Genomic DNA, 56,008 nt, shown 5'->3' on the forward strand with positions numbered 1-56,008 from the left:
CGGCGACGTATTCCACATCGGCGGCAGTGTTCTTCAGTACCTCAGTCGTCGTTGTCATCGTTCCCTGCAAGGCCGTTGCGCGCTCCGGCGCCGCGCGCGGCCCACCACCACGCGCCCGCCACCATCAAGGCAAGAGCATACCAAGTCACGGCGTACACCAGGTGGCTGTTGTGGAAACTGACGACCGTGAGGCCGCCCTGCGGCTGGTCGGGCGAGCCCGGCGGGTTCTGGCCGGCGGCGGCGTCGATGAAGAAAGGCGCCGTCAGGGAGCCCGGCAGGCCGCGCGCGGCCGCGATCGCGGCGACGTCGCGCGCGTACCAGCGGTTGGCCGCCGGATCGTTGGTGCGCAGGAAGTAGCCCTTCGGTTCACTGATGCGCAGCAGGCCGACCAGCTGCACCGCGCCGCCAGCCACCGTCGCACAGGGATAGCCCTCGGACTTGCGCGGCTCGTAGCGCGTGCGCGCGCCCGGATCGGCCGGGATGAAACCGCGGTTGACCAGGATGACGTGGCCGTCGGCCGTGCACAGCGGCGTCAGCAGCCAGTAGCCGCTGCCCTGCTCGGTGAGGGCCTGGACCGGGGTCGTGTATTCGTAGAGATAGGTGCCGGCGACCTGCACCCGGCGGTATTCGTCGGATTCGGCGGTGATGCCGTCCCAGCGCGCCACCGGGGGCGGCGCCACCGGCGCGGCGTGCACGCGTTGTTCGACGCGTGCGATCAGGTCCAGTTTCCATTGCAGGCGATAGACCTGCCAGGTGCCCAGACCTGCGAAGAGGACGATCAGCAGCAGCGCAAGGGCCGCCAGAACCAGGCGTGGAAGCCGCCTGCCGGCGCCCTGCTCCGGGTCGCCGGACGCTGCTGCTGCGTGATCGCTTACTGACATTTACTGCCGCTTTTACTGCATATCGTGCATGCCATGCACGGACGAGCCTTCGTTGCTCATGTTCGGCATCATGTTGGCGTTCATGTGGTACATGACCCAGATCGAGCCGGTCAGCACGATGAACAGCAGGATCACGGTCAGGATCATCGCCATCATGTTCCAGCCGCCCTCGGACTTCGAGTTCATGTGCAGGAAGTAGATCATGTGCACGACCACCTGGACGGCCGCGAAGCCGAGGATCACGAACTTGGTCGTGCCGGGCGCCAGCTGGTGGGTCATCACCAGCCAGAACGGGATCGCGGTCAGGATCACCGACAGGATGAAGCCGATCGTGTAATCCTTGAAGCTGCCGTGGGCTTCCATGTGGTCGCCATGGTCGACGCCGTGGCCGTGGTCGTGCCCATGGGCGTGGCCGTGAGCGTGTGCGGTGTGGTGATCGCTCATGGCAGAACTCCCATCAGATAGACATAGGTGAACACGCCGATCCAGACGACGTCCAGGAAGTGCCAGAACATCGACAGGCAGGCGAGGCGGCGGTAGTTGGCGGCGTTGATGCCGTGCTTACCGAGCTGGAACATCAGCGTGACCAGCCACACGATACCGAAGGTCACGTGCAGGCCGTGGGTGCCGACCAGCGAGAAGAACGCGGTCAGGAAGCCCGAACGCCACGGACCGAAGCCTTCGTGGATCAGGTGCGTGAACTCGTCCAGCTCGAGGTACAGGAAGCAGGCGCCCAGCACGCCGGTGACGGCCAGCCAGACCAGGGTCGACTTCGTGTTCTTCTTCTGCGCCGCCAGCATGGCGAAGCCATAGGTGATCGACGAGAACAGCAGGAAGGCCGTGTTCAGCGCGACGGTGCCCAGTTCGAAGATCTCGGCGCCCGACGGGCCGCCCGCGTAGTTGCGGCCCAGTACGGCGTAGGTCGCGAACAGGCAGGCGAAGATGAGGCAGTCGCTCATCAGGTAGATCCAGAAACCGAGCAGCGTGCCGTTTTCCGGGTGATGCTCGACCGCGTAGTAGCGCGAGCTGATGTCGGCGCCGGTGGCGCTGACGGTGTTGGTATTAATCTCAGACATGGGCTTCCAGCAGTCGGGTATGAGCTTCTTCCGTACGCGCCACTTCTTCCGCAGGGATGTAGAAGTCGCGCTTGTAGTTGAACGTGTGGTAGATGGTCACGGCAACGGTCGCGATGAACGCCACCGCCACCAGCAGCCACATGTGCCAGATGATGCCGAAACCGAGCACGAAGGTCACCATCGGGATCACCGGGCCGGCCCAGGTGTTGGCCGGCATGTGGATCGGCACGAAACCGTTCAGCGGGCGCTTGTAGCCGGCCTTCTTCATGTCGGCCCAGGTGTCGTTGTCGTACACGACCGGGGTGAACGCGAAGTTGTAGTCAGGCGGCGGCGACGAGGTGGCCCATTCCAGCGTACGGCCATCCCACGGGTCGCCGGTCACGTCGCGCAGCGCCTTGCGGTTCATGATCGAGACGGCGAACTGCATGATCATGCAGGCGATGCCCAGCGCGATCATCAGGGTGCCGCCCAGCGAGATCTGGAACAGCCAGTGGATCGACGGATCGTCGAAGTGGCTCAGGCGGCGGGTCACGCCCATGAAGCCGAGGATGTACGGCGGGGTGAAGGCGACCCAGAAGCCGATCGACCACAGCCAGAAGGAGCGCACGCCCCAGGTACGGTCCAGCTTGAAGCCGAACATCTTCGGCCACCAGTAGTTCACGCCCGCGAACAGGCCGAACAGCACGCCGCCGATGATCACGTTGTGGAAGTGGGCGATCAGGAACAGCGAGTTGTGCAGCACGAAGTCGGCCGGCGGGACCGCCAGCATCACGCCGGTCATGCCGCCGATGATGAAGGTGATCATGAAGGACACGGTCCACATCATCGGCAGTTCATAGCGGATGCGGCCCTTGTACATGGTGAACAGCCAGTTGAAGATCTTGGCGCCGGTCGGGATCGAGATGATCATCGTGGTGATGCCGAAGAACGAGTTCACGCTCGCGCCCGAACCCATCGTGAAGAAGTGGTGCAGCCACACGAGGTAGGACAGGACCATGATCACGACGGTCGCGTAGACCATCGACGAGTAGCCGAACAGGCGCTTGTTGCAGAAGGTCGCGACGACTTCCGAATAGATGCCGAAGGCCGGCAGGATCAGGATGTACACCTCCGGGTGGCCCCAGATCCAGATCAGGTTCACGTACATCATGGCGTTGCCGCCCAGTTCGTTCGTGAAGAAGTGGGTGTCGAACAGGCGGTCCAGGCCCAGCATCGCCAGGGTGGCGGTCAGGATCGGGAAGGCCATCACGATCAGGATGTTGGTGCACAGCGCGGTCCAGGTGAAGACCGGCATCTTCATCAGGTCCATGCCCGGGGCGCGCATCTTGACGATGGTGACCACCAGGTTGATACCCGACAGCAGCGTGCCGACACCGGCGATCTGCAATGACCAGATGTAGTAGTCCACCCCGACGTCAGGGCTGGCCAGGATGCCGGAAAGCGGCGGGAAGGCCAGCCAGCCGGTGCGGGCGAATTCGCCGACGAACAGCGAGGCCATCACCAGCAGCGCGCCCATGGTGGTCATCCAGAACGAGAAGTTGTTCAGGAACGGGAAGGCGACGTCGCGGGCGCCGATCTGCAGCGGCACGATGTAGTTCATCAGGCCGGTGATCAGGGGCATCGCCACGAAGAAGATCATGATCACGCCGTGGGCGGTGAAGACCTGGTCGTAGTGGTGCGGCGGCAGGAAGCCGTGCGAATCGCCGAACGAGAACGCCTGCTGGGCGCGCATCATCAGCGCGTCGGCAAAGCCGCGCAGGAACATGACCAGGCCGAGGATCATGTACATGATGCCGATCTTCTTGTGGTCGATGCTGGTGAACCACTCGTTCCAGAGATAGCCCCACAGCTTGAATTTCGTGATGGCGCCCAGGACGACCAGGCCGCCCAGCACCACCATGGCAAAGGTACCGATCAGGATCGGCTCGTGGTAGGGAATCGCTTCCCAGCTGAGCCGACCGAAGATCAACTTCATTAAGTCAAATTGCTCGTGCATGATTTACTTCTTCTTCACAGATTCATCGGGCGTGGTGCAGACTTCGCCGTTGTTGGCCTGGGCCAGGCGGGTCGCTGCCGCGTGTTGGGGCATCCGGTTCATTGCCATTTCGCGCGCCTTGCGGGCATCGTCCATCATCATCTTGTCCTGGCAGACGACGCCGTCGGCGACGCAGCGGTTCAGGATGCGATAGTAGAGGTCGTCATCGACGGCGCCCCAGCGGCGGACCGGTTCCTTAATGCTCGGCTTTTCCAGCACCAGGTAGTTGGCCTTGTCGAGCTTGGCGCCGCCGGCGGACTTGACCGAAGCGACCCAGGCGTCGAAATCGCCCTGCGGCACGCCGCGGTAGGCGAACTTCATGTCCGAATAGCCGGCGCCGCTGTAGTTCGACGAGATGCCGAACGACTGCACGGGCTTGTTCTGGACCGCGTTCAGGGTGATCTCCATGCCCGGCATGCCATACACCATGCCTGCCAGTTCCGGCACGTAGAACGCATTCATGACCGAAGTCGCGCTGACCTTGAAGCGCAGCGGCTGGTCGACCGGCACCACCAGTTCGTTCACGGTAGCGATGCCCTGCTCCGGATAGATGAACAGCCACTTCCAGTCCATCGCGACGGCCTGCACCACCAGCGGCTTGGCCGTGGCGGGGATCGGACGGTTGGCGTCGATGCGGTCGAGCGGACGGTAGGGATCGAGCTTGTGCGTGTAGATCCAGGTCACCAGGCCCAGCACGATCACGATCAGGAGCGGCGCGCCCCAGATCACGAGTTCGAGCTTGGTCGAGTGGTCCCAGTCGGGTTCGTACTTCGCCTCGGTATTGCTGGCGCGGTACTTGAAGGCGAACCAGACGATGAGGATCATCACCGGGACGATAATTAACAGCATCAGGATCACCGAGACGGTGATCAGATGCGCCTGCTGCTGGGCGATGTCTCCGGACGGGTTCATCACCACCGTGTTACAGCCCGCCAGGGCCGCCAACAGGGGGGAGAGAAGCAATCCGCGACTTACGGTCTTAGGAATCATGCTTGTGTTTTACGTTACATGGGAAAAATAACATGCTAATGTAACGCCAACGGTGCACGTTTGGCGATTGGACGTTTTGTCCCACCCTTCGCGCTTTTGTTGTCGACGTTTCATCCTGAAGGGGTCCCGGCCCGATTGTCACAAGACCAAAGGAGACGAAATATGCAGCAGAACACAACGACTTACGGCGACGCAGCCGCCGCTCCAATCACCGCCCCGCACAGCGGTGCCCGTAACATCAACTCCCGCGACACCGCGATTGCACCGGGCGACATCGCCGTCGGCGTGGTCATCGGCCGCGCCTCGGAGTATTTCGACTTCTTCGTCTACGCGATTGCCTCGGCCCTGGTGTTCCCGGCCGTGTTCTTCCCGTTCGCCGACCGCCTCGAAGGCACCCTGTACTCGTTCGCCATCTTCGCGCTGGCCTACATCGCCAGGCCGGTCGGGACGCTGTTCTTCATGGCCATCCAGCGCCACTTCAGCCGCGAGATCAAGCTGACCATCGCCCTGTTCCTGCTGGGCAGCGCCACCGTCGCCGTCTCCGCCCTGCCGACCTATTCGCGCTGGGGCGAGTGGGCCATCATCTCGCTCGCCATCCTGCGCCTGGGCCAGGGCTTCGCGCTGGGCGGGACCTGGGACGGGCTGCCGTCGCTGCTGGCGCTGAACGCCCCCGAACACAAGCGCGGATGGTACGCGATGTTGGGACAACTTGGCGCACCGGTCGGATTCATCATCGCCGCTGGCGTGTTTTCCTACCTGATGTCCGAGCTGTCGACCGACGATTTCCTGGTCTGGGGCTGGCGCTATCCCTTCTATGTGGCGTTCGCGATCAACGTGGTGGCGCTGTTCGCCCGCCTCCGCCTGGTCTCGACGCCGGACTACACCCACCTGCTGGACGAGCACCAGCTCGACCCGGTCAGCCCGGTCGAAGTGACGCGCGCCCAGGGCAGCACCATCGTGCTGGGCGCCCTCGCCGCCCTGGCCAGCTATGCGCTGTTCCACCTGGTGACGGTGTTCCCGCTGTCCTGGATCCAGCTGTACGACACCCGCTCGATGGCCGACTTCCTGCAGGTGCAGATGTGGGGCGGCGGGCTGGCGATCGTCGGGGCGCTGGCCTCGGGCATCATCGCCGACAAGTTCGGGCGCCGCAACACGCTGGGCACCCTGGCCGCCCTGATCGCCCTGTTCTCCGGCTTCGTGCCGACCCTGATGGACGGCGGCGCCACCGGCCAGAACACCTTCATCCTGGTCGGCTTCCTGCTGCTCGGCATGTCGTACGGCCAGGCCGCCGGCGCCGTGACCTCGAACTTCCTGCCCCAGTACCGCTACACCGGCGCGGCCCTGACCTCCGACCTGGCCTGGCTGGTGGGCGCCGCCTTCGCGCCCCTGGTCGCGCTCGGCCTGGCCGCCAACTACGGCCTCGGTTTCGTCAGCCTGTACCTGCTGTCGGGCGCGCTCGCCACGCTCGCGGCGCTGAGCGTGAACCGCGCGCTGGAGATCAGGAACTGAGCGTAGAGTAGATCAGAGCAGAGCTTGGGCCCCGGTCGACACCGGGGCTTTTTTTTGGAGGCGCTGTTCCTTTGCGCGGCTCGCTATAATTGGCAGGTTCGGCATGCCGACGGGCGGCTCCCATGCGCAGACGGTTCACTTACGGCCTTACCCTGTTGTTCGCGCTGGCGGCGCTGTGCCTGCCGCCCTGGCTGGCCTTGCGCGAGGCGCAACACCAGGCCTTCGACACCGAAGCGGCCCTGACGCTCGGCTATGCGCGCGACGTGCTGCACCGCACCGACGAAACCGGGCGCCAGGCGCTGGCCGGCATCGCGCTGCTGGCCGGCTCCGGCCTGCCTCCCTGCTCCGACCGTGCGCGCGAACTCATGCGCGAAATCGACCTGACCTCGACCTACCTGCAGGCGATCGGCTACGTGCAAGACGGCGCCGTGGCCTGCTCGTCGATGACCGGCCCGCCGGTGCCGCTCGGCGCGCTCGCCTTCCGCACCGCACAAGGCATCGGGTTCTACCTCGACGTGCCGGTCCGCACCCCCAACGGCCGCCCCCTGCTGGCGATCGAAAAGAGCGGCTACGCGGCGCTGGTCCACCGCGACCTCCCGCTCGACATCTGGACCAGCGTACCCGGCGTCTCCCTGGCAAACATCCAGCTGGACCAGCGCCGCGCCACCATCCGGCACGGCTACATCGACCCCGCGTGGCTCGACAGGCTCGGCGAGCGCCCGACGGTCACCTTCAGCGACGGCCGCTACCTGGTCACGATGGCCCGCTCGGGGCAGTTCCGCAGCGCCAGCGTGGCCGCGATTCCGGTCGCGCAACTGGAGCAGCGCAGCCGCGAGAACGCCCGCCGCCTGGTGCCCGCCGGCGTGATCGCGGGCGTGGCGGCGGCCGCCGCGCTGCTGCTGGTGGTGCGCCGGCAGATGTCGCTGGCGGCCGCCTTGCGCGCGGGCCTGCGGCGCGGCCAGTTCTACCTCGACTACCAGCCGCTGTTCGACCTGCGCAGCGGCGGCTGCGTGGGCGCCGAGGCCCTGCTGCGCTGGCGCGACGGCGCCGGCGAACTGGTGTCGCCCGACCTGTTCATCCCGGTCGCCGAGGCGAACGGCATCGTCGGCCGCCTGACCGAGCGGGTGCTCGACGTGATGGCCGACGACGCCGGGCATTTCCTGGCCAGCCATCCCGGCTTCCACGTGGCGATCAACCTGTCGCCGGCCGACCTGCAGTCGCCCGCCATCGTGGTCCTGCTCGACCGCTTCATGGCGCGCACCGGCGCACTGCCGTCCAACCTGATCGTCGAGATCACCGAGCGCGGCTTCGTGCACCTGGAACGGGCGCGCGAAGTGATCGAAGCGCTCCACATGCGCGGCATCGAGGTGGCGATCGACGACTTCGGCACCGGCTACTCCAGCCTGTCCTATCTCGAGTCGCTGGATCTCGACTTTTTGAAGATCGACCGCTCCTTCATCGAATCGATCGGCACCGGCGCGCCGACCAGCCAGGTGGTCAGCCATATCATCGGCATGGCCCACACGCTGGACCTGCGGATTATCGCGGAAGGGGTCGAGAACCGCGAACAGGCGCACTTCCTGCACGCGCGCGGCGTGAACTACGCGCAGGGCTGGCTGTTCGGCAGGCCGGGCGCCTTCGGGCAGGCGGCCGAACTGCACCGCGCCGGCCTCGCCACCCGGCTGGTATCCATGTCCCGGGCGGCGCCGGCGGCCCGGCCGGAACGACCGTCCTGACCGCGCGGCCGCCGCGACGCTCAGCCGAGCGCCGTATCGAGCACCGTCATCAGGATGAAGCCGAAGATCAGCGCCACGCTGGCCCAGGTGCCATGGCCGTTCTGGTGCGACTCCGGCACCACGTCGTTGGCGATCACGAACAGCATCGCGCCGGCGGCGGCCGCCAGCGCGACCGGCAGCATGCCGGCCGAGATGCCGATCAGGGCCACCCCCGCCACCGCCGCCACCGGTTCGATCAGGCCCGAGGCCACGCCCAGCGCGGCCGAGAGCCCGCGCCCGTAGCCGACCGTGCGCAGCGCCAGCGCCACCACCAGGCCCTCGGGCACATCCTGGATCGAGATGCCGGTGGCCAGCGAATTCGCCTTGCCGAGGTCGACGCCGGCATAGGCGACGCCGATCGCCAGCCCTTCCGGCAGGTTGTGCAGCGCCACCGCCCAGACGAACAGCCAGGCCCGTTTCAGGGAATGGGCGTTGCGGGCGTCGGACGACTGCAGGATGCCATCGGTGCTGATCACGCGGTCGAGCGCCAGCAGCAGGCCGGCGCCGATCAGCACTCCCGCGCCCACGCTCAGGCTCGCGCCCCAGTTGCCGGCGCCGCCGGCCTTGGCCGCGGCCAGCGCCGGAATGATGAGCGAAAACGAGGTCGCGCCCAGCATCACGCCGGCGCCGAAGCCGAGGAAGCAGTCGTAGGTCCGCTTCGAGAAATTCTGGGACAGCAGCACCGGCAGGGTGCCGAGCGCGGTCGCCGCGGCCGCGGTCCCGCCGCCCAGCAGCGCGGCGCGCAGGTTGGGTGCGCTGCCGAGGAGCTGGCGGAACAGGCTGGAAAGCAGCACCATGCAGCCCAGGCCGCAGATCAGGAAGCCGAGCGCCTTGCGCGCCGGATGATGCGATGCTGCCCCCATGGGCCTGGCCTTCTGCACGCGCGTGTCCATACGATTCCTTGGTCCATCCTATATAGAAGCACAGCCGCCACGGGGCGGCTGTTCTCGGGTGAGGGTGCGGCGGGCTTACTTGCCCTTGCCCTTGCCCTGTACGGTCTTGCCGTCCGCCATGGTCTGCTTGCCCATCCCCAGCTCGGCGCCGGTCGGCGGGTCGATCGACGGATCCGATCTGGTCCGTTCGGTCATCGCGCGCAGGATGTCGATGTCCTTGGCAGGCAGCTTGACCTCGGCCTCGCCGCTGCCGCCGTCGACCGCCGCCTGCTTCTCGCGGTCGGTGACGAAGTCCCAGTTCTCGCCCTGGTTCCAGGAACCGCGCATCTCGCCCGGGCCCTGCGACATATTGAAATAGGTGTCGGCAAAGCGCGGGTCGCCCGGCAGTTTCCCCGGCGGGAAGTTCGGATTCATCGAGTACAGCGCCTTCTCGAAGGATTTCTGGTGCGCGATCTCGCGCGTCATCAGGAAGCCCAGCGCCTCCTTCACGCCCGGGTCGTCGGTGCAGGCGATCAGGCGCTCGTAGACGATCTTGGCGCGCGCTTCGGCCGCGATGTTCGAACGCAGGTCGGCGCTCGGCTCGCCGATGGTGTCGATGTAGGCCGCGGTCCAGGGCACGCCGGCCGAATTGACCAGCGGCGTACCGGCGCCATACAGGATCTGGGTCACGTGGCTGTCGTTGCCGGCACCGTTGATCTTGCGGTACATCTCGGCGGCACTGTCGGCGGCTTCGGCCAGCTCGCCCTTGGCGCCCTTGTTCAGCATCGCGACGATGTCCCCGATGATCTCCAGGTGGCTGAGTTCTTCGGTGGCGATGTCGAACAGCATGTCCTTGCGGCCCGGATCGTCCTCGCTCACGGCCTGGGTAAAGTAACGCATCGCCGCCGCCAGTTCGCCCTGCGGACCGCCGAACTGTTCCAGCATGAGATTGGCCAGGCCCGGATTCGGGTCGCTCACGCGCACCGTGTACTGCAGTCGTTTGTTGTGTGCAAACATTCCCTGTCCTCCGATAGTGTGGGTACCTGCGCCGGAAACGCGTCCTGCCCCGCCGGCGCAGCCTGACAGCCGCCCTGTTGTGCGACTGGCCATGACCCATGATCTCAGGCCTGGATTGACCAGTAATCAGAGATGCCGCCGTGTCCGTGTAGGACTCGAAGCGACAGCCAGTTGATGTAAACCAATAGCAATGTAATAATGCAATTTAATCGAGTAATAGCGTTTGACTATCAGATCGATAGGTTTTTTTCGTATGAAAGGCCCTGCGCTTCCAGCGATCGTTTTTTCCAGGCTTGACCGCAGCGTGCACGTGCATCGGTCGCATTCGCTTGCAGGGGTCGCGGTCGAGTATGAAAACTGATCCACCTGATATTGGAGGAGTAAGGATGGAGCACCGCCACAGCCTGCGCGACGCCGTTCCGGCCGACGCCGACGCCATTGCCGCCATCTATAACCATTACGTCGAGACGACGCCGATCTCGATGGAAACCGATCCCGTGACGCCTGACGAGATGGCGCGCCGCATCGCCGAGGTACAGGGCGGCGCCCTGCCCTGGCTGGTGCTGGCCGGGGAAGACCGGGTGCTCGGCTACGCCTATGCCAGCAAGTGGCGCGCGCGGCCCGGTTACCGCCACGCGGTCGAATCCAGCGTCTACGTCGCCCCCGGCCAGCGCGGCCGCGGACTCGGACCCGTTCTCTACCGCGCCCTGCTGGCGCGGCTGGAAGGCCGCTTCCATACCGTCATCGGCGGCATCGCCCTGCCGAACGCGGCCAGCATCGCGCTGCACGAACGGCTGGGATTCCGCCAGGTCGCCTGTTTCACCGAAGTGGGCCACAAGTTCGGCGCCTGGGTCGATGTCGCCTACTGGCAGCTGACCTTGCCCTAGCCCTTCCCTGCGGGTGACGGCCTGGACGGGCCGGGCCATGGGTCCTTCGCTGACATGCGCTTGCGCCGCACTCCTACGCGACAGCCATGGCGTGCGCTCTAACATGCATGCATCCGTCGACAATACAGACATTCAAGCAAGGAGAGGATGATGTTTTCTCTGAAAAAACTCAGCCCGTCCATCACCGACATGATCCGCTTCGATCACTCGCACGTGATGGTGACGTTCCACCAGTACACGAAGGACAAGCGCCCGAGCGTCAAGAAAGCGCTGGCCGAAACCATTTGCGACGCCCTGGAAATCCACGCCACGCTGGAAGAGGAAATCTTCTATCCGGTGATGCGCCCGCGCGCCACCGACCAGAAAGTGATGGAGAAAAGCGAGCCCGAGCACATGGAAATGCGCCGCCTCATCCATGAACTGCGCGCCACCGATCCGCGCGACACCCGCCACGACGAACTGGTGTTCGAGCTGATGCGCGACGTCCAGCACCACGTGGCCGACGAGGAAACCGTGCTGCTGCCCGAAGCCGAGGCCTCCCTCAGCAAGGACCGCCTATCCGAACTGGGCAGCGAGATGACCAGGCGCCGCCTGGAACTGGTGACGCCGAAGGCCGGCAAGATCGCGAAGAACACCGCGGTCGGCTTCTCCGGCAGCACCGCCGCCGTCGTGATGGGCGTGGCGGGCGCCCTGTTCGCGGCGCGCGCCTTTACCCGCAAACCGACCTGAGCCGAAACCAGGCCCTCCTTCCCGCAGCGGCGATGCCGCCTGCGCTCCCCCGGCACGCGGCGCCATGCCCGTGCCATGCCCGCCGCCGTCGCGGCGGGCCCTATCCGTCCAACCGCACGCCGCGGCTCAGCATGTCTTCGAGTCCCTGCTGCGACAGCGCCGGGCTGAAGTAATATCCCTGCATCTGGTCGCAGTCGTGGTCGCGCAGGAAGACCAGCTGCTCGCGCGTCTCCACGCCTTCCGCGATCACCTTCAGCTTCAGGCTGTGGCCGAGCGCGATGATGGCGCGGGTGATCACGGCGTGGCCTTCGCGGTCGACGTGCCCGAGGAAGGAACGGTCGATCTTGATGTGGTCGACCGGGAAGGCCTGCAGCTGGCTCAGGCTCGAATAGCCGGTGCCGAAATCGTCGATCGACAGGCGCACGCCAAGCCGCTTCAGCTGCGCCATCACGTCCTTCGCCTCGTCCGGACGGTCCATCAGCAGGCTCTCGGTCACCTCCAGTTCCAGGCAGCCCGGCGCCACGTTGTGCCGGCGCAGGCACTCGCCCAGGCGCTCGACGAACTGGCGCTGGCGCAGCTGGCGCAGCGACAGGTTCACGGAGATGACGAAATCGGTGATCCCGAGCGCGTGCAGCGAGCGCAGCGCGCCGCAGGCCTCGTCGATCACCCATTCGCCGAGCGGCACGATCAGGCCGGTCTGTTCGGCCACGGGAATGAAGCTGTCCGGCCCCATCAGGCCATTCTCCGGGTGGTTCCAGCGCACCAGCGCCTCGGCGCCGACCATCCGGCCGCTGCGCAGGTCGACCTTGGGCTGGTAGCCGAGCACCATCTCGCGGTTGCCGATCGCGCGTCCGAGGCTGGCTTCGAGCAGCAGGTGCTGGTGCACCATCCGGTTCAGCTCATGCGAGTAGAACTGGCAGTTGTTCTTGCCCAGGCTCTTGGCGTGGTACATGGCGGCGTCGGCGGCGCGCATCACCTTGTCGACCGTGCTGCCGTCGCGCGGGAACAGGGCCACGCCGATGCTGGTGCCCGGCACCACCTCGGTGCCCTCGGCCACCACCGGGGCGGCGACGCTGCGCCGGATACGCTCGACCAGGTCGGCCACCTGCTCCGGCGTGCCCTGGTCGTTGATCACCAGCACGAACTCGTCGCCGCCGACGCGCGCCACCGTGTCTTCCTCGCGCATGTTGGCGCGCAGGCGCGCGGCGGTCTCGCGCAGCACGATGTCGCCGACCTCGTGGCCGAGGTTGTCGTTGATGTGCTTGAAATTGTCGAGGTCCAGGAAGGCCAGCGCCCCCAGCATGCGGTTGCGCGCGGCGAACTGGATCGCGTGCTTGAGCCGCTCCTGCAGCAGGGTGCGGTTGGCCAGCCCGGTCAGCGGGTCGTGGTGGGCCAGGTGGTGCAGGCGGCGTTCATAATGCCGGGCCTCGGTGACGTCGTTGATGACCGCGACGAAATGGGTGACCTCGCCATCGGCATTGCGCACCGGGTCGATGCGCAGGTCGTTCCAGAACAGCTGGCCGTTCTTGCGGACGTTGCGCAGCACCGCGCTCACGCTTTCGCGGCGTTCCAGGGCGTCGTGGATGCGCTTCTGCTCCTCGACGTCGCAGCCCTCGATGCGCATGAAGCGCGGATCGAGGCCCTTGATCTCGGCCAGCGTGTATCCCGTGATGCGCTCGAAGGCCGGGTTGACGTACTCGATGCGGTTGTCCTTGCCCTCGCAGCAGGTGATGACGATCGCGTTCACGCTCGCGTAGATGGCGCGCTCGCGCACCTTGAGCACGTGCTCGGCCTGTTTGCGGGCGGTGATGTCGAGTCCCGTGCCGAACACGCAGGGCAGGCTCCCCAGGCTGGTGCGCGAACACTGGAACAGGTAGCTGGTCCGTTTGCCGTGCTTGCCGATCAGCTCCGCCTCGTGGAAGGAAGTGCCGTATTCGAAGGCGTCGAGGATCTTCTGGACGATGTGGGCGCGCTCGGACTTCTCGAAGAAGAACTTGACCTCGACGGTAGGCAGTTCTTCGCTCGCCATCTGCAGCGCTTCCTCGAGCTGGTGGTTCCACAGCAGCAGGCGGGCGCTCTGGTCGATCACGTAGAAGACACAGGGCAGTCCTTCGATGATGTCGTTGACCGGCAGGTCCTGGATCAGCGAGTAGCGCGACGGCGCGGCGCCGCCGCGCGGCACGACGATGACGCTGTAGCTCCCCGGCTGTTCCGGATCGAGCGACTGCGGCGCCACCGTGACCCGCACCGGCAGGCGCCGGCCGTCTGCGCAGATCAGGCTGCCGACGCTGTCGACGTCGACCAGGGCCTGGAGCGACACGGCCTTGCCGGCGCCGGCATCGCCGAATTCGACCAGGTCCCCGAGGGTACGGCCATGCATCTCGGCGGCGGTGTAGCCGGCGAGTTTTTCACAGGCCCGGTTCCAGCTCAGGATCGCGCCGCGCGGATCGGCGACGAAGACCGCAAGCGGCAATGGGGAGAGGTTCAAGAGGCCTCCAGGTCCAGACAGGCTGGGAGAACCATCATACGCCGGCGCGCCGGCGCTGGCGCGCGATACGCCGCTAGCGGCCCAGCCAGTCCAGCAGGTGCGGCACCAGCCAGGGCGCCACGATCGCGGTCAGCACGCCGTTCAGCCCCATCCCCAGGCCGGCAAAGGCGCCCATTTCCGGGCTGACCTGGAAGGCGCGCGCGGTGCCGATGCCGTGCGCGGCGACGCCCAGCGCCAGGCCGCGCGCCGCGTGCGAATCGACGCGCAGGGCGTTCAGCAGGGAGCGGCCGGTAATCGCGCCGAACACGCCGGTGCAGATCACCAGCACCGCCGTCAGCGCGGGAATGCCGCCGAGGTGTTCGGAAACCGCCATCGCGATCGGCGAGGTGGCGGACTTCGGCGCGATCGTGCGCGCCAGCTGGGGCGAGGCGCCCAGCAGCACCGCCACCCCGACCGCGGTGACGATCGCGGTGACGCAGCCGGAAAGCAGCGCGCAGGCCAGCGGCAGCAGGCTGCGGCGCAGGCGCGGCACCTGGCGCGCAAGCGGCAGCGCCAGCGCCACCGTGGCGGGACCGAGCAGGAAGTGGACGAACTGGGCGCCGGCGAAATAACGCTGGTAGGACATGCCGCTGGCCACCAGCACCAGGCTGATGATGGCCACCGCGATCGCCACCGGATTCGCCAGCGGCGAAAAGCCGCAGCGCTCGAACACCCAGTAGGCGAACACGTAGGCGCACAGGGTCAGCGTCAGGCCCAGCAGGGGCGAAGCCGACAGGTAGACCCAGAAGTGGCTGATTTCCGAGAAATTAAACACCGCCGTCCTCCTTGCCCTGCGGCGGACGGCGCGGCGTCAGGGCCTGCAGCACCAGCGCGGTCACGGCCAGGGTGGCGAGCGTGCTGACCAGCACCGAAGCGCCGATCGCCAGCCACTGCCCGCTGCCGCTCGACGCGGCAACGACGATGCCGACGCCGGCCGGCACGAACAACAGGGACAGGTGGCGCAGCAGCTCGTTGGCGCCCGCCTCCACCACTTCCTGCAGGCGCGGGACGGCCAGCAGGGCCGCCAGCAGCAGCAACATGCCGGTCACGGGACCGGGCACGGGCCAGCCGAACAGGAACACCAGGCCTTCGCCCAGGCATTGGAATACCAGCAGAACGGCAAATGCGGTCAGCAACTTTGACTCCGGGAACATGGGAACCCGGCGAGGATAGCAGCTTCCGGCAGAGCGCGTGCGGGGAACGGTCGTCGTCCCCGCGCAGCCTGTTCCGTCGTCCCCGCGCAGGCGGGGATCCAGGTTTGTCAGCGCAAACGCTATCCGAACCGCACCTGGGTTCCCGCCTGCGCGGGAGCGACGTTCAAGCTGCGGCCGGCTCGGCCGCGGTCTTCAGGGCTCCGCGTTTGAGCTGGTCGCGCTCCATCGACTCGAACAGCGCCTTGAAGTTGCCCTCGCCAAAGCCTTCGTCGCCCTTGCGCTGGATGAACTCGAAGAACACCGGGCCCAGCTGGTTTTCCGAGAAGATCTGCAGCAGCAGGCGCTTGGCATCGCCCTCGACCTTGCCGTCGACCAGCAGGCCGCGCGCCTTCAGGGCGCCGACGTCTTCGCCGTGGCCCGGCAGGCGGCCTTCCAGCATCTCGTAATAGGTTTCCGGCGGCGCCGCCATCAGCGGGATGCCGGCGGCGCGCAGGCCGTCGACGGTGGCGAAGATGTCCTCGGTCAGCAGGGCGATGTGCTGGATGCCTTCGCCGTTGAAGCGCAGCAGGAATTCCTCGATCTGGCCGCCGCCGCTCTGGCTTTCTTCGTTCAGCGGGATCCGGATCTTGCCGTCCGGCGCGGTCATCGCCTTCGAGGTCAGGCCGGTGTACTCGCCCTTGATGTCGAAGTAGCGGATTTCGCGGAAGTTGAACAGCTTCTCGTAGAAGCCGGCCCAGTAGGCCATGCGGCCGCGGTAGACGTTGTGGGTCAGGTGGTCGATGATCTGCAGGCCGTGGCCCTTCGGATGGCGCTCGACGCCGTCGATCCATTCGAAGTCGATGTCGTAGATGGACTTGCCGTCTTCGAAGCGGTCGATCAGGTACAACGGCGCGCCGCCAATGCCCTTGATGGCCGGCAGGCGCAACTCCATCGGACCGGTCGGGATCTCCATCGGTATGGCGCCCAGTTCCAGCGCGCGCGCGTAGGCCTTGTGCGAATCCTTGACGCGGAAGGCCATGCCGCAGGCCGACGGGCCGTGCTCGGCGGCGAAATAGGCGGCCGCGCTCTTCGGCTCGTTGTTGACGATGAAGTTGATCTCGCCCTGGCGGTACAGCACCACGTCCTTCGAACGGTGCACGGCCACCTTGGTGAAGCCCAGCTTCTCGAAGATCGGTTCGAGCAGGCCCGGGGTCGGCGAAGCGAATTCCACGAACTCGAAGCCCATCAGGCCCATCGGATTCTCAAACAGGTCAGCCATTGTCTTATCCTCTATCTCATTAGTATGTGTACTGCTACTCGCCGAATACGTCCGCGATCAGCCCCCGCAGCCACTGGATGCCGGGGTCGTGGTTGAAGCGCCGGTGCCAGAAGACGTTGGTCTGCAAGGTCGGCAACACCAGCGGCGGTTCGATCCACTTCAATCCGAATGGCGCCGCCGCGCTCTCGGCCAGCTTCTGCGGCACCGTCACCACCAGGTCCGAGGTGGCGACGATGTACGGCACCGCGGTGAAATGCGGCACCCGGAACCGCGCCTGGGCCGTCACCCCGGCCTTCTCGAGCAGCGCGTTGATCCGGTCGTAGGGGCTCTGGGCCGCGTCCACGATCAGGTGCGTCGCCTGCACGAAGCGCGCCAGGTCCACCGCGCCCCGCGCCAGCGGATGTCCCTTGCGGAACATGCTGACGAAGGGCTGCCGGAACAACTGGCGCTGGTACAAGGCTTCCGACACCTCCTCGAAGGCGCCGATCGCCAGGTCCACCCTGCCCGTTTCCATGTCGTCCTTCAGGCTCAGCGGATTCGCCCGCCGCGACGCGATCTCCACCCCCGGCGCCAGCGCGCGGCAGCGTTCGATCAGCACCGGCATGAAGTACACCTCGCCGACGTCGGTCATGGCCAGCGTGAAGCGGCGCGTGCTGGTCGCCGGTTCGAAGCGGCTGCGCTGGCTCAGCGCCAGCGCGACCTGGGCCATCGCGGCGCCGATCGGCTCGGCCATCTGCTGCGCCAGCGGGGTCGGCTGCATGCCGTGCGCGGTACGCACGAACAATTCGTCGCCGAAGGTGCGGCGCAGGCGCGCCAGCGCATTGCTGACGGCGGACTGGGTCAGGCCGAGGCGGCGCGCCGCGCCGGAAATCTGGCGCTCGCGGTAAACCTCCTGGAACACGGATAACAGGTTCAGGTCGATGCTAGTCGGTTCGATCATGTACTCGATAGGGTTATTGACGCGGTAAATAGTCTACATTTTTATATTCACCTCGTAAAATTCCCTTTCCTCCTCTACAGTGACGGAAACACCACTCTGTACGTACCAGGAGACTGCCTTGACCGACGGATACATGAGCGGATTCGGCAACGAATTCGCCACCGAAGCCCTGCCCGGCGCCCTGCCGGCGCACCGCAACTCGCCGCAGCGCGTGGCCTACGGCCTGTACGCCGAACAGATCTCGGGCACCGCCTTCACCGCGCCGCGCGGCCACAACCGCCGTTCCTGGCTGTACCGGATCCGCCCGGCCGCCATGCACGGCGCCTTCGTCCCCGTCGAACAGACCCGCATCGCGGCCAGCTTCGAGGGCCTGGCGCCTTCGCCCAACCAGATGCGCTGGAGCCCGCTGCCGATCCCGGACACGCCCACCGACTTCATCGACGGCTGGGTGACCATGGCCGGCAATGGTGCGCCTGGCGCGATGGCCGGCTGCGCGATCCACCTGTACGCCGCCAACAAGCCGATGACGGGGCGCTACTTCTACAGCGCCGACGGCGAGCTGCTGGTCGTGCCGCAGCAGGGCCGGCTGGCGATCGCGACGGAACTCGGGCTGGTGGAGGTCGAGCCGCAGCAGATCGCGGTGATCCCGCGCGGCGTGCGCTTCAGCGTCGGCCTGCCCGACGGCGCGGCCCGCGGCTACATCTGCGAGAACTTCGGCGCCCTGCTGCGCCTGCCGGATATGGGGCCGATCGGCTCGAATGGCCTGGCGAATCCGCGCGATTTCCTGAGCCCGGTGGCGCGTTACGAAGACGTCGAAGGCGAGTTCGAACTGGTCGCCAAGTTCGGCGGGCGCCTGTGGACCGCGCCCATCAAGCATTCGCCGCTGGACGTGGCGGCCTGGCACGGCAACTACGCACCCTACAGGTACGACCTGCGCCACTTCAACACCATCGGCTCGATCAGCTACGACCACCCGGACCCGTCGATCTTCCTGGTGCTGCACGCGCCCACCAGCGTGCCGGGCGTGGACGACCTCGATTTCGTGATCTTCCCGCCGCGCTGGCTGGTCGGCGAGGACACGTTCCGCCCGCCCTGGTTCCACCGCAACGTGGCCAGCGAATTCATGGGCCTGATCCACGGCGCCTACGACGCCAAGGCCGAGGGCTTCGTGCCGGGCGGCGCCAGCCTGCACAACTGCATGAGCGGCCACGGCCCGGACGCCGCCACCTTCGACAAGGCCAGCAGCGCCGATACCAGCAAGCCGCACAAGGTGACGGACACGATGGCCTTCATGTTCGAGACCCGCACCCCGATCGTGGCCACGCCGCATGCGCTGCAATCGCCTCAGCTGCAAGCCAACTACCAGGAATGCTGGGCCGGGATCGGCAAGCACTTCGACCCGCGGCGTCCCTGACGCCTTCGGCAGACGGCACGGGCCCCGTTTGGAGCCCGGCCGCGCTAGGGCCGGCTTGAAGGCGGAAAAGGCCAGGCAGCGGGCGCCACGACGGTTTTCTTCGGCGCCGGCTTGCTTTTCGCCTTGCCAGTCTTCGAGGCCGGTTCCGCCGGCGCTTTCCTTGCCTTGGCAGGCGTCGATGAACAGGCAAACGGCCATGCGGCGGGTGCGACCACGGTTTTTGGCGGCAGGGTCTTGCCTGTAGTCGACTTTTTAGTGGAGGACGAGCGATTCCGTGCGGCCCGGGCGGCACCGTTCCCGCCGTCACCGCCGGGTTCGATCTCTCGATACGGCCCGATCACGGCCTGGATCTTCTTGATTGCCGTTTTGACCGGGACTTTGAAAAACTCCCGGTTCGGCACGATACGATAGCGGTCAAGCGCGCGATGGGCTGCCTGCTCGCAGGCCCAGCAATCTGCAACCTCACAGGCATACTCGATGTCGAACGCAGTCGGCACGCCGGTGGTATGCAATTCCAGCCTGCGTTCATGCGGCGCCCGCGTCGTGCAGCCGATCTTCAGCAGACCGGGCATGGATGGGTTGCTGAATATGTAAAGATATTGTTTTTCGCTCATCATCGGTCTCACGTTCGGTTCGTTAGCCACGACAAGTTTCTGATTGAGCTTCTACTTCCCGTTAACATAACATCAATCTCTCATTGCACAGTTCGCTTTGCGGTCCAGGGCAAAAATATCTTCAGAGCGCACCCCGTCGCCGGTCTTCCATGGTCGAGTGAATCGTGCGCCCGTTGGCGCACGCTGCCCGCCATGCGATGATCAGGCTGACAAGCTACGGGACCCCGCATGGCCGACATCTTCATCATCCTCGCCCTGATCCTGCTGAACGGCATCTTCGCGATGTCGGAACTGGCCGTGGTCTCGGCCAAGCGCCTGCGGCTCGAAAGGATGGCGCACGAAGGCAGCGCCGGCGCCCCGACCGCGATCGCGCTGGCCGACGACCCGAGCCGCTTCCTGTCCACGGTGCAGGTCGGCATTACCCTGATCAGCATCTTCAACGGCGCCTTCGGCGAAGCCTCGCTGGTGGCGCGCCTGGCGCCGGGCCTGGTCGGCATCGGCATCGCCGAGGACGTCGCGCGCCCGGTGGCCCTCACCGTGGTGGTGATCGGCATCACCTTCGCCTCGATCGTGCTGGGCGAGCTGGTACCGAAACGCATCGCCATCCTGTATCCGGAAATCCTGGCGTCGCGCATCGCGCGCCCGCTGCAGGGGCTGTCGCGCCTGATGCACCCCTTCGTGCGCCTGCTGTCCCTGACCACCGATTTCATCATGCGCCTGCTCGGCATGCGCCACCACAAGGACGAGACGCCGACCGAGGAAGAAGTCACCGGCATGATCCGCGAGAGCACCGATGCCGGCGTGTTCGAGCGCGCCGAATACGACATCGCCGCGCGCGCCCTGCGCCTCGACGACTGGCATTTGCGCGCCCTGATGACGCCGCGCGTGGACCTCGAGTTCCTCGATCTGGGCGAGCCGCTGCAGAAGAACCTGGCGCGCCTGGCCGAGATCCCCTACGCCCGCTTTCCCGTCTACCGCGGCGACCGCTCCCAGGTGCTCGGTATCGTCAACGCGCGCGACCTGTTCCGCCAGGCGATCCGCAAGGGCTCGCTGCAGGACATCGATATCGAGGCCGAGCTGGACGAGGCGCTGTACGTGCCGGAGTCGGTGAGCGCGATCGACCTGCTCGAGCAGCTCAAGAAGAACCATGCCGAGCTGGCCATGGTCGTCGACGAGTACGGCGAGATCCAGGGAATGATCACCCTCACCGACGTGATGACCGCCCTGGTCGGCGAAGTGCCGGCGGTGGAAGACGAGGAAGCGCCGGACGCCGTCAAGCGCGAAGACGGCAGCTGGTTCATGGACGGCGGCATGGTGCTGGACCGCTTCCGCTACCTGACCGGGGCCCAGCTGAAATTCCCCGACGAAGGCGACGACGCCTACCACACCCTGGCCGGCTTCATCCTCTACCAGCTCGGCTACATCCCGAAGCCGGGCGAGCGCCTCGACTGGGACGGCTGGCGCTTCGAGGTGGTCGACATGGACGGCAACCGCATCGACCGACTGCTGGTGCTGCCCGACGGCGCGGCCCCCGGCTGAACGGAAGCGTCCGGCGCCGGTCTACTGTTGAACTCACACGAGGTGACACCATGGACTTCAGCAAGCGCATCGCCGGCTCCGCATTGGCAGCCGCCGCATTCACCGCAGCCGCCCAGGACACGAAACCGCAGGTGGCGCCCGCCGGCAAGGCCAAGGCGCCCGATACCCGCGCGCTCGAAGCCGGCGCCAGGGTCCTGCAGCGCAGCACACCGCTGGCGAAGTTCGACATCTACCTGAACGGCTTCCACCCGATGAAGGACAGGCCCGAGCAGCAGGTCGAGGCCCACCACTTCTGCCGCCAGGTCAACGAAGACCTGGCCCAGTGCGCCCTGTTCGACGGCAACACGGCCACGGCCAACCTGAACGGCATCGAATACATCATTTCGGAAAAACTGTTCAACACCCTGCCCGAGGAAGAGCGCCGCTTCTGGCACCCGCACAACGGCGAGATCCTGAGCGGCCAGCTGGTCGCCCCTGGCATCCCCGAAGCGGCCGAGCACGCGCTGATGAAAAAGAAGATGAACAGCTACGGCAAGACCTGGCATGTGTGGAACACGGGCGCCAACGGCAAGACCGGCGACAGCCTGCCGCTCGGCCCCGCCATGCTGGCCTGGTCCTTCAACCGCGACGGCGAGATGCTGCCCAACCTGCAGGAAGAGCGCGACACGCGCATGAAGATCGACACGGCCGGCAAGCGCAGGAAGCGCGCCGACCTGCGCCCGCTGGCCAGGCCGCAGTCGGGCGTGGACGACCTGAAGGACAGGTTCGGGCGCCCGGCGCAGGACATCCCGGGCGTGAGCGATGGTCGAACTCGACCATAATATATTGAAATATATAATATCGTCGAATATACTGAGGCCATGAAAGATGATATCCGAACCCCGCCCGGCCTCGATCCCGCCGCCATGCGCGCGGCCGCCACCCGCGCCGGCGGACTGCTGAAGGCGCTCGCCAATCCGGACCGCCTGCTCCTGCTGTGCCAGCTGACCCTTGGCGAGCAGCGGGTGGGCGAACTCGAAAGCGTACTCGACCTGCGCCAGCCCTCGCTGTCCCAGCAACTGGGTGTGTTGCGCCAGGAAGGCCTGGTCGCCACGCGCCGCGAGGGCAAGCAGATCTATTACAGCATCGCCAGCGCGGAAGCCCTGGCAGTGCTGCGGTTGCTGTACCAGCTGTACTGCAAGCAGGAGGAAACGGCATGAACATCGACTGGATCCACTTCACCCCGCTGGCCTCGCTCGCCGGCGGCCTGCTGATCGGGCTCGGCGCCGCCGTGCTGCTGCTCGCCAACGGCCGCATCGCCGGCATCAGCGGCATCGCCGGCGGACTGCTGCGCCCGGCGCGCGGCGACATCGGCTGGCGCCTGGCTTTCCTGCTGGGCCTGCTCGCGGCGCCGCTGGTCTGGCTCGTCATGCAAGCCATGCCGCCGGCCCAGATCGACCACTCGCCGGCGCTGCTGGCCGGCGCCGGCCTGCTGGTGGGACTCGGCACCCGCTTCGGCAACGGCTGCACCAGCGGCCACGGCGTGTGCGGCATCGCCCGCCTGTCGCCGCGCTCGCTGGTCGCGACGGCCTGCTTCATGCTGGCCGGCTTCCTGACCGTCTACCTGGTCCGCCACGTGCTGGCCTGAGAGGAGAACGCCATGCACATGATCACCGCCTTCCTGGCCGGCCTGCTGTTCGGTTCCGGCCTGATCCTCTCCGGGATGAGCAACCCGGCCAAGGTGCTGGCCTTCCTCGACATCGCCGGCCAGTGGGCCCCCTCGCTCGGCTTCGTGATGCTGGGCGCGATCCTGGTCGCGGCGATCGCCTTCCGCGTCGGCGGGGCGCGCGCCCGCACCGTGTTCGGCGGCGCCCTCCATATTCCCGGCGCGGCCCGCGTCGATGGGCGGCTGGTGCTGGGCAGCGTGGTGTTCGGCGTGGGCTGGGGCCTGGTCGGCTACTGTCCCGGCCCGGCGCTCGCCAGCCTGGGCGTGGGCGGCTGGCCGACGCTCCTGTTCGTGGCGGCCATGATCGCCGGGATGGTCGTGTTCGAGGCCGTCGAGCGGATCGGCGCCTGGCGCGCGGCTCGCCTGCGGCCGCACACCGCAACGGAACTGCCATGAACACCCGTGAAGACGTCCTGATCGCCGGCGCCGGCCCCACCGGCCTGGTGCTGGCGCTGTGGCTGGCGCGCCAGGGCGTGGGCGTGCGCATCGTCGACAAGACCAGCGGCCCCGGCACCACCTCGCGCGCCGTGGTCGTGCATGCGCGCACGCTGGAACTGTACCGCCAGCTCGGCCTGGCCGCCGACGTGGTCCACGCCGGCATGCCCAACCCCGGCATCAACCTCTGGGTGCGCGGCAAGAAGCGCGCCCACATCGACTTCGGCGACGCCGGCTCCGAACTCACACCCTACCCCTTCCTGCTGGTGTTTCCGCAGGACCGCCACGAGCGCCTGCTGATCGAGCGCCTGGAGCAGATGGGCGTGCAGGTCGAGCGCGAGACGGAACTGGTCGGCTTCGAGCAGCATGCGGATCACGTGCGGGCGACCCTGCGCGGCCCCGCCGGCGAAGAGCGCTGCGAGGCGCGCTACCTGGCCGGCTGCGACGGCGCCCGGTCCCCGGTCCGCCATGGACTCGGCGCCGGCTTCGAAGGCGGCACCTACGACCAGCTGTTCTACGTGGCCGACGTGATCGCCGGCGGACCTGCCGCCGACGGCGAGATCCACCTGTCGCTGGACGACGCCGACTTCCTCGCCCTGTTCTCGTACACGGATGACGGGCAGGCCCGCCTGATCGGCAGCATCCGCGAACACCGGGTGGCGCCGGACCGCGAGCTGACCTTCGACGACGTCGGCGAGCGCGCCATCCATGGCCTCGGCGTCGAGGTGAAGCAGGTGAACTGGTTCTCGACCTACAAGGTGCACCACCGGCTCACCGAGCACTTCCGCCACGGCCGCGTGTTCCTGCTCGGCGACGCCGCCCACATCCACAGTCCGGCCGGCGGCCAGGGCATGAACACCGGCATCGGCGACGCCATCAACCTGGCCTGGAAGCTGAAGGCGGTGCTGCGCGGCGAAGCGGCCGACGGCCTGCTCGACAGCTACGAGGCCGAGCGCATGGCCTTCGCACGCACCCTGGTCGAGACCACCGACCGCGTGTTCACCTTCGTCAGCGCCGAAAGCACGTTCGCGAATTTCGTGCGCACCCGGATCGCGCCGATGTTCGTGAGCGCCGCCTACACCGTCGACGCGGTGCGTGAGTTCATGTTCCGGCTGGTCTCGCAGTGCATGCTGAACTACCACGCCAGCCCCCTCAGTAGCGGCAGCGCCGGCAAGGTCAAGGGCGGCGACCGCCTGCCCTGGGCGGCCGGCGCGGCGATCGACAACTATGCGCCGACCGGCACCATCGACTGGCAGCTGCAGGTGTACGGGGAAGCCGGCGACGCGCTCGAGCACTGGTGCCACCGCGTGGGATTGCCGCTGCACGTGTTCGACTGGGAGCGAGCCCACGAGCGCGCCGGACTGGCGCGCGACGCGGCCTACCTGGTGCGGCCGGACGGCTATGTGGCGCTGGCCGAGGAGTCGGTGCGGCTGGATGCGTTGCAGCGGTATTTCAGGGAGATTGGCTATACACGTTTCCACTGACTATCGCAGCTACCCCGTCGTTCCCGCGCAGGCGGGAACTTGGATCCCCGCCTGCGCGGGGACGACGGCTTGTAGAAGTCATGCCCCCCATGGCACTATTCGACTCCATGCCAATCTGTATAGACATCCCATGAACCCGATCCAGCTGTTCGACCCCGTCTCGTCCACCTTCACCTACCTCATCGCCGGCCCGGACGACAACGAAGCCGTGATCATCGACCCGGTCGACCATCACCTGGAGCGCGACCTCGCGCATGTGGAGCGCCTCGGCCTGCGCCTGGTCTACATCCTCGAGACCCATGTCCACGCCGACCACGTGACCTCGGCCGGGCGCCTGCACGAGCGGACCGGCGCCAGGACCGCGGTGCCCAGCGGATGCGGGGTGCCGCCGGCCGAACTGCAGCTGCGCGACGGCGACGCGATCCGCTTCGGCAAAGGGGAAACCATCTCCGTGATCCACACGCCGGGCCACACCGCGGGCAGCATGTCCTACGTCTGGAGGAACAATGTGTTCACCGGCGACGCCCTGCTGATCGGCGGCTGCGGGCGCACCGACTTCCAGGGCGGCAGCGCGGAAGCCCTGTACGACAGCATCACCGGCAAGCTGTTCGCGCTCCCGGACGAGACGCGGGTCTGGCCCTGCCATGACTACAAGAGCCAACAGGTGTCGACCATCGGCTGGGAAAAGCGCCACAATGCGCGCGTCTCGAACCGGTCGCGCGCCGACTTCGTCGAGCTGATGGCGCACCTGAACCTGCCCAGGCCGCAGCTGATCGACATCGCCGTGCCGGCCAACCGCAACCTCGGCCTGCCGCACGGCGTCTGAATTACATGCCCGGGCTGCCGCCCGGACCGCCGGCGCCGTCCGGAGGCGGACCGCCGCGCCAGCCCTCGCCACCCTGGCCGCGCCCTTCGCGGCGCTGGCCGCCGCCCTGCACCCCGCCGAAGCGCCACGACAGGCCGACGTAGGCGAGGCGGCCGGCGCTGGTGCGCAGCGTGTGTTCCTTCAGCGAGGCGGTGTCGGTGACCGTCTCCACCTTCTGCGAGCGGAACACGTCGGTGACGTTGAACACCAGGTTCAGCGCCGGCGTGATGGCGCGGCGGTAGCTCAGGTTCCAGGTGGACATCGGTTCGCGGTAGCCGGCGCCGGCCAGGGTCCTGCCCTGCGCGTTGATCATCAGCTGCAGGTGGTCCTGCGGCGTGAGCTCGTAGTTGAAGCGCCCGCGCACGCTCAGCGACGAAGCGGTGCGCTTGTACTCGCCGCCCAGGATGTCGATCTGCTGCTGCTCGGTGAAGGCCAGGTTGCCGCTGGTATTGATCGAGAACTTCGGCGTGACCTTGCCGCTCAGCGTGAATTCGAGGCCGCCGGCGCGGTTGCTGCCGCCGTTCTCCAGGGTCGTCAGCAGGACCGTGTCGTTGATCACGGTCTGGCGACTGCGGATCATGTCGCGGTCGGCGCGGTAGTAGGCGCGCAGGTTGGCGTCCAGCTTGCCGGCCTTGGTCTCGTAGCCGATCTCGAAGGAATCGGTCTGCACGGGCTTCAGGTTCGGGTTGCCGCTCGACTCATTGAACTCGTTCTGGTAGATGACGAAGGGGTTCAGCTGCTGCCCGGTGGCGCGACGGATCCGGTGCGCGTAGGCGAAGCGCAGGTTGGTGGTCGGATTCAGCTTGTAGGTCGCGAAGGCGCTCGGGATCCAGTTCATGTAGCTGTTGGTCGCGCTGACGTCGCTCGCGGCCTGGTCCAGGTCCATGTGCGTGAACTCGGTGCGCATGCCGACCAGCGCGCCCCAGCGCTCGTTCACCTTCCACTGGTAGGAACCGTACAGCGCGGCGTCGCGCTCGTCCACTTCGAAGGCGTTGGTGCGGCGCAGGTTCGCGACCGCGGCGTTGGTGGCCGGGTCGAAGTCGAAGTAGCGGGTATCGATCCGGCTGTCGGTGTCGATGATCTTGTAGCCGAGCTTGAGGGTGGCGCCGCTGTCGAGCGGCCGCTCATAGTCGCCGGTGTAGTCGACGATGCGGACCTTGTTCGCGTTGTCCTGCAGGCTGCTGGCGTCGGCGCCCGGGAACGGCTGGCCCGGATCGATCCGGGGCGGAGCGACCAGGTAGTCGTTGGCGTAGCGCGCCTCCGAGCTGTTGTCGCTGTTCGAGACACGCAGGTCCATGCGGAACAGTTCGCCCAGCTTCTGGCCCTTGTGGTCCCAGCGCCCGCCCCAGGTGGCATTGGTGCTGTCGCCGGAGGTCTTGCGGGTGCGGATGTAGTCGCTGAAGGGCGTGCCGTCGTTCGCCACGACGTAGTGGTCGACGCCCTGGCTGTCGTTGCTGCGCTTCAGGTAGCCGACATTCGCTTCCAGCGTGTCGTCGTCGCCGAGGTTATAGGTCAGCTGGCCGCGCAGGCCGGCGCTGTCGTTCAGGCCCGTGCTGGTGCCGGTCTGGGTCGAGTGCTGGACGACGCTGGTGCGCGGATCGGCGCGGTCGCGCTCCGATTCCGTGGCCGAATCGCGGCCGTCATGGCGCACGTTGACGCCGCCCTGCACGCCCCAACGGCCGGTGTTGTACTGGCCGTTCAGGGCCGAGTTATAGCGCCCCGCCGTGCCATGGTTGGCGTTGACCACGCCGAATCCGCCCGGGCGGCGCGAGCGCTTCATCACCAGGTTCAGGATCGGACCGCCGCCGCCTTCGTTGCCGAACTCCGCGCCGGGGTTGTTGATGACCTCGATCGAGTCGATGTCTTCGGACGGCATGGCCTGCAGCGCCGGGCCGCGGTTATCGCCCTGCAGCATGGCCGAGGGCTTGCCGTCGACCAGGATCTGGACGTTGGTGCTGCCGCGCAGCGACACGGTGCCGTCCGGATCGACCGAGACCGAGGGCACGTTGTTCAGCGCATCCGCTGCCGTGCCATTGCTGCTGCTGACGTCGCTCTTGACGTCGTAGACCTGGCGGTCGATGCGGTTGGTCTGGCGTTCGCCGACCACGTTCACGGACTGGACCTTGCCGCCGGTCGTGTCCTGGGCGCTCGTGCCCTGGCCGCGTTGGCTGCTGGCGGTGCCGCTGGACGCCGGAGCCGCGGATTGCGTGCCTTGCGTCGCCTGGGCCAGCGCGGGATGCAGGGCCGCCAGGTCGCAGAGGGCCAGGCCGAGGGCCAGGTAATGGGCGCGGCGGCGCCGGGACGCGCCGCCGCTGCGCTTGCGTGAGGAATGGTTCATTTGCTTGTTCTGGTGCGTCATGCCGGACGGATGGAGGGTGAAGAATACCTGAACGGCCGAGAAAGTTGCCGAGACTTACAAGAATTTGCATCTGTCAATACAGGCCGGGCGCCGCACCGGTCCGATATTCTCCCTCCGCCCTGCCCGCATCGATTATCATTCCTGTCTTTAAGGCAATATCATCAAGGACGGGATTCCGATGGCGCTCCACGAAAACCACCTCAAGCGCGGCCTCAAGAGCCGGCACATCCAGCTGATCGCCCTCGGCGGCGCGATCGGCACCGGCCTGTTCCTCGGCGTGGCGCAGACCGTCGGCATGGCCGGCCCGTCGATCCTTCTGGGCTACGCGGTCGCCGGCCTGGTGGCCTTCCTGATCATGCGCCAGCTCAGCGAAATGATGGTCGACGAACCGGTGGCCGGCTCGTTCAGCCATTTTGCGGACAAATACTGCGGCCGCTTCGCCGGCTTCCTGACCGGCTGGAACTACTGGGTCCTGTACGTGCTGGTGAGCATGGCCGAGCTGTCGGCGGTCGGCATCTACGTGCAGTACTGGTTCCCCGAGGTCCCGACCTGGGTCTCGGCCCTCGGCTGCTTCGTGTTCGCCAACGCGATCAGCCTGGCCAACGTGCGCGCCTTCGGCGAGACCGAGTTCTGGTTCGCGGTGATCAAGGTGGTCGCCATCGTCGCGATGATCCTGTACGGCGTGTTCCTGCTGTTCTCCGGCGGCGCCGGCCCGCAGGCGGGCGTGGCCAACCTGTGGCAGCACGGCGGCTTCTTCGCCCACGGCATCGAGGGCCTGGTGATGTCGATGGCGGTGCTGATGTTCTCGTTCGGCGGCCTGGAAGTGATCGGCATCACGGCGGCCGAAGCGGATAACCCCTCCCACTCGATCCCGAAGGCGACCAACCAGGCGCTGTGGCGCATCCTCGTGTTCTACGTCGGCTCGCTGGCGGTCCTGCTGTCGCTCTACCCCTGGAACCAGATCAAGCCCGGCGCCAGCCCGTTCGTCCTGATCTTCAAGGCGCTCGACGCCGGCGCGGTCGCCCACGTGCTGAACCTGGTGGTACTGACGGCCGCCGTCTCGGTCTACAACAGCTGCGTGTACTCGAACAGCCGCATGCTGTACGGCCTGGCCACCCAGGGCCACGCGCCGCGCGCGCTGCTGAAGGTGAACGAACGCGGGGTGCCGCTGGTGTCGCTGGGCGTGTCGGCGGTGGCGACCATCATCTGCGTGGCGGTGAACTATGCGCTGCCGGGCAAGGCGCTCGGCATGCTGATGGGGCTCGCCGTGGCGGGCATGATGATCAACTGGGCGATGATCAGCTGGAGCCACCTGCGCTTCCGCCAGGCGAAGGCGGCGCAGGGCGTCAAGCCCGTGTTCGGCAGCCCGTTCTATCCGCTGACGAACTGGCTGTGCCTGGCATTCCTGGCGGGGATCCTGGTGATCATGTATCTGACGCCGGACATGCGCCTGTCGGTATGGCTGATTCCGGTGTGGCTCGGGGTGCTGGGGCTCGGCTTCCGGGTGCGCCAGCGGCGCGAGGTGGCGATGGCCAGCAGTTCCTGAGCCGCTACTGCCGCCTTAACCCCGGCGGCGAAGGAGATGCGCAGCAGGCGGATAACGATGAACAAGGGCAATGATGAGCTTTGCTAGGCAAAGCACGATGAGAATGCCGACGGTGTCTCCGACGATCATCGCTGCCAGTGCGGTCCAGTCCACGTGTCCCGTGAGAATCCACGTGAACGTGTGGTGGAGAACAGGACTCAGGAACCCGCACAGCATGCCCGTGAAGAGCAGCCGATGCGCGGTCAGCCCCTTGAGAAACGGCTCCAGGTCGAACCAGTGCTTGACCAGCAGGGCTGCAAGGTACGGCCCCAGCGCGCCCGCCAGCGCCCCGCTCCAGGCGCGAAAGTCGCTCTGGAAGTCGAAATGAAAGAAGTTGAGATAGATGCCTGCCAGCAGCAGGCCTTCGAACCCGGCGCGTCCAAAGCGCATCGTCGAGAGCAGGCGAATGCCGGCCGGGATGAACACCCAGTTGATCCCGTTGCTTTGCTCCAGGCGAATGAATACGAGTTCGTTAATCCAGTTGAACCCGAGGAAGGCGAACGTCGTGATGCCGACTTTCCCGAGATGCTGCACCCACGCTGCTTTCATTTTTTCCATTAGACTGAGCCGACCCGCTCACATTACACAAAGACAATCTCATTGTAACTTCCATCTTGTGATTCGGGTCGGGTACGGGGCTCAGTCATCCGGCGCCAGGCGCTTGCGGTCAGGTCAATGACCGTACCCGCGCCGGCGCCGCAATGCCGCCAGGCCGGCCGCGCCCAGCCCGAACAGGGCGATGCTGCCCGGCTCCGGCACTTCGGTCAGGAAGCCCCGGATCTCCCCGGCCGGGAACGCGGTCGTATGGATGTTCAGGTAGGCCTCGCCCGCCGCGAGTCCGGCCAGGAAGGCCTGCCGCGCGCTGTCCAGGCTGCCGCCATGGTTGGCGACGAAGGTCGCATTATAGGTGCTCAGGGCCATCAGGTCGAAGGTTTCGGTGTAGCTGCCCGACGTCACGCCGAGCGGAAAGGCGGGAAAGGTCGGCAGTGCCGTGGCGACCCCCGCTTTCCCTTCGAAAGGCACCAGCGTGCAGCAATGGATGTGGGACGCCGTCGTCGGCGCCGTCAAGCCGGAGAAGCTCACGTTCACCGTCATCATATTGCTCGCATCGTCGATGCGTACCGTCGTCTGGCCAGTGCCGGGCGAGCTGTTTTGCGGGTCCTCTTTCGCACCGCTCAGGGTGGCCGAATAGGTGATGACGGTCGCGTGCGCGGCCCCGACGCACAACAGCAGCACCGACGCAGACAAGCCGAGGGCTAGACGTTTCATGACTGATCCTTTCGTAGTGGGTGAACTCATCAATAAGCATAAAACGTACCGATCAGCTTCCCCATAAGCGTAAACAGCCATGACCGCCCAGCTTTGAGCTCAGCTGTAAGATCGGTCGACATTCAATAAATACCGCAAGTAAATGACGGGTTCCTGCATGCATCGCGGGCCGGACCAGATCGAAAAAAAAGCGACGCCGGGCCTTTGCCCGAACGCCGCCATGAAAAACATCCGCCGGCTGTCAGAACGCGTGCCGGATCCCCGCCATGACGGACCGGTCCCCCGTCCCCGACTCGATCGCACTGCCCACCGTATAGCTCGCGCCATTCCGGTTATCGATCTTCGCCACGGCCACGTTCAGGTCGGTCCGCTTCGACATGGTATAGCGATAGCCGAGCGCGATCTGCGAAGCATCCTGGTTGAGCGCCGTGCGATCGTCCTTGCGGATATAGGACGCCAGCAAGGCATGCACGCCGAACGGCACCGTCACGCCGACCAGCGCGTCGCGGCTGTCGGTCGACGCCAGCGCCGTCCGGCCGAAGAACTGCGTCGTGCTGCGCAGGACCGAGCTGTTCAAGCCGCGGTTCCAGTCATACAAGCCGTGCAGCTTGAGCACGCCGAAGTCGTAGACGGCAGCCAGCACCGTGTTCTTCGCGTCCTCGGTGCCGTGCAGCGAAGCGGTATCGTTGTTCCGGTTGTGGTAGCCGAGCCGCAGCTGCAGCGGCCCGGCCCCCCAGGCCAGCGAACCGCCCAGCTGGCGGCCGGAGGCGCTGTCCCCGCTCACCTCGCCCGGCGCCGCCACCAGCTCGGCACTGAAGCCGCCGACGACCGGCGAGACGTACTTGACCGTGTTGTCCATGCGGCTGAAGGAATTGCCGGTGGTGCCGAGCAGGTTCTTGCTGTCGCCTACCCAGCCCGAGCCGAACGGATCGGCGAATGCCTGCACCAGGTAGTGCGGGGTGTACTGCCGCCCCACCAGCACGGTGCCGAAGCCGCCCTGCAGGCCGACGTAGGCCTGGCGGCCGAACAGCAGGCCGCCCTGGCCCATGGCGCCGGTGTCGCCCTGGAAGCCGTTCTCCAGCAGGAACACCGCCTTCAGGCCCTTGCCCAGGTCTTCCGTCCCCTTGAAGCCGAGACGGGAGCCGCCGGTGGTGCCGCTGGTGATCCTGGTCGACGGACCCGCAACGCCTCCGCTCTCGCGGACCACGGCCATGTCGATCATGCCGTAGATGGTGACGTTGCCCTGGGCGGCTGCCAGTTGCGAGGCTCCGGCGAGCAGCGCCGCTACGATCAGTTTTTTCTTCATCCGGTATCCCCGCTTCATTTCGGATTGACTGCCTTGGCGGGCAGCGCGAAGGTCAGCGCGCAGCCGACCAGCAGGCACACGGCAATCGCGATCACGCCGGCATTCGTACTGTTGGTCATGGTCTTCACCACGCCCAGCATGTACGGCGCCACCATGCCGGAGATGCTGCCGACCGAGTTCGCCAGCGCGATGCCGGCCGCCGCCGCGGCGCCGCTGAGGACCGCGGGCGGCAGCAGCCAGAACTGCGAGATCGTGGTGATGATGCCCATCGTCGCCAGGGTCAGCGCCAGCATTGCGATGGCCGTGTTGTCGGCGTAGGCCGCGCTCCAGGTCAGGCCGACGGCGCCCGCCACGCCCGCCAGCGCCAGGTGCCAGCGCCGTTCGCGGCGCAGGTCCGAGCTTCTCCCTACCAGGATCATCGTGATGGTCGCGGCGGCGTACGGGATGCAGGTCAGCATGCCGATGTCGAAGGCGGCCTTGACGCCGCTGGCCTTGATGATGGTCGGCAGCCAGAAGCTGATGCCGTACAGGCCCATCGTGTAGAACAAATAGATGCTGCTCAACAGCCACACGCGCGGGTTGACCAGGCCGTCGCGCAGGTTGTGCAGGTGCGTCCCATGCTTGTCCTGGGCCAGGTCGTGCTCGATCAGCGACTTTTCGCTCTCGTTCAGCCACTTGGCGTCGGCGACTTTGTCGTCGAGGTAGAACCAGGCCATGCAGCCGAGGATGATGGTCGGGATGGCTTCCAGCACGAACACCCATTGCCAGGCGTGGTAGCCGGAGACGCCATCCATCGTGCCCATGATCAGGCCGGACAGCGGACCGCCGATCACGCCGGACATCGGGATGCCGGTCATGAACAGCGCCGTCACCTTGCCGCGGCGGGCGGCCGGGAACCAGTAGGTCAGATACAGCAGGATGGCCGGGAAGAAGCCGGCTTCGGCCACGCCCAGCAGGAAGCGCAGGGCGTAGAAGCTGGCCGGCGTCGACACGTACATCATCGCTGCGGAAATCACGCCCCAGGTCACCATGATGCGGGTGATCCATTTGCGCGCGCCCACCTTGAGCATGACGATGTTACTCGGGACCTCGAACATGAGGTAGCCGGCGAAGAACACGCCGGCGCCCATGCCGTAGACGGCCTCGGACAGGCCGAGGTCGGACATCATTTGAAGCTTCGCGAAGCCGACGTTGACGCGGTCGAGATAGGCGAAGACGTAGCACAGGAACAGAAAAGGAAGCAGGCGCCACGCGACCTTCGAATAGGCTTTCGAAGCCTCGTCGATCGTCGCGCCGCCTACTGCCACCTTGGTTGAGCTCAGCATTGTTTGTCTCCTGATGGTATGGTGGAACGTGCCGGGTAAGCGCGGCATCTCGTGGATGCCGCGTCCGTGGTCTTTCGTCCCTGGTGTCACCGCCGGTGGGCGGCGGTGTGAAACAATGGAGCAGCGGGATAGTCGCCTGAAACTTAGTCGAACATATCGGGCTGCGTGTTCTTCAACTGGTCGAAGATGGGCTGGAAGTGCAGCCAGCCGATGTACTCGCTGCCGACGTGCTCGCGGCTGTAGCGCGAACGGTCCGGCGGCACCAGCACCGGCCTGATGCCGCTGGCTTCCACCAGCAACTGCTGCTGGCAGCAGCGTTCCAGCGCGATGAACCAGAACGCGGCCGATTCGATGCTGTGGCGGCTGGCGGTCAGCAGGCCGTGGTTCTGGTGGATGGCCGCCTTCACGTCCTTGAACCAGTCGCACACCGAGAGGCCGGCCTTTTCTTCCACCGCCACCTGGCCGGCTTCGTCCTTGATCACCACGTGGTCTTCGAAGAAGGCGGCGGCGTCCTGGCTGATCGGGTCCAGGGGCCGGCCCAGCGCGGCGAAGGCGGTGCCGTACACGGTGTGGGCGTGGCACATGGCGACGATGTCGGGATGCGCCTCGTGCACCGCCGCGTGCAGCACGAAACCAGCGCGGTTGATCGCGTAGTCGCCTTCGACCACGCGGCCCTGGTGGTCGGCCAGGATCAGGTTCGATCCCTTCACCTGCGAGAAGTGGACGCACATCGGGTTGGTCCAGTACAGCTCCGGATGCTCGGGGTCGCGCACCGTCAGGTGGCCGGCGAAGCCGTAGTCGAAGCCGTGCTGGGCGAAGGCGCGGCAGGCGGCGACCAGCCTTTCTTTCCTGTGGCGCCGTTCCTGGGCCGGGTCGTCGAAGGACGGGATCTCGGGATAGATGACGCCGGCCTGGCGCGGATGGTAGATCGATCGGATGGCGTCCTGTTGCGCCTTCGCGATGCGCTCCGCCTCGACGGGGGCGATTTGCTTCACTTTGTCCAGCATGTTGTCTCCTTGAATAATTCATCGAAACCGGCTTGGGTTCCCGCCTTCGCGGGAACGACGAAGAGGATTACAGGTCGAGCACCAGCACCGGGCTGGTGGCGCGCGAGACGCAGGCCGTCAGGAACTGGCCGTGTTCGTCGTCGCCGAGGATGTAGTCGCGGTGGTCGACTTCGCCCTCGAGGTAGCGGATCTTGCAGGTCGCGCATAGGCCGGCCTGGCACGAGGTCTCGATGCGGATGTCGTTCTGTTCGAGCACGTCGGCGATGCTGCGGTCCGGCGGCACTTCGAACATGGCGCCGGTGCTGGCGATCTTCACCATGAAGGCGCCCGGTTCCAGGGCCTGCGCGTTCGGGGCCGGCTCGGGCGCCTTGAAGTGCTCGAAGTGGACGGTGCCGGCCTGCCAGTGGCTGGCGGCTTCCGCGCAAGCCTTCATGAAACCGGCCGGGCCGCAATAGAACAGGTGCGTTCCCTCCTCCGGCTCACGCAGGAGGCCCGCGATGTCGAGGCCCTGCTCCGGCTTGCCGTGGTCGAAGTGGTGGACCAGCTTCCCGTGCGTCCAGGCGATGCCGAGTTCTTCCCTGAACGCGGCGCAGCCGGGATCGCGGGCGCAGTAGTGCAGTTCGAAGGGCACGCCTGCCGCGTCGAGCGCATGCGCCATCGACTTCAGCGGCGTGACGCCGATGCCGCCGGCCAGCAGGATCGCCTTTTTCGCCCCGGGCGCCAGGGCGAAGTTGTTGCGCGGCTGGCTGACGGTCGCCAGGTCCTGCACCCGCAGCGCGTCATGCAGGGCCTTCGAGCCGCCGCGTCCCTTCTCGTCGCGCAGCACGGCGATCACGTAGCGGTGCCGCTCGGCCGGCGAATTGCACAGCGAGTACTGGCGCGTCATCCCGTTCGGCAAATGGATGTCGATGTGGGCGCCGGCGCTGAACGGCGGCAGTTCCTTGCCCTGCGGGTGCACCAGCTCGTACGAGTTGATGCCGCTCGCTTCGAAGCGGATCTGGCGCACCAGCAGCGATAGCCTGGCCTGGTCGCGGCTGATGATGTGGGTCTGGGTCATTTCCATGGCAGTCTCCGGCCGCGTTTACTTTTTGGTCGACTGTTCCAGCTCGTCGAACTGCTGGCGCACGAAGGCGGCGCGTTCGTCGCCCTTCATGCTTTCGCTCTGGGTCAGGATGGCGACGATCTGGCGCGTCACGTGCCGGCGGCGCGCCACTTCTTCCTCGACGGTCTCGCCTTCCGGCACCTCCAGCACGTTGCCGGAGCAGTAGCTGTTCGGCGCGCCGGCGTTATCGCGCAGCCACTGCGCGAATTCCCGCGGGCCGGCGGCCGGGTTGCTGCCGCGGACGGCGTCGCGCAGCATCTTCCGGAACAGGAACACGCCGGCGTCGAACTTGGTCGGGTTCTCCAGCGCGTGGACCGCGATCGGGCGCTGGCTGATGATGGCTTCGTAGTCGCCGGGCGCGTACTGGCACTCCTTGTAGTGATGGCGCGCGCGGTGGTCGGACGGGATCGGCGGCATGTCTTCGAGCTTGTACTTGCCGAAGCGCTCGGGGCGGCGCATCGCCACCTGGCCTTCGAGGAAGTCGATGGTCTCGTAGCCGACCATGTCCTTGCGGCCGATGCCGCGGGTGTCGATGCCCGGTCCCATCACACGCCAGCCGATCATCTTCGAGTTCACGTCGTCGACCGGCACGGTCCAGCGGATGATGTGGAAGCGGCTGAACAGCTTCTTGTTCGAGCCGTCTTCCGACGTGTAGGCGTGCAGGCTCAGGTTCGGCAGCACCTGGTGCTGGACGCGCACGAACAGCTTGTCCTTGTTCACGCGGCGGGCGCCGGCGCAGGCCAGGCCGCGGCCGCCGTGAACGGGGATGAACTGCATGTCCGGCGCGACTTCCATCGAGGCGGCGCCGACTTCGTCGAAGGTCGTGCCCTGGAACTGCTTGTTGACGACGTTCTTGGCGGCGTGCAGCGCGGTCGGGTGGAAGTTGTCGGCGGCGTTGTCCTGCACCTGCAGCCAGTTACAGTGCTGGAAGTTACTGTAGGGGACCAGCTCGTCGCCTTCGGCCACCGTGAAGTTGCCCTCCCATTCCGGGAACGGCGGCTCGTCCTCCGGCGGGCCCATGTAGGCGAACACCAGGCCGTGGCGCTCGAAGGCTTTGTAGGCGCCCTGCTTGATGGAGCAGGCGTACTTCTCGGCTTCCTTTTCCTCGCCCTTCGGGAAAGGCACGTGCAGGCAGGTGCCGTCGACGTCGAACACCATGCCGTGGTAGCAGCACATGATGCCCTTTTCCTGGATCGCGCCATATTCCAGCGAGGCGCCGCGGTGCACGCAGTGGGCGTGCAGCAGGCCGACGCGGCCCGAACCGTCGCGGAAAGCGACCAGCTCTTCGCCCAGGATCTTCAGGAAGTGCGGGGTGTCGGTCAGCTCCATCGACATGCAGACCGGATGCCAGAAGCGGCGCATGTATTCGCCCATCGGGGTGCCGGGGCCGACTTCGGTCAGTTCCGGATCGTGGCCGGGGATCTTGTTGGCGTAGTAGCCGCCGAAGGGAATCAGCTTCTTGACGACCGGCTGGCCGGCTGCTTCTGCGGTCTTGTCGCGGGTGTTCATCTGTTGTCTCCTCTGGAAAAGTTGGCCGCCTGGCTTATCTTTCGCACTCCGTATTCTGTATACAGAGTGCTTGGGCAAAATTTTTTGCGCTCGGCTGGATGGGGCGTTACTTCGTATCCTTCCGCCTCCCGCCTGCGCTTCGTATTCTGTATACAGAGTACAGTGTTAGCGAATCGGCGCACGATGTCAATGATTTTTTTGTTCCGTGCGCCGCCGATCCACCCGGTCCGGAATCTCTTGTGACTTCGAGTCGGCCTCACGTATACTGAATACAAAGGTGACCATATGCTCAACAAACTATCAAAAATCCAGGTACGCCCCGACCTCGTCGACCAGGTCTACGAGTCCCTGCTCGACGCCATCAGCGACGGCTCGCTGCCGCCGGGCACCCGCATCACGCAGGAAGAGATCGCCGAGCAGATGAACGTCTCGCGCTCGCCGGTGCTGCAGGCGCTGCGCCTGCTGAAAAAGGACGGGCTGGTGAAGGACGCGCCGGGCCGCGGCCTGCTGGTCGCGGAGCTGGATCCGCAGTGGATCGGCAACCTGTACCAGGTGCGCGGCGCCCTCGACACGCTGGCGGCGAAGCTGGCCGCCGAACGCAGGGCGACCGTCGACCCGGCCATCATCGCCGCCGGACGCAAGGCCGCGCGCGGCAAGGACGTCAAGGCGATGATCGATGCCGACGTCGCCTTCCACATGGCGATCTACCAGGCGTCCGGCAATCCGCTGATCTTCGAGACTACCCAGTTCCACTGGGTGCACCTGCGGCGCGTGATGGGCGCCGTGCTGCAGTTGGCCATGCAGCGCGAGTCGATCTGGGACGAGCACGAGGCGATGGCGAAGGCGATCGCCGAGGGCGATGTCGCGCGCGCGGCGGAGATGTCCGAGCATCATGCGATGGAAGCGCGGCAGAATCTGGTGGCGCGCTTGAACGAGGTGTTGAGCCACCAGGTGGCGTGAGCGGCACTGCGCTTCCTGACCCCGGCTCAGCGAGGGGCGCTGATGAAGCGAAGATGGTCGATCGCGAAGACGTTGCCCTGCGCTGCCGCTTTTTCGTACCAGCTCAGGGCTTTCTCCATGTCCTTCGCGACAGACACACCGTTTCCTATCTCGCGCCTTGAGAGATCTGCGCTATCGGCTCGCCGAGTTCTGCCGCCTCGAATTCCAGCGCCAGAGATCGACGCCGTACGTCTTCAGTCTCGGCATACTTGCCCAAGAAAACACCCAGTTGGAAACGCGCCTTCGCGCTGACGTCGAGGGCCGCTTTGGCCAGCTTGGGCACCAGCCTCCCACCCGGCAGCTCCAGCTTCCAGAAATATTTTATCAAGGTCCACATGGCGACCGGCCGGCTCCCGATCTTGCCTGGCAGGTAGCGGCAGGCCCGAAAGGCGGCGAGCGACAGCTTCGACAAGATGCGGGTCATGGTGTACACAGTCCATCCTTCATCAGGAAGATTCCCCGATCATCATGCCCGGCGAGGGTAACAGCGTCAATCGATGCATCTTTTGGGGCGCGTGGCCAAAGCAGCGCAGCGCCACGGCGAAGCGGCTCACACGCTATCGCTGAAGTTCATTCGCCGCCGTCGCTGTCCCCGGCGTAGAACGCGTCGCCGATCTCGAAGAAGTGCCCGCCCGCCACGTAATGGATGCTGCGCTTGCCGCCCGCCTCCACCTTCCAGTGCGCGCCGTCGAACACGTCCGGGTCGGCCCAGGCGGCGACCACCTCGCCGAGGAACAGGTCGTAGGCCTGCTGGATGTGCGGCTCAGGAATCAGCCGGCATTCCAGCCAGCCCAGGCATCCTTCCACCAGCGGCGCCTTGACGACGGAGCCCGCGGCGGTGGCGATGCCATGGGCAGCGAATTTGTCGACCTCGCTGCCCGAGGTGTTGCCGACATCGACGGTCAGGCGCGCCAGTTCGCGCGACGGGATGTTCAGCACGAACTCGCCCGAGGCTTCGACCAGCCCGCGCGTGAAGGTCGACTTGTCGATCACCACCGCCACCTTGGGCGGATCGAAGTCGAGCGGCATCGACCACGCCGCCGACATGATGTTGGACCTCCCGCCATGGTGGCTGGTGACGATCACGGTCGGGCCGTGGTTCATCAGGCGGTAGGCTTTGCTCAAATCGACCGGAACGCGTCCGCTCATCGTGCACCTCCGTGAAAGCGGCCGCGTACCCGCATCAGTGCGCCGGCATCACCAGCAACTGCAGCCCGGAAGGCGTCTGCGCCGCATGGTAGACGCGCTGGGTCGCGGCCTTGAAGTCTTCCGGCCTGGCCTTCGGGATCGCGGTGAAGGTCTGCGGGTTCAGGTCGATCAGCGGGAACCAGGAACTCTGCACCTGCACCATGATGCGGTGGCCGCGCCGGAAGGTGTGGTTGACGTCGCCCAGATGGTAGCTGATCGCCTCGATCCTGCCCGGCACGAATGGCTCCGGCTTCTCGAAGCTGTTGCGGAACTTGCCGCGCAGCGGGTTGCCGCGCACCAGTTGCTGGTAGCCGGCCAGGCTCGGAAGCGGCGCGCCGACGTCCTTGCCGCGCGCCGGACGTTCGCCTTCCGGGTACTCGGCCGGATAGACGTCGATCAGCTTGACGACCCAGTCGGCGTCGGTGCCGGTGGTCGACACGAACAGCTTCGGCGTGACCGGGCCGGCGATGGTGACGTCGTCTTCCAGCACTTCGCTCTGGTAGACCAGCACGTCCGGCCGGGTGGCGGCGAAGCGCTGGTCGGACACCATGTACTCCTGCGGCACGCCGGTCGATGCGTAGCCGATGTAGGGCACCGGCTTGTTCGGGTCGGACACGTACTCGTCATATTCCGCGCCCGATGACGGTTCGGTCCAGCTCAGCTTTCCGCCCGGCGCGAAGTACAGCGTGCGCGGCTTCGCCGGCGCCGGCGGCCAGGACGTGTACTGGCGCCAGACGTTGGAGCCGGTCTCGAACACGGTCACTTCGGCGATCGCCCTGGCCGGCTTCACGCCCTTCAGGTGCTGCTCGAAGAACGGGAACTGGATCTGGGTGCGGAAGTACTCGCCGGTCTTGCTGTCGAAGCGCACCTGGCCGAGCTGCTGGCCGTCGTAGCGCGCCCAGCCGCCGTGCACCCAGGGTCCCATCACCAGGCCGCTGAAGGTGGCCGGGTTGTACTTCTTGACCGCGTGGTAGGTGGTGAACGGGCCTTGCGGATCCTCGGCGTCGAACCAGCCGCCCACGGTCAGCACGGCCGCCTTGACGCCCTTCAGGTGGCGCGAGATGTCGCGCGTCTGCCAGAACTGGTCGTAGGTATCGTGCTCGATGGTCGGTGCCAGGTAGGCGCGCTGGCTGTCGGTCAGCGTGCCCAGGATGTTCGGCATGGTCCGATGCTTCAGGAAGAAGTCGTAGGCGTCGGCGGCGCCGTAGTCGAAGCGCTCGCGGTTCTTCGGGCCCGCGGTCGGGTTCTGCTGCTCGACGAAGTTGGCGTAGAAGCCGAAGTTTGCCGCCAGCATGAACGCGCCGCCGTGGTAGGAGTCGTCGCCCATGTACAGGTCGGTCACCGGCGCCTGCGGCGAGGCCGCCTTGATCGCCGGGTGCGAGTCGATGATGCTGGCGGACGTGTAGAAGCCCGGGTAGCTGATGCCGTAGATGCCGGCCTTGCCGTTGTTGTTCGGGACGTGCTTGAGCAGCCATTCCATGGTGTCGACCATGTCCTGGCTTTCCTGGCCCTCGCCGGCCGCGCGCTGGGCGTTCAGGTGCGGCGTCATCTCCACCCACTTACCCTCGGACATGTAGCGGCCGCGCACGTCCTGCTTGACAAAGATGTAGCCGGCGTCCTCGAATTCCTTCGACGGCCCGATCGACGCCGGGAACCAGTCCTCGCCGTAGCGCAGCTCGCCGTCCGCGTACACGCCCGCGCTGTACGGCGTACGGTTGATCAGGAAGGGATAGCTCTTCGAGCCGTCCTTCGGCACGTAGACCACCGTGAACAGCCGGGTGCCGTCGCGCATCGGGATGCGGTATTCGTACTTGGTATAGCTGGCGCGCAGGTCGCGCTGGGCGGCCGGCGCATCGGCGGCCGCATCGCTTGCATTCGCGGCGGCGCCGGTCGCGGCAACGGCGCCGGCGGCGGCGAACGCGAGGGCCAGCGACAGCGCGAGGATCGGGAGAGGACGGCGGGGCATGTGGCTCACGGGCTTCCTTGTCGGAAAGATAAAGCCGCCAGTATAAGCACGCCGCAGGGGATTTGTCAGTATTGCCAGGGCCATGCCGGCCCCGGCGATTTGTGACTGGGCGTCAAAAATACTTCGACAAATAAAAGGCGCCAGAATCCGGGAACACGGTGGCGACCCGCAGGCCGCGCAAACGCGGCAGCAGGCTGGCGATGCCGGCCGTGACGCAGCCGCTCGAACCGCCCGCCAGGATGCCCTCCTCGCGCGCCAGCCGATGGCACCAGGCCAGCGCATCCTGGTCCGCCACCTGCACCACGTCGTCCACCACGGCCGGGTCGAAGCTGGTGGACGGCTGGCGCTTGCCGACGCCTTCGATTTTCGTGCCGAACGGTTCTTCGGCCGGACGGTCGGTCACCAGCTTGCGGTAGGCCGAGCCCCGCGGCTCGACGCCGATCACGCGCACGCGCGCGTCGCGTTCCTTCAGGTAGCGGCCGATGCCGGAGATGGTGCCGCCCGAGCCGATGCCGCACACGAACACGTCGATCTCGCCGGCCAGCTGGCGCCACAGCTCTGGGCCGGTATCGCGGTAATGGGCTTCGCGGTTCAACGCGGTGCAGTACTGGTCGAGATAGTAGGCGTCGTGCTCGCGGGCCAGGCGCTCGGCCACGGCGTGGTAGCCGTCGCCGGCATTGCCCCCGTTGTCCGGCGCACACGGGTGCACGGTGGCGCCGTAGGCCTTGATCCGCTTGATCTTCTCGCAGCTGGTGGTATCGGGCACGGTGACGTCGCAGCGCAGGCCCAGCACCGCGCTGGCCATGGCGAGCGCGGCGCCGGTGTTGCCGGACGAGCTTTCGACGACGTGCGTACTGCCCGGCGGCATGTGGCGCAGCATGTGACGCACCATGCGGTCCTTGATGCTGCCGCCCGGATTCATGTACTCCAGCTTGGCGACCACGTCGGCGCCGGAAAAGACGCGTCCGAGCCTGACCACGGGCGTTTCTCCGATCGCCTCCATGACGGAACTTCTGACTTGAGATTGCACGGCTGTCCTTTCTCTGAAGTTTCTATAAAGAAAGGCTAGCACGTAAAAATTTTGCGTGGCGCAAGATTGCAAACAATGGTGCGCGGCACGTCACACTTGGCGCGCCTGCACGCAGCACACCGCCTGCGGCAAATTCCCGCCTCTTATACAATCGATATCAGGCGGGACGGCCGCGCTGTCCCGGGTTTGAACCAATCTGGAGAACGAGCATGTCGGGTTACAGCATCAACATTGAAGAAAAAACGCTAGCAGGCAATAACTTCCGCGAAGTCCTGTACACGACCCAGCGCAGCCAGCTGGTCATCATGACCCTGCAGCCCGGCGAAGAGATCGGCATGGAACACCACACGGGCCATGACCAGTTCATCCGCGTCGAGGCCGGCACCGGCGTCGCCATCCTGGACGGCGAGGAGCATCAGCTGGAAGACGGCGTGGCGGTGGTCATCCCGGCCGGCACCGAGCACAACGTGATCAACAAATCGCAGACCGAGCCGATGCGCCTGTACACGCTGTACACGCCGCCCGAGCACCCGGACGGCATCGTGCACGCCACCAAGGCCGAGGCCGACGAGTACGAGAAGCATCACCACGAAGAGTAATCGCCGCCCGGCCGCGGCAGCCGGCCCCTGCTAGCCTTTGCAGGCGAAGCCGAAGCGGGTCATTTCGCAGCCGCGCTGCAGGCACTGGCGCTCGTCGTAGCCATGGGCGCGGCACTGCATCAGCGTCTCCTCGCGGCGCTGGCGGGCCGACGGTTCGCGCTCGGCCTGCGCGGCACGGGCCTCGGGCTTCGCACGCTTCCTGGCGTGGCTGCGCTGGCGCTTCGCCGGGCTGGCGGCCGGTTCGTCCGCGACCGGCACCGCCACCACCTTCCTGTCCACCCCTTCCACCGATGACCCGGCCTCCGGCGTTTCCCGCGCGGCCGGACGGCTGCCGGCTGTCGTCTCCGATGTGGCGGCGGAATCGCCGCCCGCCGCGGCCGTCGATGGACCTGACACGCCGCCGCTCGCGTCCACGCCCGCCGTGTTAAGCGTCCCGCCTGACGGCGATGCGGCAGGCGGTGGCGCCGTGCCTGCCGCCGCCGGGAGCGCGGCGTTGGCCGAATCGCCGGGCGTCGCCGACAGCGCAGCGTTGGCGGAATCGCCGGGCGCCGCCGGATTGCCACTGGCCGGCAAGGCAGGCGTGGTCCGGACGAGCGCCGGCTGTGCAGGCGCCGACACGCTTGCCGGCGCCGGCGCCGCGGACGGATTCGTGTTCGCCACCACGACCAGCGCCCCCTCCACCTCGCTTTGCTGGTACAGCCAGAAGCCGCCACCGGCCAGCAGGGCCAGCAGCACGCCGGCCGCACCCCAGGCACCGATGCGGCGCGACCAGCGGCCGCTCCATTCCGACCGGCTGTTCAGCGCGGCATCGCGCGCCAGGCGTTCGGTGAGCCAGTCCGGATCGCCGCCCATCCCTGGCCGCGGCATCGTCGCGTCGATTGGGTTCTGCTGGGATGCATGGCCCTCGGGTTCGGCAAACACGTGCGTGCCCGGCGGCGGCGTAATGTGGATCGGGTCGGTCAGTACCGGATGCGCAGCGGCGGGACGAGGGGCCGCTGCCTGCGCCGGCTCCGCCAGATCCGCGGATGCGGGGGCCATGGCCGGCGGCGCCGGTTCGGCCGCGATGGGCCGGCTCCGCGGCGCAGGCTCGGCGGCGATGGGTTGACGCGGCGCCGGCGGCGCGGGGGCTTGCGGGACCAGCGGTTCCGGCGCCGGCGCCTGTGGCGCAAGTGCTTCCGGCGCAGGAGCGGATGCGCCGAACTTCCGCCGATGCAGCGCGTCCGCGGCCGAGAACTGCCTGCGCGGCGTCCGCTCGCCATCGGCGACTGGCTGGGGCTGGGGCTGCGGCGGCGATCCGGGCGCTTTCGGCTCCGGCCCGGGCGCGCTGGCTTGCCGCTGCGGCGCTGTCGACGCTGTCGGCGCTGGCGGGGATGACGGCGGGCCCGGTGCACGGGACGTGGCCGGCTCCACTGCCGGGATGCGTGGCGGCGGCGCTTCCGCCAGCGCCTGCTGGGGGCGATGCCAGACCGCCGGGCGCGACGGCGCCATTGCTTCGGTCCGGCCTGTCGCCGGCGCCGTCGCTGTCGCCGCTGCCATGGGCGCGGCCGGTTCGCCAGGTGCAGCCGCTGCGGCTGGCGTAGCCGGTGAAGGCGGTGCAGCGGGTGAAGGCGGTGCAGCGGGTGCAGCGGGTGCGTTCCGTACCGCCTGCGCAGCGTGCACCGGCGGCGCAGGCTGCTCGGCCGGCGGCACGGCAGCGCCCGGCAGTGGCACGGCAGGCGCCGAGCTGTTTTCGTTGAGGTCCTGCAGTAGTTGGGTCTTCATGGGGCAGTCGAATCGCTTTTGCGTTCCGGCCCCCCAGTTTACCGAATCCCCCGCCAGACCGGAGCGCGCCTGAATGCCGGCGTCCCCCGAACCCGGCCTTGCCTCACGGGCCTACAGTGCGATCGCCACCTGCATCGGCGCCTGGCGCAGCGCAGGCAGCGCCACTTCCAGCAGGCGTTGTTTGGCATCCCAGCGGAATGCCAGGGCCTTGCCGCCCACCTGCACGGCACGCGGCTTGCGCGCCACATTGTGCACCTTCAGCGCGAAGCTGTGCGGCGCAGCGGCGTAGGCGGTGCCGGTCTCCGGCTGCAGGCCGATTTCCAGCCTGTCGCCGTCGGCCCGGCTGGTAAAACGCACCAGCTCGTATTTACCGGCCGCGAAGGCGTTCGGGGTCCTGCCGTCGTCGTCGTACAACTCGCCTTTCGACGACGCGACCGTCGCGTCGTGGTAATAATGCAGGTCGAGGGCGCGGGTCGAATAGTCGCGCGTGCTCTGCACCACCTTGGCCAGCGGCACGAAGGCGCCGGCGCGCACATAGGTCGGGATGTGGCCGGGCACGGTCGCCACCACTTCGGTGATACCGCCGCGGTGCGGCTGGTCGTCGTAGAAATCGAACCAGACGCTGCCTTTGTCGGGGAAGTGGACTTCCTTGCGCGCGGCGCCCGGCTCGACCACCGGCGCCACCAGGAAGCTCGGCCCCCACAGGTAGGTCGACGAGATCGCCGACGCGCCCTCCTCGTTCGGCTCTTCGAACAGCATCGGACGCATCATCGGCATGCCGGTGCGGCTGTTCTCGAAGGCGATCGTGTAGTTATACGGCAGCATCGCATAGCGCAGGCGCACGGCGTCGCGTGCCAGCGCCATCGTCTTCGGCGCGCGGAATACCGGCTCGGCCGCCACCTCTTCCTGGGCGTGCGGACGGAATACCGGCTGGAACACGCCGTACTGCAGCCAGCGTACGTACAGCTCGTCGTCCAGCACCGCGCCGGCAAAGCCGCCCAAGTCGGAGTGCATCCAGGCCTGGCCCTGCATGCCCATCTGCAGCGAGATTTCCATCTGCGACTGCAGCCCGCCCCAGCCGCGGCTGACGTCGCCGGACCACGGGATCATGCCGAAGCGCTGCGAGCCCGAATAGCCCGAGCGCATCAGGATGAAGGGACGCTCGTCCGGATAGTCGCGCGCATAGCCGTCGTGGATCATGCGCGCCCATTCGTGGCCGTAGATATTATGGACCTGGTCGGCGCTGCCGGCCGCGTGCTGCGCCTCGGCCGGATGCACTTCCGGCTCGCCCAGGTCGCCCCACCAGCCGGCCACGCCGCCTGCTTTCAGGCCCTTGTAGATCTTCCAGAACCAGTCCTTCGCCTCCGGCTTGAAGACGTCGACCAGGCCGGTGTTCCCGAAGTAGAAATCGTAGGTGAAGGGCTTGCCGTCCTTGCCGGTCGCCAGCACGTCCTTCCGCACCGCCTCGTTCCAGCGCTGCGAGGTGGTCAGGATGAAGGGTTCGGTGATCAGGACCGTCTGCACGCCCTTCTGCTTGAAATCCGCCATCATCTTTTCGGCGTGCGGGAAGCTGTCGCGGTCCCAGGCCAGGTTGCCCATGGTGCCCTTGACGGTCTTGCCGAACCAGTACAGGTCGAGCACGATGGCGTCGAGCGGAATGCCGTCGGCGATGAACTTGTCGACGACGGCGCGCGTTTCGGCCTCGTCGTGGTAGCCGAAGCGGCTGGCGAAGTTGCCGAACGCCCAGCGCGGCGGCAGCGGCTGGCGCCCGGTCAGGCGGGTATAGCCGTCCATGATCTGGGCCCAGTCGTCGCCGGCCACCACCTGGTAGGTCTTCGGACCGCCGATGGTCTCGAAGCGCAGGGTGCCGTCCTTGCGGCTGTCCAGGTCGAGGTAGCCGGCCTGCGGGTTATCGAAGTGGATCGCGTAGCGCTTCGAGGACAGCGCCATCGGGATGCCGTAGCCCATCTGCTCGGCGTGGCTGCTGAAACCGTAGGACGCCTTGTTATACAGCGGGAAGCGGTAGCCGCGGCGGTTCATGCCGACCGCGCGCGAGCCGGCGCCGTACAGCGCTTCGCCGCCCTCGACCGCGAATTCGATCGACTCGAACCTGTCGCCGTGCGCGTAGCCGCGCTTCTCGGCCACCAGCGGCTTGCCCTTGTAGCTGTAGCCGATGCGGAACGGCGACTTCTCGATCGTCACGGCGATGCCGTCCGTGGCCAGGACGATGCGCCCAGCTTCTTCCTTCACCTGCACCGGCACCCGGGCGGGAGCCAGCACCACGGCATGCGAGGCGGCCAGCGGCTTGCCCTCGTCCGCGGCCGGCACGAAGCTGGTCTCGACGATGTTCGGCGCGTAGGGCCTGATCAGGTAGCGGCCATCGCTGGTGGCGATCTCGAAGCCCTGGCCATCCGCGTTCCTGAAGCCGAGGAAGTGGCGGTCGGCGTTCTGGGCCTGGGCGAAGGGACTGGCGGCAAGGGCGGCGGCGGCCGCGAAAATGGTGAACTTCATGGTCTCGTTGTCGTGGTCTTGATCGTTAGTTGGCGCTGGGGCCGCAGGCAGGAGGATGCCAGAAAACTGGATGGCTGAGGTAGTAAATTTACACAAAAATCCAGCCCATCCAGCGAATTGCTTGTTCGCGCCGTCTACAGCCGGCCGTAGTTTAACTACTAACAGCCCGAAATCGGAAGATGCTCACGCAACGTAAAACACCTCTCCCTGCGCCCGGAACGGCAGGCGCCGGCCCTGGGGCAACAGGAAGGCATGGTCCATCGCGGTCGCCAACTTGTCCTCGCACTCGCCGTCGGTGATCACCAGCAGCGGACCTGCGCGCGGAAACTCGCCACGCCCCGCCAGCTCGCGCAAGCAGGCGAGGCCCGGCTGCAGGACGGTGCCGCCGCGTCCATGTACACGGTAGCGCTCCAGCAGCCTTTCCGGTTCGATCCAGCCGCAATCGTAAGCGGCCGCATCGCAGCACACCAGGCGAACGGCGGCGACCTCGCGGGCCAGCGCATAGCTGGCGATCGCGCCCAGCGCCTTGCCCAGGATGGCCGGATCCATGGACCCGGAAGTGTCCAGCAGTACACCGAATACGCGGCTGGCGCGCGTCTCCTCGTCCGGACGGGCCGCCGATGGGCGCGGGATGTCGGGGGTCGCGGACTGGCGGCGCGACGGCCGCGCATAACTGCGGCGCTGCTCCGGCGCCGGGAAGCGTTCGTCGAACCAGTGCGCGAGCCGCACGTCCCAGGGGATCGGCGGCTGGCTCAGGCTGCGGATTTCCTCGGCCAGCCCGGCCGGCACCGTGCCGCGGCCGCCGATCGTCGCGAAGCGCTCGTAGCCTTGCGCGAGGGCCCGCCGGCAATACGTTTCCGCATCCACGAACACACTGCCCTCGTCGCTGCCGATCAGGTCCGGGGCGCCCGGTCCACGCAGCGTCGCCAGCTTGCGCGCACGCCGCAGGTCGGTCGCCAGGCGGTCGTAGATCTCTTCCGCGGCCTGCCCTGCGAAGCCGGCGTCATGCAGCACGCCGATCGACGGCGGGACGCCAAGGCGCATCTCGACCAGCCAACCGTTGATCGCAAAGTCGCAGGCAATATTCCACAGCAGCGGGTCGCGTCCGTGCCGCCGCGACGCATGGTTCAGACCCGCGTGCAGAAGCTCGTGCGCGAACACGAACAGGCACTCGTCGTCGTTCAGCGGCGCGGCCGGGTTCATCCAGATGCGCCGCACGCCCACGTCGATCGCTGCCACGCGCACGTCGTTGCGCTGACAGGAGCGCAAGTCATCGTCGACGTCGAAGCTGGCGGCGAGCGCGCCGAGCAGCGGGTAATGGTCGATCAGGCGGCGGCGGGCCCGTTGCGCGCGGCTGGCCTGACCCGTGGCTGTCCCGGTGGCCGTGCCCGACGCGACCTCCAGCGCGCGGCCGACGCCGAGTGCGATCCCGTCTGCAAACAACTCGCGCCAATCGATGCGCTTGCGCCAGGCCGGCGGCGCCTCGTCGAACTCGCAGAACAGCCCGCCGTCGCGTGCGACGCCGGCATGCCAGGCACGCAGCGCCGGCGCACAGCCGTCCACGCAAAACTGGCGCAGCAAGCCTTCGGCGCCGCCGGCGGGCATCTCGTGCGCTGGATACTGCAGCGATTCCGGCAGCGTGCCGAGCCTGACTTCGTCGCAGAAGCGGTCCGCCACCAGGAAACTGGCGGTCTCCCACAAGGCATGCGGTTCCTGGCGGCGCACCAGGCCGAAACCCAGGCAGGCAAGCAGCACGCCCATGACGCGCGCCCACTCCTCGGCCGTGGCATGGCGGCTCGCGTGCAGAAAGATCGTGCCCTGGGGCGTGACGGCCGCCCAGGCGCTACCCGTGACGCGGCGCTCGCCGGAATCGACGATCAGGGTCGCCTCTTCGGCGAGATGGCCGAACACGGCGTGCGCCTTCACCAGCCGCCATCCTTCGTCACGGGCCTGGGCGGCGATGGCGCCCGCCTTCGCGCTCCGCTTGCGGCTCATGCGCGCACCTTGTCGCGACCGGCCAGGCGCGGCAGGTCGCGGGCCACCTCCACCAGGAACCACGAGGGCAGCCGTTGGCCCTGCTCGTCCTCGCCCATCACCGATTGTGCGATTTCGACGCTGATGCGCGCCAGGTCGCGAAGCATGTCCTTGGCGCGCAACGCCAGCGCCTGCTGCTGGGGACGCGCCACCGCCTCGTCCTGCGGCAGCTCCTTGCGCAGGTGGGCACGGAAGGACTGCGCGAGGAAATACAGCACGTCACGGTCCGACGGACCCGCCGGCCAGCCCGCGTCCCCCTTCAGGATCGCGTGAAGGGCGTGCTTCTGGTGCACCTGCCTGAGGTAGCCCTTGAAGTGCGCCGCATGGGCCGGCGACAGCAGCCCGTAGGCGAGCGCTTCGACCATCTCGTCCTTGACGCCACTCCCGAACGAATGCAGCGCGTCCGGCAGCATATGCCAGCTGCGTGGCGTCGAGAACGGTTCCTCGTGCTTCGGCGGTTCGCTCCACAGGTGGTCGGGGCGCATCCCGATATACTCCAGCACCCATGGGTGGATGCCGCCTTCCTGCGCCGCCCAGGCCAGCCACTGGCGGTGGTCGGCGCGCAGGTGGATGTGGGCGAGCCGGTTCACCAGCGCCGACGGCATCGGCTTGACGATGGCCGCATCCTTGGCGCGGTTGCCGGCGCCGATCACGACAGTACCCGGCGGCAGCCGGTATTCGCCGACACGCTGTTCCAGGATCAGCGAATAGAATGCCTTCTGGATTTCGTGCGAGGAGGCGTTCAATTCGTCGAGGAACAGCACGAAGGGCGCGTCGCGCACGATGCTGGCCGGCGGATAGAAGCGGGAGCAGTCGCCGTCGATACGCGGGATGCCGAGCAGGTCTTCGGGCGCAAGCTGGCTGCCGAGCAGCGAGACGCATTCCATGCCGACGGCGCCGGCGAAGCGCTGCACGAGCGCGCTCTTGCCGATGCCCGGCGCGCCCCAGATGAAGACCGGCCGCACGACGGCCACGTGCAGCAGGAAGTCGATCGCCTGCTGCTGGTTGAGTTCAATTGCGGTTTGCATGTTTATCCTTTGATGCAGATGACCTGGTGCAGCGTATGCACCACCTCGACCAGGTCGGACTGGTGCGCCATCACTGTGTCGATATCCTTGTAGGCGGCCGGGATCTCGTCGACGACCCCGCCGTCCTTGCGGCATTCGATGCCTTCCGTCTGCGCGGCCAGGTCGAAGCGGTCGAAGCTGCGCCTGGCCTCGCTCCGGCTCATGCGGCGTCCGGCGCCATGCGAGCAGGAGCAGAACGAGTCCGGATTGCCCTTGCCGCGCACGATGTAGCTGCGCGCCCCCATGCTGCCGGGAACGATGCCTAGTTCGCCGGCGCGCGCCGAGATCGCCCCCTTGCGCGTGACGTACAGGCGTTCGCCGCCGTGCGTCTCGCGCGCCACGTAGTTGTGATGGCAGTTGATCGCTTCCCCGTCCAGCCGGAATGGCGGAACGTGCCGCGCCAGCGCATCGAGCGCGCGGCGCATCATTTCGCGCCGGTTCAGCATTGCGTAGTCCTGGGCCCAGTCGACCGCTTCCACGTAGTCGTCGAACAGGGCCGAACCCTCGCTGAAGTAGGCCAGGTCGCGGTCCGGCAGATGCACCTGGTGGCGCTGCATGTCCTTGCGTGCCGCCGCGATGAAGTAGCGCCCGATCGCATTGCCGACTCCGCGCGAGCCGGAGTGCAGCATGACCCACACGCGCTGTTCCCCGTCGATGCAGACCTCGACGAAGTGGTTGCCGCCTCCGAGCGTGCCGAGCTGGCAGATCCAGGTCTGCGCGAACTTCTTCTGCATCTTCATGATGCCGGCGTGCTTGGCGACGATGCGGTCGAGGCGGTCGTTGAGCGGCCTGCCGGCACGCGCGTGGCTCGATCCGCGCACCTTGTCCCAGGCATGCTGGGCGAAGCCGACCGGCACAGCGGCCTCGATGGCAGCCCGCACCCGCGCCAGATTGTCGGGCAACTGGCTCGCCGTGAGCGTAGTGCGGACGGCGTTCATGCCGCAGCCGATGTCGACGCCGACCGCCGCCGGGATGACCGCCGCACGTGTCGGGATCACGCTGCCGACCGTGGCGCCGATGCCGGCATGGACGTCCGGCATGGCCGCGACATGGGGGTGGACGACGGGCAGGCTGGCGATGTTCAGCAATTGCTGCAAGGCCGCGTGGTCGATGTCGTCCGTGTAGATGTGCACAGGGACTCTTCCCTTGTGCAGGGTGTTAAGGATGGGCATAACTTTCCTTGATGGTTCGTTATGCCGGTGTTTTGCTGGCGGTCGAAAGCCCGCAAAAACAAAACCCCGGCAAGTATCCTCGCCGGGGTTCGAAGGAAAGTCCGGCTCGGAGCGGCATGGTTGCCAGCCCCGAGCGGCAATGCGCTGGGGCTATCTGTGCTGCGCTATGCGCTGCGTTAGGTTGATAGCCGTACGTGGCATGCCCGTTCCTTTCCTTGAAAATTGGTTGATCGAATGATGAGAAGCGATTCTGAACGCCGTCGCGCAACGATGTCAAGATTTCATCGTTAATCGGAATATAACTGTTGCATTAAATGCACAGCCGTCCCTGAATAAGTAAACGGCTTGTCAAGGGAAGCGCCAGACGTATCCAGCGCGCGATTGCTGCCGGCAAGCCTGAAAGCTGATCAGGTATCATCGTCCCAGCCGCATCATTTTGACGCACAGCCCCACAACGCCAACGGACGCCAAGCATGAAACAAAAGATGAGGATCGCCACCTTCAACGTCAACGGCATCAACAGCCGCCTCCCCGCCCTGCTCCAATGGCTGGAAGAGACCCAGCCGGACGTCGCCTGCCTGCAGGAGCTGAAGGCGCCGCAGGAGAAATTCCCGGAGATGGAGATCCGCGCCGCCGGCTACTGCCCCATCTGGCACGGGCAGAAGAGCTGGAACGGCGTGGCGATCCTGGCGCGCGGCGTCGAGCCGCAGGAGATCGGGCGCGGCCTGCCGGGCGATCCGGCCGACGAGCAGAGCCGCTACATCGAGGCGGCGGTGAACGGGATCCTGGTCGGCTGCCTCTACCTCCCGAACGGCAATCCGGCGCCGGGGCCGAAGTTCGAATACAAACTGCGCTGGTTCGAGCGCCTGCACGCGCGCGCCCAGGAGCTGATCGACACCGGCGCGCCGGTGGTCCTGTGCGGCGACTACAACGTCATGCCGACCGAGCTCGATGTCTACAAGCCGGAGCGCTGGCTCGACGACGCCCTGTTCCGTCCCGAGACCCGGGCCGCCTACCGCAAGCTGCTCGACCAGGGCTGGCTGGATGCCCTGCGCGAAACGCATCCGGATGAAGTCATCTACACTTTCTGGGATTACTTCCGCGACGCCTACGGCCGCAACGCCGGCCTGCGCATCGACCACCTGCTGCTCAGCCCAGCGCTGGCGCCGAAGCTGAAGGCCGCCGGCGTCGACCGCGAGGTGCGCGGGCGCGAGAAGCCGAGCGACCATGCGCCGACCTGGGTCGACCTCGATTGGCCGTGAGCGCGGGCGGGTCAGCGCGGCGTCCTGGGCTCCACCATCACCAAGCGCATCGCGCTGTCCGTGACGCTGTCGATATCCGGCGTATAGCCATCCTCGATCCAGCGCAGCGCCATGTGGATCACGCCGCCCACCACGCCGGCCTGCAATAGCGGATCGGGCGCCTCGCCCTCCGGTCCGGCGATGCGCGCGACTTCTTCGCCGATCGCGCGCAGCGAGGTGTCGAAGGCCTTCGCGACCGCGCGGCTGACGCCCCGGATCTCGACCAGGAACACGCGCGCCGAGCGCGGATCGCGCTGCAGGGCCGAAAAATAGGCCCGCAACATGGCGCGCGCACGTTCCGCGCGGGTGGCGCCGGCCTCGGCGCCCGATTTCCGGATCTCCGCGAACACTGAATAGGTGACCGCGTTGTAGGACGCGATCAGCAGGTCTTCGCTGTTGGCGAACGATTCGTAGAAATAACGCTCGGTGAGGCCGGCCGCTTCGCAGACCGCCTTGACGGTGGCCTGGCGATAACCGATCTCTCCATACACTTCGATGGCGGCCGCAATCAGCTGGCCGCGCCGCTGGGCGCGCCGTTCGTCCTGCGACACGCCCCGGTAGGGACGCGCTGGTTGGGTTTCTCGAGACATCCCTCTATTTTGGCACATAAGATTGTCAATATGGTTGAGACTTGGTTGCACTGGGTAAATTGACAATGTACAGTGTCACTCATAACTCCTAGAACCATGAGACACCATGCCCCCTCCTTCGAACGACGTGCTGGACGTGCTGATCGTCGGCGCCGGCCTGTCCGGCATCGGCGCGGCCTGGCACCTGCAGCGCCGCTGCCCCGGTAAGCGCTACGCCATCCTCGAAGCGCGCGACGCCATCGGCGGCACCTGGGACCTGTTCCGCTACCCCGGCGTGCGCTCCGACTCCGACATGTACACCCTCGGCTACGCGTTCCGCCCCTGGACCGCCGGCAAGGCGATCGCCGATGGCCCCGCGATCCGCGACTACATCCGCGACACCGCGCGCGACAGCGGCATCGACGCCCGCATCCGCTTCCGGCACAGGGTGGTCGCGGCGGCCTGGTCGAGCGAAGACGCCTGCTGGACCGTGCGGGCCGAGCATGACGGCGCCCCGGTGACGATCCGTACCCGCTTCCTGTACCTGTGCAGCGGCTACTACAGCTACGAGGAAGCCTACCGCCCTGTCTTCGAAGGCGAGGACGGCTACCTCGGGCGTATCGTCCAGCCGCAGTTCTGGCCGCAGGACCTCGACTATGCCGGCCGCCAGGTGGTGGTGGTCGGCAGCGGCGCCACCGCCGTCACCCTGGTGCCGGCGATGGCCGGGCAGGCCGGCCACGTCACGATGCTGCAGCGCTCCCCGACCTATGTCGTCAGCCGCCCGTCCGAATACGGCTTCGCGCGACGCTTCGGGCGCTGGCTGCCGGAGAAGATCGCGTACTGGGCCACGCGCTGGCGCGTAATTCTTGAATCCATGCTGCTGTACCGCGTCGCGCGCAGCAAGCCGGAACTGGCCAGGCAGAAGATCGTCGCGATGGCGCGCCACCAGCTCGGGCAAGGCTTCGATGTCGGCACCCACTTCACGCCCGACTACAAACCCTGGGACCAGCGTGTCTGCGTGGTCCCGGACGGCGACCTGTTCAAGGCGATCCGCAAGGGCAGCGCCTCGGTGGTCACCGACCACATCGAGCGCTTCACCGACACCGGCATCCGGCTGAAATCGGGCCGCGAACTGGCGGCGGACGTGGTCGTGCTGGCGACCGGGCTGAAGATCAAGGTGCTGGGCGGGATCGCGGTCACGGTCGACGGCAAGCCCTTCCAGGCCGGCGAGGCGATGTCGTACAAGGGAATGATGCTGAGCGACCTGCCGAACTGCGTGATGACCTTCGGCTATACCAACGCGTCCTGGACCCTGAAGGCCGACCTCACCGCCGCCTGGGTTTGCCGGCTGCTGCGCCACATGGACCGCAAGGGCGTGGCCATCGCGGTGGCGCGCCGCGAAGCCGGGGTCGCGCCGGAACCGTTCCTGAACTTCACCTCCGGCTACGTGCAGCGGGCACAGGGCGAACTGCCGCAACAGGGTGCGCGCCGCCCGTGGCAGGTCTACCAGAACTACCTGCAGGACATGATCACCATCCGCTACGGCCGCATCGCAGACGGCGTCATGCACTTCGCCGCAGCCAGCGCCGACAACAAAGGAGCCTTGCCTTGAACCTCGCCAACCGCGTTGCCGTGATCACCGGCGCCGGCAGCGGCATCGGCCGCGCCACCGCACTCGCCATGGCCCGCCGCGGCTGCCACCTGGCGCTGGCCGACATCGACCTGGCCGCGGCCAGGGACAGCGCCGCCGATGCCCAGGCGCTGGGCGTGCGCGCCACCGCGCACCGCCTCGACGTGGCCAACCGCGCCGCCGTCGCCGATTTTCCGGACCAGGTGAAGAGCGCGCACCGGCGCGTCGACCTGGTGATGAACAATGCCGGCGTGGCCCTGGGCGGCACGTTCGAGCAGGTCAGCGAAGCGGACTTCGACTGGCTGCTGGAGATTAACTTCCATGGCGTGGTGCGGATGACGCGCGCCTTCCTGCCGCTGCTGCGCCAGTCGGACGATGCCCGCATCGTCAACGTCTCCAGCATCTACGGCATCATCACCCCGCCCGGCCAGGCCGCCTACGCGGCCAGCAAGTTCGCGGTGCGCGGCTTCTCCAATGTGCTGCGCCACGAGCTCGAGGGCAGCACGGTCGGGGTCTCGGTCGTGCATCCGGGCGGCGTCGCCACGGCGATCGCGAAGAACGCCCGCGTCCCTGCCGGCGCGCCGCCGGACGACGTCGAGCGCGGCCGCAGGACCATGGAAAAACTGCTGCGCATGCCGCCCGAACAGGCCGGCGAGATCATCGTGCGCGGCATCGAAAAGCGCCAGGCGCGGATCCTGGTGGGCCGCGACGCCAAGGCCGCCGCCTTCCTCGAACGCCTCTCCCCGGTCGGCTACTGGAACTTCCTGAAGAAAGCGATCAAGCGATGACTTCTTTCCTGACGATTGCCGGCACCCTCGCCGGCCTGGTGTTCGTGTGCGCCGCCATCCTGGTCCTGTTCACCCTGTACACCGCGCGCAAGGTCGAAGCCCTGGTGCCGTCGAAGGGGCGCTTCGTCGACGTGCCGGGCGCGCGCCTGCACATCCGCGATTTCGGCGAGCAGCGCGCGGACGCGCCGGCGATCCTGATGATCCACGGCCTGGCCGGCCAGCTTT

Annotated in this window: 52 protein-coding genes (2 of these 52 running past the window's edge); 19 read left to right on the top strand and 33 right to left on the bottom strand. The window is 66.8% G+C overall.

The genetic code is table 11. The features are described from left to right. The 6 genes in view from AC3A6M_RS13470 to cyoA are tightly spaced (at most 12 nt apart) and all read right to left on the bottom strand, a layout consistent with a single transcriptional unit that may run on beyond the window. Positions 1-58, bottom strand: partial view of an ATP-binding protein gene (locus AC3A6M_RS13470; RefSeq protein ID WP_487853222.1) — the 5' portion only. The gene continues 1,250 nt to the left of window position 1, outside the view; the window shows 58 of its 1,308 coding nt (coding positions 1-58); the start codon lies at positions 56-58; its stop codon lies beyond the left edge, outside the window. Continuing rightward, positions 42-881, bottom strand: coding sequence for an SURF1 family protein (locus tag AC3A6M_RS13475; protein WP_487853223.1), 840 nt, complete (start codon positions 879-881; stop codon positions 42-44). Before AC3A6M_RS13475 ends, AC3A6M_RS13470 begins: the two co-directional genes overlap by 17 nt. A 12-nt stretch (positions 882-893) precedes the next feature. After that, on the bottom strand, positions 894-1,325 hold the full coding sequence (cyoD, locus tag AC3A6M_RS13480; RefSeq protein ID WP_487853224.1) for a cytochrome o ubiquinol oxidase subunit IV: 432 nt from the start codon (positions 1,323-1,325) through the stop codon (positions 894-896). Then, the gene (cyoC, locus tag AC3A6M_RS13485; protein WP_487853225.1) at positions 1,322-1,957 is read right to left on the bottom strand and encodes a cytochrome o ubiquinol oxidase subunit III; all 636 of its coding nucleotides are present in this window, start codon (positions 1,955-1,957) and stop codon (positions 1,322-1,324) included. Before cyoC ends, cyoD begins: the two co-directional genes overlap by 4 nt. Further along, positions 1,950-3,953, bottom strand: a complete 2,004-nt coding sequence (cyoB, locus tag AC3A6M_RS13490; protein WP_487853226.1) for a cytochrome o ubiquinol oxidase subunit I — start codon at positions 3,951-3,953, stop codon at positions 1,950-1,952. The genes cyoC and cyoB overlap by 8 nt, the downstream gene beginning before the upstream one ends. A gap of 3 nt (positions 3,954-3,956) precedes the next feature. Beyond that, on the bottom strand, positions 3,957-4,982 hold the full coding sequence (gene cyoA / locus AC3A6M_RS13495; RefSeq protein ID WP_487853227.1) for a ubiquinol oxidase subunit II: 1,026 nt from the start codon (positions 4,980-4,982) through the stop codon (positions 3,957-3,959). 162 nt (positions 4,983-5,144) lie between these two features. Between cyoA and AC3A6M_RS13500 the strand changes: the two genes are divergently transcribed. Together AC3A6M_RS13500 and AC3A6M_RS13505 are read left to right on the top strand one after the other, a co-directional pair. Then, positions 5,145-6,491: an MFS transporter gene (locus AC3A6M_RS13500; RefSeq protein WP_487853228.1), complete on the top strand. Its 1,347-nt coding sequence runs from the start codon at positions 5,145-5,147 to the stop codon at positions 6,489-6,491. Positions 6,492-6,613: 122 nt separating this feature from the next. Beyond that, positions 6,614-8,227 carry an EAL domain-containing protein gene (locus tag AC3A6M_RS13505; protein ID WP_487853229.1) on the top strand — a complete coding sequence of 538 codons (1,614 nt, stop codon included), beginning with the start codon at positions 6,614-6,616 and terminating at the stop codon, positions 8,225-8,227. A gap of 20 nt (positions 8,228-8,247) precedes the next feature. Here AC3A6M_RS13505 and AC3A6M_RS13510 read toward each other — a convergent pair whose 3' ends face one another. Both AC3A6M_RS13510 and AC3A6M_RS13515 read right to left on the bottom strand, forming a co-directional pair. Further along, the gene (locus tag AC3A6M_RS13510; protein WP_487853230.1) at positions 8,248-9,129 is read right to left on the bottom strand and encodes a ZIP family metal transporter; all 882 of its coding nucleotides are present in this window, start codon (positions 9,127-9,129) and stop codon (positions 8,248-8,250) included. A 105-nt stretch (positions 9,130-9,234) separates the two neighbouring features. Continuing rightward, positions 9,235-10,155, bottom strand: a complete 921-nt coding sequence (locus AC3A6M_RS13515; RefSeq protein ID WP_487853231.1) for a manganese catalase family protein — start codon at positions 10,153-10,155, stop codon at positions 9,235-9,237. 386 nt (positions 10,156-10,541) lie between these two features. Between AC3A6M_RS13515 and AC3A6M_RS13520 the strand changes: the two genes are divergently transcribed. Together AC3A6M_RS13520 and AC3A6M_RS13525 are read left to right on the top strand one after the other, a co-directional pair. Beyond that, positions 10,542-11,042: an arsinothricin resistance N-acetyltransferase ArsN1 family B gene (locus AC3A6M_RS13520; protein ID WP_487853232.1), complete on the top strand. Its 501-nt coding sequence runs from the start codon at positions 10,542-10,544 to the stop codon at positions 11,040-11,042. Between the two features lie 150 nt (positions 11,043-11,192). Further along, positions 11,193-11,771 (top strand): hemerythrin domain-containing protein, encoded by a 579-nt coding sequence (locus AC3A6M_RS13525; RefSeq protein ID WP_487853233.1) that lies wholly within the window; start codon positions 11,193-11,195, stop codon positions 11,769-11,771. Between the two features lie 100 nt (positions 11,772-11,871). On the opposite strand, the gene AC3A6M_RS13530 is transcribed toward AC3A6M_RS13525, so the two are convergent. From AC3A6M_RS13530 to AC3A6M_RS13550, 5 genes are all read right to left on the bottom strand, one after another. Continuing rightward, positions 11,872-14,259 carry a sensor domain-containing protein gene (locus tag AC3A6M_RS13530; protein WP_487853234.1) on the bottom strand — a complete coding sequence of 796 codons (2,388 nt, stop codon included), beginning with the start codon at positions 14,257-14,259 and terminating at the stop codon, positions 11,872-11,874. Positions 14,260-14,332: 73 nt separating this feature from the next. After that, complete coding sequence (locus AC3A6M_RS13535) at positions 14,333-15,073, bottom strand: LrgB family protein (protein WP_487853235.1); 741 nt, start codon at positions 15,071-15,073, stop codon at positions 14,333-14,335. Beyond that, positions 15,066-15,434, bottom strand: a complete 369-nt coding sequence (locus AC3A6M_RS13540) for a CidA/LrgA family protein (RefSeq protein ID WP_487853236.1) — start codon at positions 15,432-15,434, stop codon at positions 15,066-15,068. Before AC3A6M_RS13540 ends, AC3A6M_RS13535 begins: the two co-directional genes overlap by 8 nt. 181 nt (positions 15,435-15,615) lie before the next feature. Continuing rightward, positions 15,616-16,710, bottom strand: a complete 1,095-nt coding sequence (hppD, locus tag AC3A6M_RS13545; protein WP_487853237.1) for a 4-hydroxyphenylpyruvate dioxygenase — start codon at positions 16,708-16,710, stop codon at positions 15,616-15,618. A gap of 34 nt (positions 16,711-16,744) precedes the next feature. After that, the gene (locus AC3A6M_RS13550; RefSeq protein ID WP_487853238.1) at positions 16,745-17,650 is read right to left on the bottom strand and encodes a LysR family transcriptional regulator; all 906 of its coding nucleotides are present in this window, start codon (positions 17,648-17,650) and stop codon (positions 16,745-16,747) included. A 133-nt stretch (positions 17,651-17,783) separates the two neighbouring features. Here AC3A6M_RS13550 and hmgA point away from each other — a divergent pair, with 133 nt between their 5' ends. After that, a complete protein-coding gene (gene hmgA / locus AC3A6M_RS13555; RefSeq protein ID WP_487853438.1) occupies positions 17,784-19,064 on the top strand; it encodes a homogentisate 1,2-dioxygenase in 1,281 nt (426 codons plus the stop codon). 44 nt (positions 19,065-19,108) lie between these two features. Here hmgA and AC3A6M_RS13560 read toward each other — a convergent pair whose 3' ends face one another. Next, complete coding sequence (locus AC3A6M_RS13560; RefSeq protein WP_487853239.1) at positions 19,109-19,681, bottom strand: GIY-YIG nuclease family protein; 573 nt, start codon at positions 19,679-19,681, stop codon at positions 19,109-19,111. A 225-nt stretch (positions 19,682-19,906) separates the two neighbouring features. On the opposite strand from AC3A6M_RS13560, the gene AC3A6M_RS13565 reads away from it, so the two are divergent. The 7 genes from AC3A6M_RS13565 (at position 19,907) to AC3A6M_RS13595 (ending at position 25,667) form a co-directional block, all read left to right on the top strand. Then, complete coding sequence (locus AC3A6M_RS13565) at positions 19,907-21,217, top strand: hemolysin family protein (protein ID WP_487853240.1); 1,311 nt, start codon at positions 19,907-19,909, stop codon at positions 21,215-21,217. A 50-nt stretch (positions 21,218-21,267) separates the two neighbouring features. Then, complete coding sequence (locus AC3A6M_RS13570) at positions 21,268-22,038, top strand: OBAP family protein (RefSeq protein WP_487853241.1); 771 nt, start codon at positions 21,268-21,270, stop codon at positions 22,036-22,038. A 39-nt stretch (positions 22,039-22,077) separates the two neighbouring features. Then, complete coding sequence (locus AC3A6M_RS13575; RefSeq protein ID WP_487853242.1) at positions 22,078-22,416, top strand: ArsR/SmtB family transcription factor; 339 nt, start codon at positions 22,078-22,080, stop codon at positions 22,414-22,416. Further along, positions 22,413-22,844: a YeeE/YedE family protein gene (locus AC3A6M_RS13580; protein ID WP_487853243.1), complete on the top strand. Its 432-nt coding sequence runs from the start codon at positions 22,413-22,415 to the stop codon at positions 22,842-22,844. The genes AC3A6M_RS13575 and AC3A6M_RS13580 overlap by 4 nt, the downstream gene beginning before the upstream one ends. 12 nt (positions 22,845-22,856) lie before the next feature. Next, a complete protein-coding gene (locus tag AC3A6M_RS13585) occupies positions 22,857-23,318 on the top strand; it encodes a DUF6691 family protein (RefSeq protein WP_487853244.1) in 462 nt (153 codons plus the stop codon). Next, positions 23,315-24,841, top strand: a complete 1,527-nt coding sequence (locus AC3A6M_RS13590; protein ID WP_487853245.1) for an FAD-dependent monooxygenase — start codon at positions 23,315-23,317, stop codon at positions 24,839-24,841. The genes AC3A6M_RS13585 and AC3A6M_RS13590 overlap by 4 nt, the downstream gene beginning before the upstream one ends. A 130-nt stretch (positions 24,842-24,971) precedes the next feature. After that, complete coding sequence (locus tag AC3A6M_RS13595; RefSeq protein ID WP_487853246.1) at positions 24,972-25,667, top strand: MBL fold metallo-hydrolase; 696 nt, start codon at positions 24,972-24,974, stop codon at positions 25,665-25,667. A gap of 1 nt (position 25,668) precedes the next feature. Here AC3A6M_RS13595 and AC3A6M_RS13600 read toward each other — a convergent pair whose 3' ends face one another. Further along, positions 25,669-28,044, bottom strand: a complete 2,376-nt coding sequence (locus AC3A6M_RS13600; RefSeq protein WP_487853247.1) for a TonB-dependent receptor domain-containing protein — start codon at positions 28,042-28,044, stop codon at positions 25,669-25,671. 199 nt (positions 28,045-28,243) lie between these two features. Between AC3A6M_RS13600 and AC3A6M_RS13605 the strand changes: the two genes are divergently transcribed. Then, complete coding sequence (locus AC3A6M_RS13605) at positions 28,244-29,611, top strand: amino acid permease (RefSeq protein WP_487853248.1); 1,368 nt, start codon at positions 28,244-28,246, stop codon at positions 29,609-29,611. A gap of 15 nt (positions 29,612-29,626) precedes the next feature. On the opposite strand, the gene AC3A6M_RS13610 is transcribed toward AC3A6M_RS13605, so the two are convergent. From AC3A6M_RS13610 to AC3A6M_RS13640, 7 genes are all read right to left on the bottom strand, one after another. Continuing rightward, positions 29,627-30,208 carry a hypothetical protein gene (locus AC3A6M_RS13610; RefSeq protein ID WP_487853249.1) on the bottom strand — a complete coding sequence of 194 codons (582 nt, stop codon included), beginning with the start codon at positions 30,206-30,208 and terminating at the stop codon, positions 29,627-29,629. A gap of 114 nt (positions 30,209-30,322) precedes the next feature. Continuing rightward, positions 30,323-30,919, bottom strand: a complete 597-nt coding sequence (locus tag AC3A6M_RS13615) for a CHRD domain-containing protein (RefSeq protein WP_487853250.1) — start codon at positions 30,917-30,919, stop codon at positions 30,323-30,325. A 241-nt stretch (positions 30,920-31,160) separates the two neighbouring features. After that, a complete protein-coding gene (locus AC3A6M_RS13620) occupies positions 31,161-32,225 on the bottom strand; it encodes a porin (protein WP_487853251.1) in 1,065 nt (354 codons plus the stop codon). A gap of 14 nt (positions 32,226-32,239) precedes the next feature. Beyond that, entirely contained in the window at positions 32,240-33,550 is a 1,311-nt protein-coding gene (locus AC3A6M_RS13625; RefSeq protein WP_487853252.1) for an MFS transporter, read from the bottom strand. Between the two features lie 143 nt (positions 33,551-33,693). Next, complete coding sequence (locus AC3A6M_RS13630) at positions 33,694-34,557, bottom strand: class II aldolase/adducin family protein (RefSeq protein WP_487853253.1); 864 nt, start codon at positions 34,555-34,557, stop codon at positions 33,694-33,696. A gap of 67 nt (positions 34,558-34,624) precedes the next feature. Continuing rightward, positions 34,625-35,620, bottom strand: a complete 996-nt coding sequence (locus AC3A6M_RS13635) for a PDR/VanB family oxidoreductase (RefSeq protein ID WP_487853254.1) — start codon at positions 35,618-35,620, stop codon at positions 34,625-34,627. 18 nt (positions 35,621-35,638) lie between these two features. Further along, positions 35,639-37,168: a Rieske 2Fe-2S domain-containing protein gene (locus tag AC3A6M_RS13640; RefSeq protein ID WP_487853255.1), complete on the bottom strand. Its 1,530-nt coding sequence runs from the start codon at positions 37,166-37,168 to the stop codon at positions 35,639-35,641. Positions 37,169-37,453: 285 nt separating this feature from the next. On the opposite strand from AC3A6M_RS13640, the gene AC3A6M_RS13645 reads away from it, so the two are divergent. Continuing rightward, on the top strand, positions 37,454-38,128 hold the full coding sequence (locus tag AC3A6M_RS13645) for a GntR family transcriptional regulator (RefSeq protein ID WP_487853256.1): 675 nt from the start codon (positions 37,454-37,456) through the stop codon (positions 38,126-38,128). Between the two features lie 26 nt (positions 38,129-38,154). Here the strand turns inward: AC3A6M_RS13645 and AC3A6M_RS13650 are convergent, their stop codons facing one another. From AC3A6M_RS13650 to AC3A6M_RS13670, 5 genes are all read right to left on the bottom strand, one after another. Then, entirely contained in the window at positions 38,155-38,265 is a 111-nt protein-coding gene (locus tag AC3A6M_RS13650; protein ID WP_487853257.1) for an SEL1-like repeat protein, read from the bottom strand. 8 nt (positions 38,266-38,273) lie between these two features. After that, complete coding sequence (locus AC3A6M_RS13655) at positions 38,274-38,600, bottom strand: hypothetical protein (protein WP_487853258.1); 327 nt, start codon at positions 38,598-38,600, stop codon at positions 38,274-38,276. Between the two features lie 137 nt (positions 38,601-38,737). Next, positions 38,738-39,316, bottom strand: coding sequence for a flavin reductase family protein (locus AC3A6M_RS13660; protein ID WP_487853259.1), 579 nt, complete (start codon positions 39,314-39,316; stop codon positions 38,738-38,740). Positions 39,317-39,350: 34 nt separating this feature from the next. Next, a complete protein-coding gene (locus AC3A6M_RS13665) occupies positions 39,351-41,321 on the bottom strand; it encodes a CocE/NonD family hydrolase (RefSeq protein WP_487853439.1) in 1,971 nt (656 codons plus the stop codon). A gap of 112 nt (positions 41,322-41,433) precedes the next feature. Then, the gene (locus AC3A6M_RS13670) at positions 41,434-42,324 is read right to left on the bottom strand and encodes a PLP-dependent cysteine synthase family protein (protein ID WP_487853260.1); all 891 of its coding nucleotides are present in this window, start codon (positions 42,322-42,324) and stop codon (positions 41,434-41,436) included. A 236-nt stretch (positions 42,325-42,560) separates the two neighbouring features. Between AC3A6M_RS13670 and AC3A6M_RS13675 the strand changes: the two genes are divergently transcribed. After that, complete coding sequence (locus AC3A6M_RS13675; RefSeq protein WP_047825239.1) at positions 42,561-42,950, top strand: cupin domain-containing protein; 390 nt, start codon at positions 42,561-42,563, stop codon at positions 42,948-42,950. A gap of 30 nt (positions 42,951-42,980) precedes the next feature. Here the strand turns inward: AC3A6M_RS13675 and AC3A6M_RS13680 are convergent, their stop codons facing one another. From AC3A6M_RS13680 to AC3A6M_RS13700, 5 genes are all read right to left on the bottom strand, one after another. Next, positions 42,981-43,988, bottom strand: a complete 1,008-nt coding sequence (locus AC3A6M_RS13680) for a hypothetical protein (protein ID WP_487853261.1) — start codon at positions 43,986-43,988, stop codon at positions 42,981-42,983. An 834-nt stretch (positions 43,989-44,822) separates the two neighbouring features. Continuing rightward, positions 44,823-47,222: a glycoside hydrolase family 31 protein gene (locus AC3A6M_RS13685; RefSeq protein ID WP_487853262.1), complete on the bottom strand. Its 2,400-nt coding sequence runs from the start codon at positions 47,220-47,222 to the stop codon at positions 44,823-44,825. A gap of 183 nt (positions 47,223-47,405) precedes the next feature. Continuing rightward, positions 47,406-49,280, bottom strand: a complete 1,875-nt coding sequence (locus AC3A6M_RS13690; protein ID WP_487853263.1) for a vWA domain-containing protein — start codon at positions 49,278-49,280, stop codon at positions 47,406-47,408. Further along, entirely contained in the window at positions 49,214-50,284 is a 1,071-nt protein-coding gene (locus tag AC3A6M_RS13695) for an AAA family ATPase (protein ID WP_487853264.1), read from the bottom strand. Before AC3A6M_RS13695 ends, AC3A6M_RS13690 begins: the two co-directional genes overlap by 67 nt. 2 nt (positions 50,285-50,286) lie before the next feature. Beyond that, on the bottom strand, positions 50,287-51,495 hold the full coding sequence (locus tag AC3A6M_RS13700) for an RtcB family protein (protein ID WP_487853265.1): 1,209 nt from the start codon (positions 51,493-51,495) through the stop codon (positions 50,287-50,289). 485 nt (positions 51,496-51,980) lie between these two features. On the opposite strand from AC3A6M_RS13700, the gene xth reads away from it, so the two are divergent. After that, on the top strand, positions 51,981-52,757 hold the full coding sequence (xth, locus tag AC3A6M_RS13705; RefSeq protein WP_487853440.1) for an exodeoxyribonuclease III: 777 nt from the start codon (positions 51,981-51,983) through the stop codon (positions 52,755-52,757). A gap of 11 nt (positions 52,758-52,768) precedes the next feature. Here xth and AC3A6M_RS13710 read toward each other — a convergent pair whose 3' ends face one another. After that, entirely contained in the window at positions 52,769-53,386 is a 618-nt protein-coding gene (locus AC3A6M_RS13710; protein WP_487853266.1) for a TetR/AcrR family transcriptional regulator, read from the bottom strand. Positions 53,387-53,492: 106 nt separating this feature from the next. On the opposite strand from AC3A6M_RS13710, the gene AC3A6M_RS13715 reads away from it, so the two are divergent. The 3 genes in view from AC3A6M_RS13715 to AC3A6M_RS13725 are tightly spaced (each overlapping or abutting the next) and all read left to right on the top strand, a layout consistent with a single transcriptional unit that may run on beyond the window. Continuing rightward, entirely contained in the window at positions 53,493-54,977 is a 1,485-nt protein-coding gene (locus tag AC3A6M_RS13715; RefSeq protein WP_487853267.1) for a flavin-containing monooxygenase, read from the top strand. Further along, positions 54,974-55,783 (top strand): SDR family NAD(P)-dependent oxidoreductase, encoded by an 810-nt coding sequence (locus AC3A6M_RS13720; protein WP_487853268.1) that lies wholly within the window; start codon positions 54,974-54,976, stop codon positions 55,781-55,783. Before AC3A6M_RS13715 ends, AC3A6M_RS13720 begins: the two co-directional genes overlap by 4 nt. Then, positions 55,780-56,008, top strand: partial view of an alpha/beta fold hydrolase gene (locus AC3A6M_RS13725; RefSeq protein ID WP_487853269.1) — the beginning only. It continues 767 nt past the right edge of the window; only the first 229 of its 996 coding nucleotides appear in the window; the start codon lies at positions 55,780-55,782; its stop codon lies off the right edge, out of view. The genes AC3A6M_RS13720 and AC3A6M_RS13725 overlap by 4 nt, the downstream gene beginning before the upstream one ends.

The sequence above is a fragment of the Telluria sp. Soil_C_11 genome, from assembly GCF_057657395.1.

Excerpts from the sequence above, each read along its gene's own strand:
- AC3A6M_RS13475 (WP_487853223.1), bottom strand. The coding sequence starts at position 881 with ATGTCAGTAAGCGATCACGCAGCAGCAGCGTCCGGCGACCCGGAGCAG.
- cyoD (WP_487853224.1), bottom strand. The coding sequence starts at position 1,325 with ATGAGCGATCACCACACCGCACACGCTCACGGCCACGCCCATGGGCAC.
- cyoC (WP_487853225.1), bottom strand. The coding sequence starts at position 1,957 with ATGTCTGAGATTAATACCAACACCGTCAGCGCCACCGGCGCCGACATC.
- cyoB (WP_487853226.1), bottom strand. The coding sequence starts at position 3,953 with ATGCACGAGCAATTTGACTTAATGAAGTTGATCTTCGGTCGGCTCAGC.
- cyoA (WP_487853227.1), bottom strand. The coding sequence starts at position 4,982 with ATGATTCCTAAGACCGTAAGTCGCGGATTGCTTCTCTCCCCCCTGTTG.
- AC3A6M_RS13500 (WP_487853228.1), top strand. The coding sequence starts at position 5,145 with ATGCAGCAGAACACAACGACTTACGGCGACGCAGCCGCCGCTCCAATC.
- AC3A6M_RS13505 (WP_487853229.1), top strand. The coding sequence starts at position 6,614 with ATGCGCAGACGGTTCACTTACGGCCTTACCCTGTTGTTCGCGCTGGCG.
- AC3A6M_RS13510 (WP_487853230.1), bottom strand. The coding sequence starts at position 9,129 with ATGGGGGCAGCATCGCATCATCCGGCGCGCAAGGCGCTCGGCTTCCTG.
- AC3A6M_RS13515 (WP_487853231.1), bottom strand. The coding sequence starts at position 10,155 with ATGTTTGCACACAACAAACGACTGCAGTACACGGTGCGCGTGAGCGAC.
- AC3A6M_RS13520 (WP_487853232.1), top strand. The coding sequence starts at position 10,542 with ATGGAGCACCGCCACAGCCTGCGCGACGCCGTTCCGGCCGACGCCGAC.
- AC3A6M_RS13525 (WP_487853233.1), top strand. The coding sequence starts at position 11,193 with ATGTTTTCTCTGAAAAAACTCAGCCCGTCCATCACCGACATGATCCGC.
- hppD (WP_487853237.1), bottom strand. The coding sequence starts at position 16,710 with ATGGCTGACCTGTTTGAGAATCCGATGGGCCTGATGGGCTTCGAGTTC.
- AC3A6M_RS13550 (WP_487853238.1), bottom strand. The coding sequence starts at position 17,650 with ATGATCGAACCGACTAGCATCGACCTGAACCTGTTATCCGTGTTCCAG.
- hmgA (WP_487853438.1), top strand. The coding sequence starts at position 17,784 with ATGAGCGGATTCGGCAACGAATTCGCCACCGAAGCCCTGCCCGGCGCC.
- AC3A6M_RS13560 (WP_487853239.1), bottom strand. The coding sequence starts at position 19,681 with ATGATGAGCGAAAAACAATATCTTTACATATTCAGCAACCCATCCATG.
- AC3A6M_RS13565 (WP_487853240.1), top strand. The coding sequence starts at position 19,907 with ATGGCCGACATCTTCATCATCCTCGCCCTGATCCTGCTGAACGGCATC.
- AC3A6M_RS13570 (WP_487853241.1), top strand. The coding sequence starts at position 21,268 with ATGGACTTCAGCAAGCGCATCGCCGGCTCCGCATTGGCAGCCGCCGCA.
- AC3A6M_RS13575 (WP_487853242.1), top strand. The coding sequence starts at position 22,078 with ATGAAAGATGATATCCGAACCCCGCCCGGCCTCGATCCCGCCGCCATG.
- AC3A6M_RS13580 (WP_487853243.1), top strand. The coding sequence starts at position 22,413 with ATGAACATCGACTGGATCCACTTCACCCCGCTGGCCTCGCTCGCCGGC.
- AC3A6M_RS13585 (WP_487853244.1), top strand. The coding sequence starts at position 22,857 with ATGCACATGATCACCGCCTTCCTGGCCGGCCTGCTGTTCGGTTCCGGC.
- AC3A6M_RS13590 (WP_487853245.1), top strand. The coding sequence starts at position 23,315 with ATGAACACCCGTGAAGACGTCCTGATCGCCGGCGCCGGCCCCACCGGC.
- AC3A6M_RS13595 (WP_487853246.1), top strand. The coding sequence starts at position 24,972 with ATGAACCCGATCCAGCTGTTCGACCCCGTCTCGTCCACCTTCACCTAC.
- AC3A6M_RS13600 (WP_487853247.1), bottom strand. The coding sequence starts at position 28,044 with ATGAACCATTCCTCACGCAAGCGCAGCGGCGGCGCGTCCCGGCGCCGC.
- AC3A6M_RS13605 (WP_487853248.1), top strand. The coding sequence starts at position 28,244 with ATGGCGCTCCACGAAAACCACCTCAAGCGCGGCCTCAAGAGCCGGCAC.
- AC3A6M_RS13610 (WP_487853249.1), bottom strand. The coding sequence starts at position 30,208 with ATGGAAAAAATGAAAGCAGCGTGGGTGCAGCATCTCGGGAAAGTCGGC.
- AC3A6M_RS13615 (WP_487853250.1), bottom strand. The coding sequence starts at position 30,919 with ATGAAACGTCTAGCCCTCGGCTTGTCTGCGTCGGTGCTGCTGTTGTGC.
- AC3A6M_RS13620 (WP_487853251.1), bottom strand. The coding sequence starts at position 32,225 with ATGAAGAAAAAACTGATCGTAGCGGCGCTGCTCGCCGGAGCCTCGCAA.
- AC3A6M_RS13625 (WP_487853252.1), bottom strand. The coding sequence starts at position 33,550 with ATGCTGAGCTCAACCAAGGTGGCAGTAGGCGGCGCGACGATCGACGAG.
- AC3A6M_RS13630 (WP_487853253.1), bottom strand. The coding sequence starts at position 34,557 with ATGCTGGACAAAGTGAAGCAAATCGCCCCCGTCGAGGCGGAGCGCATC.
- AC3A6M_RS13635 (WP_487853254.1), bottom strand. The coding sequence starts at position 35,620 with ATGGAAATGACCCAGACCCACATCATCAGCCGCGACCAGGCCAGGCTA.
- AC3A6M_RS13640 (WP_487853255.1), bottom strand. The coding sequence starts at position 37,168 with ATGAACACCCGCGACAAGACCGCAGAAGCAGCCGGCCAGCCGGTCGTC.
- AC3A6M_RS13645 (WP_487853256.1), top strand. The coding sequence starts at position 37,454 with ATGCTCAACAAACTATCAAAAATCCAGGTACGCCCCGACCTCGTCGAC.
- AC3A6M_RS13660 (WP_487853259.1), bottom strand. The coding sequence starts at position 39,316 with ATGAGCGGACGCGTTCCGGTCGATTTGAGCAAAGCCTACCGCCTGATG.
- AC3A6M_RS13665 (WP_487853439.1), bottom strand. The coding sequence starts at position 41,321 with ATGCCCCGCCGTCCTCTCCCGATCCTCGCGCTGTCGCTGGCCCTCGCG.
- AC3A6M_RS13670 (WP_487853260.1), bottom strand. The coding sequence starts at position 42,324 with ATGGAGGCGATCGGAGAAACGCCCGTGGTCAGGCTCGGACGCGTCTTT.
- AC3A6M_RS13675 (WP_047825239.1), top strand. The coding sequence starts at position 42,561 with ATGTCGGGTTACAGCATCAACATTGAAGAAAAAACGCTAGCAGGCAAT.
- AC3A6M_RS13680 (WP_487853261.1), bottom strand. The coding sequence starts at position 43,988 with ATGGCCCCCGCATCCGCGGATCTGGCGGAGCCGGCGCAGGCAGCGGCC.
- AC3A6M_RS13685 (WP_487853262.1), bottom strand. The coding sequence starts at position 47,222 with ATGAAGTTCACCATTTTCGCGGCCGCCGCCGCCCTTGCCGCCAGTCCC.
- AC3A6M_RS13695 (WP_487853264.1), bottom strand. The coding sequence starts at position 50,284 with ATGCAAACCGCAATTGAACTCAACCAGCAGCAGGCGATCGACTTCCTG.
- AC3A6M_RS13700 (WP_487853265.1), bottom strand. The coding sequence starts at position 51,495 with ATGCCCATCCTTAACACCCTGCACAAGGGAAGAGTCCCTGTGCACATC.
- xth (WP_487853440.1), top strand. The coding sequence starts at position 51,981 with ATGAGGATCGCCACCTTCAACGTCAACGGCATCAACAGCCGCCTCCCC.
- AC3A6M_RS13710 (WP_487853266.1), bottom strand. The coding sequence starts at position 53,386 with ATGTCTCGAGAAACCCAACCAGCGCGTCCCTACCGGGGCGTGTCGCAG.
- AC3A6M_RS13715 (WP_487853267.1), top strand. The coding sequence starts at position 53,493 with ATGCCCCCTCCTTCGAACGACGTGCTGGACGTGCTGATCGTCGGCGCC.